Source organism: Loktanella sp. IMCC34160, assembly GCF_004145845.1.
Taxonomy (GTDB): Bacteria; Pseudomonadota; Alphaproteobacteria; order Rhodobacterales; family Rhodobacteraceae; genus SELP01.
This window is the reverse complement of the sequence record NZ_SELP01000006.1, coordinates 1-57671: the sequence shown is the minus strand read 5'-3', so window position 1 is coordinate 57671 and position 57671 is coordinate 1. Positions and strand designations below refer to the sequence as shown.

The following is a 57671-nucleotide window of genomic DNA, read 5'->3' as shown; positions in this document are numbered from 1 at the left end:
ACACGACCGGCAACATGGCCTTGATCAAAGCTGCGATGGGGCATCTGGGTAAACGGGGCCATTTCGCGCTCATTTCTGCAGCTCCGGGCGTTGAACTTGAGCTTCAAGCCAACCCGATCCTCATGGCAGGTCAAACGATCCAAGGCGTTATTGAAGGCGAGTCCGTTCCGTCTGTTTTCATTCCAAAGCTGATCGAACTATATAGGCTGGGGCAGTTTCCCATCGACAAACTGGTCACCTATTTCCCGTTCGAAAAGATCAACTTGGCCATTGATGCGTCAATGGACGGCAGCGCTGTGAAGCCCGTTTTGCGTTTCTAGCGACCGTTGCAGTCGATCAGCCTCGGAGCGACAGTTTTTTCTTCGCTGCCAGATAGACCGGCATGTCGATCATCCGACCGTCCAAACTGATGGCGCCTTGACCATTTTCAAGTGCAGCTTCGAAGGCGTCCACGATGCGCGTGGCCGCGGCCACTTCTTCGGGCGAGAGCGAGAAAATATCGTTGAGCACATCAACCTGAGCGGGATGAATCGCAAAGCCACCGATTGCGCCAACGGTTTTCCCGCGACGCGCGGTCTCGGCAAAGGCGTCGATATCCTTGATTTCCGCAATGGAACCTGGATAGCCAAGCAGCGCAACCCCGCACCGTGCCGCAAGCATTGCCATCCGGTTGAAGGCCTCGGCGATCACGGGCGAGGCCGGATTGACACCAAGATCCGCGGCGAAATCTTCGGTGCCAATCGCGAGCGCCTTGACCGACGCGGGCAAGCGCCCCGCCATTTCAAGATCATGCAGACCGGTTGCGTTTTCGATCAGGGCGATGATTTCGATCACCTTGCCGGTTTTGTTGAAAAGCGCGTTCGAGATGTCCGACAGGATTTGATAAGACCCTGCCTTCGGGACCACGACATAATCAACATCAGCTGTGAACACAGCTAAATCAAAACTGATTTGATCGAGGTCGGCATTCAGGCGCAGAGCAATCTTCTTGCCAGCGGCTTTGAGTGTCGCGACGCCCTCGGCAAACTGTGCGCGCGCCAGATCCTTGGCCGAGGCCGCGACCCCGTCTTCAAGATCGAGACACACGACCGACGCAGCCCCGGCGGCGGCTTTGGCGAACAGCTTCTCGCGATCCGCGGGGACAAAAAGGATGCTCTGCATGTCAAACCTCTATCTAGATGAAATCCAGGATGCGGCCGTCCCTCGCCTCGATCCAGACGGTAGGAGCACAACCCACCCTATGAGGCTGCTTGGTTGCTTGCGCAGCCGCCATATCACAAAGCTCGGCAAAGGGGCGCACGGGAAGGCCAGCCGCCACGAGCCGATCCTGTAAGTCCCCGCGCAACGGGTTCACCGCGATCCCTTGGTCAGTCACGATCAGATCGACTTCCCACCCCGGAGTCGAAACGCTTTGCACCTCGGGAACGAGCTTGGCGTAGCCGCCGCCCGTAAGCTCGGTGGTAACGATCCGCAACTTGGCTCCGGCAGCCGTATCAGGGTGTCCGCCTGGCCCGCCCAGTACACGACCATTTCCGCCTAGAACGACATTCACATTGAAACGCTCGTCCACTTCGACAGCGCCAAGGAGCATGATGTCGAGTTCATCGACAACAGCCCCGTCTTGAATGGGGCTGGCATACTCGGCAGCCGTCATCATGTGATGGGCGTCGTTCGCTATCGAGGAACGAACCGCTTCGAGGTCAAAGCACTGAACATCTAGAATATCGGCAAAGAGGCCGGTTTCCAGCATCTTGACATGAGAGGCGGTGATGCCCCCCGACATGAAGCTGCCCTGCACGCCCATTTCCTGCATTCGGGCGCCAATGGAGGCCACTGCACCCAAAGAATATCCTCCTGCCCCGCTTTGCAAAGACATGCCGGACCGCAACAATCCAGCGGCCTCGATGCAAGCGGCAACCATCGAGCCGATTTGGCGGGCACTCTCGGTCAACGAAGGTACGGTCGCCCCGGACTGAATTCCGTCCGTCAAGCCAGGTTTGTCCATCTGCACGACGGCGTCGACATAGTGGCCGGGAACATCGACTTTGCCCAATGCGCCAGTCGTCAACTCATCCGTGACGACGACCGTATGTGCGGCGTAGGCAGCGTCCACTGCGGGATAGCCAAGCGGCCCGCATGCCATACGACCACCACGGCCCGTGGTGTCGCCGCTAAAAGATGCCAGAGGCGCTGCGACAAAGGCGACGTCAATCTGGAGCTGACCGCTTGCAATCGCGCGCGCGCGCCCGCCGTGGCTCTGAAGTAGGCAGGAGCCTTTGAGTTCGCCTGCCGCAACGGAGTCCGCGACGGGACCTCGCATGTAGTCGGTGATGATGTTCGTTATCGTGCCGTCCTGGATGAGGGGCACCAAGTCTGCATGAACAGGGAATATGGAACTGGGGGCAATCGTCAAATCGCAAATACCGAGTCGCTGCGCCGTCATCAACACTTCATTGATCAAACGATCTCCGTTTCGGTAATGGTGGTGGAACGACAGTGTCTGCCCATCCGAAATCGAGAAACATTCAAAAACTTCGTCAAGGGTGCGCAATATTTTTTCCGAGTTTTCAACGTGCGGTTTTGGCGCAATCTGTCTGGGAACCAGACTGGATTCCAGGATCGTCGGCACAACGCCAAGTGGGGTGCGGATGCCTCCCTTAACACTCATTAGTCGAGCCAAATGTTCTGGAGACACTGTTTCGGGAGAAATTGCCGCGTAAGTTTTCATGGATCTTCACATATCGAGGTTTGATCACGACATAGACCTAGGCTGACCGTTGAAACAGTCGGCAAAGTGTATGAGGGTTATAGGCTAAACGAGTTCCCTACTTGCTGGGTCAGTGCCTCATCTGCGCCATTGCGCGGGACCAAGTTTATGAATGCTCTGTCCGGAGACATCGACAGCGACCGTGACCGGCATGTTCTTGACCTCGAACTCCCGAACCGCTTCCATGCCGAGATCTTCAAAGGCGACAAGCCGCGCGCTGGTAATAGCTTTGGCGACCAAAACGGCCGCGCCCCCGACGGCGATCAGGTAGGTCGCGCCAGCTTTGGCGATCCGATGGACGCTGTCGGGTCCACGCTCAGCCTTCCCGATCATGCTCAAGACACCTTGATCGAGCATCATTTGCGTGTAGCCATCCATCCTGGTCGAAGTCGTTGGGCCCGCCGGGCCGACCACTTCGTCCCCGACAGGGTCGACGGGCCCAACATAGTAGATGACCCGGTTCTTGAGCGAGAAGGGCAGGGGCTCGCCGTTTGCCAGCATGTCCGCGATACGTTTGTGCGCTGCGTCGCGCCCGGTCAGTATCTTGCCGCTCAACAAGAGGCGGTCACCGGGTTTCCAGTTCCGCATTGCTTCCTGGGTCAGGGTGTCGACGTCGACGGGCAGCATACCATCTGTACCTTTTGAGCCATCGATCTTCGGCCAAGCTTCGAGATCAGGCGGATCGAGGTAGGCCGGGCCATCCCCGCGCAAGGTCACTTTTGCATGACGGTTTGCGGCGCATTGCGGCATCAGGGCTACGGGCTTCGAAGCGGCGTGGGTCGGATAGGTGGCCAACTTGACATCGACCACCGTGGTCAAGCCACCAAGACCCTGCGCCCCAATTCCAAGCGCGTTGATCCGCTCGTACAGTTCGAGGCGAAGCTCTTCCTCCTTCGACGACGGGCCGCGTTTCTGCAGTTCGCCGATGTCGATCTCGTCCATGAGCGCACGCTTGGCCAGCAACATCGCCTTTTCAGCGCTGCCGCCCACGCCGACTCCGATCAAGCCGGGCGGGCACCACCCCGCGCCGAGACCCGCAACCGTTTCGACCACCCAATCCGCAACCGACGCGGCAGGGTTTAACATCGTGTAGCGCGCTTTGTTTTCCGATCCGCCACCTTTGGCCGCAACCAACAGTTCGAGTGTGTTGCCTACACAGGTCTCAACATGAGTCACTGCCGGCGTATTGTCTCGCGTGTTTTTGCGCTCAAAAATTGGGTCTCCAACCATCGAGGCCCGCAAAGGGTTTCCTTCGTCAAGATAAGCCTGCCGGACACCGTCGTTCACGTATTCGGAAAGGGTTTTGTCGCCCTCGATAACGACTGACTGGCCGATTTTCGCAAAGACCGTCACCATGCCGGTGTCTTGGCACATGGGCCTGTTTCCTAAAGCCGCAAGGCGTGAGCTTTCCAATATTTGCCCGATTGCTGAACGCGCGGCCTGACTTTCCTCTTTCTCGTAAGCGAAGGTCAGTTGCTTCAGGTAGTCAGGAGTATGGTACACTGCAATGTACTGCAGCGCCGCCCGGATCGTCTCTGCAATATCCTGACCAAGGATCGTGACTGTTGCCATTTGGCGCACTCCAGCTTCTTGCGAGGATGATGGTGGGAAGAAACCGATGTGGCAACTGGCAGGTGGCCTCGCGAGGCTCGCCTTAGGAAAAATCTATACCCAGCGAAGTTACTGATCCCTGCCTAGGGGGGGAAATCTGTGCAAAGGATAGCCTTGCATCAGGCCATATCCGCTGGGTGGAGCAGTTGGATTGTGCCCTTACGGAGGAAAATCAATGCTCAAGACTATTCTGAACACGACCACAGCTCTTGCCTTTCTCACGACAGCCGCATTTGCCGAAGAGACGCCCGCCGAGGTCAAGATCGGTATCACGGCTTTTCTTTCGGGCCCGGCGTCGGTCTTTGGGGAGCCTGCCAAGGCTGCAGCTGAGATGATCATCGCAGACATGAACGCAAACGGTGGTATTGGCGGCGTACCAGTTTCAGCGACCTTCATCGATGAAGGTGCCGGTGGCGAAGCCCTACTGTCCGAATACCGTCGCCTTGTCGAAAGCGAAGGCGTGGATGCGATGTTCGCCTCGATTTCGTCGGGCAACTGCACCAAGATCGGCCCGCTGGCCGAGGACCTCAAGGTTCTCAACATCATGTGGGATTGCGGCACGCAGACCATCTTCGAGGAAAACGACTTCCGGTACAGCTTCCGGACCCAAGCGAATGCGACGCCGGAAATGCTGTCTACGCTCCTGTACCTTCTCAGGACGAAGCCGGACTTCAAAACAATTGCCGTGGTTAACCAGGACTATGCTTGGGGCCGTGACAGCTGGGCCATCTTCTCGGCGGCTCTCCAGCAACTGAAGCCCGACGCGCAGGTGGTTGCCGAGTTCTTCCCGAAATTCGGCTCTCCCGACTTCTCGACCGAGATCTCGCGCCTTCAGGCGCTGCGCCCCGATGTCATCTTGTCGACCTCTTGGGGTGGTGACCTCGATACCTTCGTTCGCCAGGCATCGCAGCGCGGTCTGACAAACACGTCGACTCTGGTTCTTCCGCTGGGCGAGAGCTCGCTGGAGCGCCTGGGCGACGCATTGCCGGCGGGCCATATCGTCGGTGCGCGGGGCGATCATTACTTCCTGCACCCGGAAAAGATCAACGATCCGGCCTTCGTCGCATTCGTTGATGCGTTCACGGAAAAGACCGGCGACGTTCCGACCTACCCTGTGTTCCATGTCAGTCAGGCCCTCGCGGCTCTGAAAGGCGCGTATGAAAAAGCGATCGCCGACAATGGCGGCGAGTGGCCTTCCGACGAACAGGTCATCGATGCCTTGGAGGGGCTGACCTTCGCCGGGCTTGGGCGCGAGGTCACGATCCGTGAGGACCATCAGGGCGTCGAAGACCAGCTTCTGGGCACGACTATCCGCGTGGACGGTTACGATTTCGCTTTGCTGGACAACATGATGATGTTCGATGGCGAACCGATCACCACGCCCGTTGACCAGGTGTCGTCGGAATGGCTTCAGACCCTGACACCGGCCTTTATCGACAGCGTGCCGGTCGATACGTTCCAGCACAACAACTAAGCCAGTTGCCCCGGTGTGCCAAGCCGGCACGCCGGGGTGTACCGGAGGAGGAACCATGAACGTGCAACTCTTTGCTTTGGCCATCGTCGACGGTGTCTCATATGCAGCGCTTGTCTTTCTTGTGGCTGTCGGCCTGACGCTGATCTTCGGCGTGTTGCGGGTTCTGAACGTGGCGCATGGGTCGTTCTACGCGATTGGTGCTTATACGACGGCTTCGGTTGGCGGCGCCATCTTTGCCGCTGGATTTTCACCCTGGCTGGCTTTTCCGCTGATGATCGTGGCCGCCGTGCTGGTTGGCACCCTCATCGGAGGCCCGATCGAGAAATTCCTGCTAAGCCGCATCTACCATCTCGAAGATGTGCTGCAGATCTTAGTGACCTTTGCCGTCTTCCTTATCCTCGAAGACTTCCAGCGTCTCGTCTGGGGCGTTCAGCCGCTGTTCGAAGCGACAGCGCTCAACCAGCTTGGGACCGTGACGGTGTTCGGCATCACATACACGGCATACCAGCTCATTTTCCTCCCGGTGGTAGCGGTCCTCGTACTCGTCGGTCTCAGACTCGGTCTGCGTCGCACATTGACCGGACGCCTGATCACCGCCGTGACCGAGGACCGTGAAGCCGCGATCACGATCGGGATCGACGCCGAAAAGGTCTACCTGATCACCTTCATCGTAGGTGCCTCGCTGGCCGCGCTTGGCGGCGCTTTGGCCTCGGCGACGACCTCGGTCGTACCGGGCATGGGGGCCGACATGATCGTGCTTTCCTTTGCCGTCGTCGCGACCGCCGGATTGGGGCAAATCGAAGGCGCGGCCATCACCGCCCTGATGATCGGTCTGGGTCGCAGCTTTGCCGTCTATGTATGGCCAGAGATGCAGGTCCTCGTTCCTTACCTGATCATGTTCGGTGTTCTTCTGGTCCGGCCCCAGGGTCTGTTCGGCGGCATCGAAGCGCGCAAGATTTAGGAGGCATAAATGACTTCAATCCTCTCAAAGCGCTGGTTGCTCGTGTTCATCGTGGCGCTTCTAATTGTCGCTCCGATCGTAGCGCCCTCTACTCAAGTGCTGCTCACTCTTGCGCTGGCCAAATCGCTGGCGGTCCTCGGGGTAATTGTTCTGTTGCAGGCGGGGCAGGTGTCCTTTGGCCATGCGCTGTTTTTCGCGATCGCGGCCTATGGGGCGGCCTTTCTTGGGCGGTCCATGGGAGGCGGCGAGATCCTCCTGAACTTGGTCCTTGGCGTGGTCGCCGCATCGGCCGTGGCACTGATCGTCGGTCTTTTTATCGTGCGCTATCGCCACATCTTCTTCGGGATGCTCAACCTCGCAGCGTCGATGATCTTCTATTCCTTTCTAGAGAAATTCTACTACATCACCGGCGGATCCGACGGCCTAAGCGTGCCGCGCCCGACTGTGCTTGGGATGGCGCTGGAACGTGCCGAATTCGAATGGATCCTTTTCTATGGGGCGCTGTTGCTCGTGCTTGGCGCGTTGGCCCTGACCCATCGCTTCCTCACCTCTCCTCTCGGACAAATGATGCGGGCCATCAAGACGAACGAAGTCCGTCTCGAATACCTTGGCGTCTCGTCGCGTAGGGTGCTGCTGGCCGGCTATGTGCTGTCCGCCGCGCTCTGCGGCCTCGGCGGTGCGCTGATGGCGACCGCGCAGGGGATCGTCACGCCGGAATATGCGTGGTGGATCCGGTCGGGCGAGTTTGTGTTCATCGCTATTCTGGGCGGAGCGGGGTCGGTGAACGGCGCGCTGGTCGGAGCCCTGGCCTATGAATTTGTCAAGAATTACGCCGCCGCCTTTGCCGCCGACATCTGGCAGCTGGTCCTCGGCACGGTGCTTCTCGTGGTGATCCTCTTCGCCCCCAACGGCATAGTCGGCCTGTCGCAAAGGCTTGGCAACGGCCGATCCGAGAAAGAGGAGGCAGGCCAATGAGCGAGACCGTTCTTTTGCAAGCCAAGGACCTCGAGATCCGCTTCGGCGGCGTGATCGCCGCTTCCGGGATCAATATCGAGATCATGGAGCACAAAAACCTTGCCATTATCGGGCCCAACGGGGCGGGCAAGACCACATTCTTGAACATGTGCACCGGCTATCTAAAGCCGCACGCAGGCAAGATCTTCTTCGACGGAGAGGACGTAACGGGGATCGCGCCGCGCAAACTCGTCCGAAAGGGCGTCGCACGCGCTTTCCAGATTCCGCAGCTGTTTACCGAGCATACGGTGCTTGAAAATATGCTGATGGCCGGGGCCGCACAGGCCCGAAACTGGGCACCCCTGACCCGCATTGATCGGATCGCACAGCGCGGAGAGATGGTGCATATGCTCGAGATGATCAAATGCGCTCATCTGGCCGACCGATTGGTCTCGGAACTCCCTGAAGGGCAACGCAAGCTGATCGACATCGCCCTTGCCCTTGCCCTGAAGCCGCGGCTCTTGTTCATGGACGAACCGACGTCTGGCGTGGCGTCGTCGGAGAAGTTCGAGGTTCTCGAAATTATCTCTGGAGCATTGCAGGAATCGAAGGTGACGGCCGTCTTCGTCGAGCACGACATGGGCATCGTTGAACGGTTCGCTGATGAGGTCGCAGTCTGGAACCGTGGTCAGGTTCTGTTCCGGGGCGCGCCCGATGATATCCTGAAGCACCCGGACGTGATCCGTGACGTGATTGGGGAGGAGCTTTAAATGCTCACATTGAAAGACGTAACGGTGCGCCTTGGCGGCGTCCGTATTCTCCGCAACGTCGATTTGAAGATCGAGAAATCATCGACTGTCGCATTAATCGGCGCCAACGGCGCAGGCAAGACGACGACGCTGCGCACGATCATGGGTTTGACAGAAATGACGGGTCAAATCGAGTTCGACGGCGCCGTCCTATCCAAAGTGGCACCTTCGCGGCGGCCGGGACTGGGCATCGGGTATGCCGCTGAGGATCGTCGCCTGTTCTCCGGCTTCACGGTCGAAGAGAACATCAAGATGCCGGGGCAAGTCGCAGGCTATTCAGACGCAGACCTCGCCGCCAAGATGGAGCGCGTCTACGAGATTCTGCCGGAACTCAAAGAGATGGCAAAACGTCCTGCTGGGGCAGTGTCCGGCGGGCAAGGCAAGATGGTCGCCTTGGGCCGCGCGCTTGTCATCGGATCCAAGCTGATAATGCTTGACGAACCATTTCAAGGATTGGCGCCCGCGCTGGCACATAAATATGCCGATGCACTGAGAAAACTTCGGAATAGAGATCGTGAAGTTACTCTAATCATCACGGAATCAAACCCCGACCTGCTTAGAAAGTTTGCCGAGAGGACGTTGGTCATTGAACGGGGCGAAATCCGGGAAGCCCGTAGCCACATCACAACAGGCTAACAGCGAAATAAATCACGACGACCACGGACAGGATTGATTTACATGAGTTCTCATCGACGCTTCTTTCCAACCTAGAGTTTCCATGTCGGGTTTGTCCTCCACAACCACCCTGTGGAGGATCCTCTGGCGGTGCTGATGATGTCGGCACCGCCTTTTTTGAAGGGCGCAAAAGACTGTTTGTAATTCATGCAGTCAGTGGGCGGGCGTCTGTAAAGTCATCCAAATCGGTTTGAGTTTTCCAGGCATCAAACCGGAAACGTTCTAGTCATCCAAGGAATTTTCTCCGAACTCTGCTTTCGGGCCACTGCCAAAAGGCTAGACAAGTTGGGGTTCATTTCGTCATTTCTTCGCCAGTCTGGTTTGCGCAAGGAGAGTCTACCTCACCAGCTTCGTCCAACTCGCCAAAGAGTAGATCCATCATTGCCGCCGGAATGCCGAAAGGGCTGAAATGCTGGGGATCGTCAACTGCGTCGGGGTCAAGGTCGATTGGCATGAGAACTCCTGGTAAACGGATAGTCTACGAAAGGGTGGGGCGGGCGACGACCCCATGAGGGCCGATCGCACAGAAACCGTCGGGGTTGCGACGGGAAACTTCCGCTCCGTCTGGTGACATAACGGAGGTTGCGGTCGGGCCGGTCTTGATGACGGCGCCATCGGGTTCAACAAATGTAGCGACTTGGTCGTGATCGACCCGAACAGAGCCGTCAGGTCCGATCTTGATCCACCGATCACGGGCGCGGATGCGGACAGTATCGTCGGAGATGACCAGACCCTCCCAGGCCGGTCCGGGCTCGCGTGTCAGCACAATCATATCCCGCCGAAACTTGACCTGAACGTCTCGACCGTCCGCGCCCTTGGCTGCTTCCACAACTGCGAAGGTTTCCTGCTCTTCCGGGTCGGCATGTATGCTGGCCCGACTGTCCTTCGGCGGCCAGACCTTCGGGGTCGCGCGGCGGCTGCCGTCGGGGGCTCGGTGAAAACCGAGCAGCAGTTGGACCTTGTTCCAAACTGACGAGGGTTTTGCAGTGGTGAGCGACATTCCATGAGGTCCAGAAGTTGAACGATTGGGGGACAGGTATGACATGTGCGGAATCCGTTTGCAGAGGGGAAAATGACAAATGGTGGGCAAAGCAGTCGGCGCCAAGAGTAATCCGCCACCGACAGCCTTCGGTCATTCCGTGAGGCGGGGCCGAAAGGCCCCGCCTGTGTCTCAGGACATGCCTTCCGGCAGCCAACCATCAATCCGAGCAACTTGCGCTTCGGTCAATCCAAGGGCAGAGCGGGTATCGGCATCCGAGAAGAGCGCTTCCAGCTTGGCTGCCTTGTCGGCCTTCTTCAGCTTTGCAAAGGTCGTGACCGTCGGATGGTCCTCGGCCAGCTCCAGAAGGTCGCGCCACAGGTCAACAAGGTAGGGGCCGCTGACACGGCTAAAGAAGTTGGCTGCGGTCGGCGTCCAGACCTCACGGACGTCCGGCTGAACTTCCTTGGCGATCATGGCGGATAGCTTTTCGTCGCCGCCGCGATAGTGAGCCGCAAGGAAACGGGTCAGTTCGCCCCGGCTATGGTCGGCCCCCTTGCTCCGAAACGCCCGGAACGACTTCGCAAGGTCCTTGCCATGCATGTCACGCGGCGGCTCGGTGGACAGGCGCGGGTCCAGATTGTAGCCCTCTGCCTCGGTGCTGGGCCAGTTCGGAACCTCGGTCGTCGAAATCCCCAGAGGGTTCTGCCAATTGAGATTGTGGCTCAACTGGTAAGCCAACAGGTCCAACAGGATATCCGGATCGCGCAGGATCGCATGATGGCGGGCACCGCGCGCGACCCGGTCCAGATCGTCGCGCAGCTTCTGGGAAATCGGGGATTTGGGTGCGGCACCGCCAGCTTCTGCCCGACCCCGAAGAACACCGGAAGCAATGGCCTCGACCCGATCCTCGGGCAGGACCAGCCCTTCGCTCGTCCGGAGATCGCCGCTTTGATCGACATAGACAAAGACCCCGGCCACTGCCTTCTGATCGTCGCTCCAGTCGCCATCCAAGAAGTCCTGCAATGCGGCGAGTTCAGCCGCTTCGGCTTCGTTGAGGCCATCCTCGTCGTCACGTTCCGAGAGATCGTCATAGCGTTCCGCTTCATCTTCAGACAAAACACCCTTCACAGGATAGATGCGGTCGATCTTGCGACCGTCGATCTCATGCCACCCGACATAAGCGGACGGGAAGGTCTCGGCCCAACGCCAGCCAGCGGCCTTCATGGCGTCGGCAACGTCCGAAAGCTTGGCCGCGAACAGGTCTTCCAGCAGCGCCAGATCATCGAAGAATGTCGTGTCGGCAAAGAGGTCGGTGGTCAGCGTCCCGCCAGCGGCTTCATAGGCGTCCTTGCCAACGAAGACAGCCCGCCGATCACTGTCGCGGATCGCATCCGGCTTGAGCATCTGCTTGATCCGGTTTTCGGAGTAGGATTGCCCGCGAATTGCCTCGAGGACTTCCAACGTCAGCTTTGCATCGGTCGAGATTGTGAATGCGGCGGCGGCATTGAGGCTGATGTCGTTGGATTTCAGGGCGTCCAGAACCGGGGCAGGGAGGTCAGCCAGTTTGAGCCGACGATAGACATGCGCCTCGGATACGCCGAAAGCGATCCCGATTGCGGCAACGTTTGCGCCTGCCTGCGCCATTACGCCAAACTCCCGGATTTCGTCGGCGGGGTGGGGCTGTTCGCGCAGGTGGTTCTCCGATGCGGCCCAGGTCCGGGCGGTTTCTTCATCCGGTGCGATGCGGACGGTCACGGTCTGGAAACGGGGATCGTCTTGCAGGAGCGCCAAGGCCCGAAACCGACGCCCGCCCGCCACGATACCAACCTTGCCGTCCTCCTCGCGCAGCCCGGCAAGGTTCTGGATCAGCCCGTATTCCTTGATGTTGGCCGCGAGGGTCTCGATCTCGGCGTCCAAGACAACCGTGCGCGGATTGAGCGGAGAGAGGAAGAGATCGGCGAAGGGAACTTCGTCGAGGGTGGACGTGATAGCTTGGTGGTTCATTGGAGATGTCCTTCTTGTGAAGCGGTGGCCGATGTCCCCGACCTTCCGCCAGTGGCTGGGCCTCAACTGATCTGTCAGTCGAAAAGCCCCGTGCTTTTCGGCTGGGCAGAGCAGGTGAGTACGTATGTCTTTTGTCATCCGCTGCTACCCAACCGTTGTTGGTGGTTTCTGAGCGGAGCCCGTGAGGGCCTCGTCTCGGAAACCTGCCACGTGGCGAACGCGGATGGGGGCGAGGCAATGCCATTCGATAGCAATGGTGCGGCCCGCAGGCGAAGCCGAGGACACGGTGCTGTCTAATGGGGTTGCCCGAGGGGGAAGGCGGCGTCTTCCCCCTGACGCAGCGAAGCGGCGTTCGGCTGGTCCGAACCCCAAGCTGCTGGGAGTGGGATCGGATCCACGGGATCCGGCAGAAACCCTTCAAGCACTGAAAAGGACGAAGGCCTCTGTTTCGCGCGAGCCGGAGCTATGCTGATGCCATCGAACCTGGCAGCAAAACGAGGAGGGTGAGGAATGGAGCAAAAACTGTTTGTTGGCTTGGATGTTCACAAACGCAACGTGTCTGTCGGATTAGCCGAAGATGGGCGTACTGGCGGGGTGCGCTTTCTTGGGGACGTTGAAAATACACCGGTTGCCATGGAGAACCTGATGCGACGATTGGCAAAGCGGGATCGTGTATTGGATTTCTGCTATGAAGCTGGACCCTGCGGTTACGGCATCTATCGGCAGCTCACAGGGGCGGGGCATGAATGCAGTGTGGTCGCACCGTCAAAGATCGCCGTGGCTCCCGGCGACCGCGTCAAGACTGATAGGCGAGATGCGCAAAGATTAGCTGTGTTGCACAGGGCCGGCGAATTGACTCCTGTTTGGGTGCCCGACAGTCGCCATGAAGCTATGCGCGATCTGATACGCGCACGGCTAGACGCTGTGAAACAACTCACAGCCGCAAGACATCAACTATCAGCGTTTCTTCTCAGGCACGGTCGACATTACACGCCCAACCGTAAACCATGGACGCAGATCCACAGCCGATGGCTGGGTGATCAGAGTTTCGACGAACCGGCTCAACAAATCGTCTTTCAGGATTATATTCAAACGGTCTGGACGGCGGCAGAGCGGCGGGACGCCATGGTTCGGCGCATTGAGGAATTGATTCCAGACTGGTCGCTGGGAGAATTCGTCTACGGGCTGAGATGCTTTCGCGGCCTTGACCTGGTGTCCGCCGCGACACTCGTTGCAAACATCGGTGATATTGGGCGCTTTGACAGCCCTCGGCAACTAATGAGTTTCCTAGGGCTTACGCCATCGGAATACTCCAGTAGAGGCACCATTCGCCGTGGGGCAATTACCAAGACAGGAAACCGCGAGGCGCGAAGGATGCTGATCGAAGCCGCCTGGAGCTACCGTTACCCGGCCAAAGTGGCCCAGCACAAGGCCCGCTTTATCGAGACACAGCCAAAATGCGTCCGCGATACTGCTTGGCGCGCCCAGGAACGTCTCTGCACTCGTTACCGCACACTCCATGCCAGAGGAAAGAAATCCACCGTCGTTGTCGCAGCAATTGCGCGAGAACTGGCAGGTTTTGTGTGGGCGCTTGGACAAGAGATGCGGCCAAGTATCGACTAAGGCCGCGGATTGGGCTGGGAAGAACCAGCGGTTAGGGTAACTCTCGCTTCGCCCTTTGGGCAGGATCTGCCGACGCCCGCGAGTGAGTACGAGAAAGGCCCGCGACGAAGCACGTTCATGCGGTTCCGATCCGCGAATGGAAGACTGATAGACCGTCGCCATCCAAACTGTTCTCCCAGCCCGATCCACCCAATTTGAAGGCAGACATCCCCTCATCAACACGATGGGGCAATGTCACTTGCGCAGTGCTGTTGACAATAGACATGGAAGGGCGCAGCCCGACCTGCGACCGGAACCGACGATGTCAATTGGGCGGACGTGGGGTGGAGCGGCCCGCAGTGACGCAGTCGCGAGGACACGGCCCACGGGAGCCGACGCGCAGCGGCGCTTGCCGATTTACATGGGCGGAGCCGGATGGCAGGCGGACAAATGGAGGAAAAAAGAGCCAAAGCCCTAAGAGCGGAGCGGCGGGGCTTTGACCGTACTATCTCGAACCGGCGCCGATAAGCCGGTTCACGCTAGCCCAAGAGATCAAATGACCCTGCAAGAAAAAGCGAGAAACCGTCCGTCCTGATTCCCCACAATCGGGCCAAGGGCCTGCGGCTTATAGCCGAAACTGCGCGCCATGCGCATGAAGGCCGGAGGACCTAGGAAGAGACATTCATTGCCGCCCTGGGACTTAATATATGCGTTCGCAGCGTTAAGTATGGAGCGTGCGGTAGCTGGGTCTCGATCGACCGAGACGAGACGGGTGAGTTCCCAACTGGTTGGTGCCGTAGTTGGTTCAGCCCAGCACATTTCGGTGGGCAAGTCGATCCGCCCCAGATGGGCATCGCGGATCATATAGGAAACGGTTTCAGAACGCCCACCGAGAGAGTGATCACAACGCAAGAGACGCGCACCGCCCAGGACAACTTCACCCTCATGGGCCACAATATAGGCCGCTCGACCGAGTTGGTCGTACTGCTCAAACTCCATTTCTTCGGCAGAAGAGAGATCCCAGCCCATATGCTCAATGAACACGCGAGTTCGTAGCTTGAGATATTCGACCGCAAGGTTCCAGCGGTACGCATCGTGAGGCAAGCGAAGTACAGAAATTTGCATGGTCTGAAAGCGCGTATGTTGGTTCATGGCGCCTGATAGCACTTGCGGCATTGAACGACATGTTTTTTAGTCGCGGTTAGTCTTTTTGGTAATGGGTAAGCAGATGCTAGAAACGTTGGTACCCCAGTGGACACTTGTTGAGCGGAGACTGGAAGATCTAGCTCCGGCGGGCTTCGTGATTGCGTTGAACCTCAGAAATATGTTTCCGGAACTCTACCACTCGGGGTTTCCGGAGGAGTGGACCGAGACATATACAAAGAACCGGTACGCGTTGTTCGACCCAATGCTGGCTTGGATCGCACTGAATACTGGCGCGGTACGATGGTCCGAGATCAGTATGCTTGGTCGTGAAGCGACGGCTACGAGGGTTATGACTCGAGCAGCGGAAATAGGGCTAAGATTCGGCGCTATGGTAGTAGTCAGAGATGAGCGAGCTGCGAATCGGAAGTCGTTTATTTCAGTGGCCCGCGGCGACCGAGAGCTGACGGACAAAGAGATTGGTGAGGTGGCCGAACTGTTCGAAGCTGTTAGAGCGGAAGTGTTTGCCAGCGGAGGACTCGAGCTTCGCGAACTTCAAGTCCTTGGTGCATTGGCCTCCGGCCAAACCCATGAGGAAGCCGCAGAGAATCTCGGGGTTTCAAAGGGCACGATAAAGAAGAGACTGGAGTCGGCGCGAGTGAAGCTGGCTGCGCGGAACGGAACACATGCCGTCGCCGTCGCACTTCATAGAGGGCTGGTTGCACTTTCTGGTGGCCAAAAATGGTAATGCCGGAAAAGGAACATTGACCAAGGGCGAGAGTCCGGACATTTCGACAGCGTAAGGTTGAATGGAGATGTCATCAATGTACCTGGATCAGCGACCTGCCAAGGCGAAAGTCATACCGCATTGGGCTGACGTTGGGGCGGTTGCCGTAGTGGGAGAAAGTCATCGCGGTTGCGAGGTGGGACTAGTACGGCGACATAGCAGTGGTGGTTTCTATATGGTTCTTTCAGAGATCCCAATTGGGGGTCGTCTGAGAATGGGTGTCGGCGACCGCGCTGCAAAAGTCGATTCGCCTGCGTACTATGTCACTGAGTTGTCAGACGATGCCCCAAGACGGCAGATCGGGTCGGCCCGTAGTCTTGGAGAGGCCAGCGTTGAGGTCGAGCTCTTCGCAGCTCCCTTTCGCCCAGGTTTCATCATTTTCGACGAAGCTGAACTTTAGGTAAGTTGCACAAACACGCAGACCCGGTATGTTGCTGGAAACAGCAAATGGATGAACCGTGGAAATCGTCACAACACTCACCGGGCGCTCGATCGACTGGGTTCAGGCCATGAAGGCGACGCGAGAAGGGGCGGGGGAAATTGTCCCGCTTGTCGTGCGTGGAAAACTGAAATCCACGAATAGCTCTAAGCTCTGTTACGGCTTCTTCTTTCGGGACAAGAGCGGGGAGTTTTATGACATCTTCTTCGCGCGCGTTGGCAAACCGAAGAGGACCGCTTCAATTGATGGGGTCTATCATGAGCTCTTACAAGTTTATGATCGGGCCTTTGGCTTTGTGGTACCCGCCTTGACCGAAGAGAACCTCATTGAAGATGGTAAGGATCTCGACCCAAGGCGGCACCGGCTGGTCTGGATGGAGAATCCAGAAGATCACCCAGAGGACAAATGGGTCAGGATTGGTTGACTTTGGGCAAAGAGGCCGAAGGAGAAATTGCAGAGCGCGCCCGGGTCTCTGATTGAAGTCAGCTACTGAGACGATACACCTAGTATACTAGGATAGCTGTCGAACCATCATCATAGGTCGTTGTTCGGGTCTCCAAGGCCCCTGTAAAGTCGAATGTATCGATGATCGTCGCCCAATCATAGAGGTCACTCGAGTCAGTCCTAATGGATTCAGTCCTTGTCCCATCCGAGAACATCATTTCGAACAGATTGCCATCGTCATAGAGATAGGTCTGGCTCAATAGCTGCCCATCGGCACCGTAGAGCTTCTCCACCGACTCCCAATTGAACTGGTCGCCGTCGTCAGTGATGAAGGTCGAAAGCCGGTTTCCTTCCGTATAGCTCGACAGGGCAACACGGCCATCATCATAGGTCATTTCGCGAGTCACCAGATCACCGGAACTCGAGAAAACATCGACATAGCTCTCCCAAGCCTGAACATTTGAAGAGTCATAAACGGTCGCTTCGACCAGACCATCGTCATAGGTCATCGTTCGACTGGAAAGAGTACCCAAAGCGTCGAAGACATCGACATAGCTCGTCCATACGTAGCTATTTGCATGATCTGTTGTAACAATCGAAGTCCGAATTCCATCGACGTAGCTTGTCTCGACCTCACGCCCATCATCATACAGGTAGGTCTGACTCAATAGCTGCCCATCGGCACCGTAGAGCTTCTCCACCGACTCCCAATTGAACTGGTTACCGTCGTCAGTAATGAAGGTCGAAACCCGGCTTCCGTCTGTATAGCTCGACAGGGCAACACGGCCATCATCATAGGTCATTTCGCGAGAGATCATCTGACCATTGGCATTGAAGATGTCGACATAGGAGGACCATGAATGGGCATCACCGAGGTCCGATAGAGTCACCGTTGTTTTGACACCATCAAGGTAGATCGTTTCCTGGACGCGGCCATCGTCATAGTTCCTGACTTCTTTGGATAGGACCCCAAGTTCCGTCTCAAACAGGAGATCAGAAATCGACAGTTCGCTCTCCGTCGTATTCGAAAGCAAAATACTATTTCCATATCCCCACGAGAGAACGACACCGTCAATCGTTTCGATAATCGTAAGGGCCGAGGCAATTGTGCCACCGTTTGTGAAATAGAGCTTGTCGACGCCGCTTTCAAAGTCATGGACGGTGTCAGTGCCGTTACTTTCGCTCGAGAAGACAAACGTATCAGCACCGGTTCCCCCGGTCAGATCATCGTTCCCGAGTCCTCCGTGGAGATAGTCATCCCCCTGACTTCCATTTAGATAGTCATTTCCGGCTCCCCCAAAGAGAGACTGAACGTGAGCACTCCCCACAATTATGTCGTCATGTGCACTCCCAACGATTTGCTCAATCCCATCGAAGGTGTCACCGGCCGCAATGCCGGTACTGTTCAATGGGTTGCCCAGATCAATCAGCAGCCCCTGAGTTGAGGAGCCATAGTCGATGACATCGCCTGTACCGCCGCCTCCGAAGTACGTATCCGCGCCGCCTCCAGCGACAAACGTATCATTTCCAGCTCCGCCCGAAACCGTATCGTCACCATCCAAGTCATAAATCAGATCGTTGTCGTCAGTACCGAAAATCTGCTCGGAAGCTGAAGTGCCAGAAATCTGTGTTCCAGAAGAACCGTTTTCGCCGGTCCCATCACTGCTATCCACGTACTCGGTTTCGGCCAAGAAGTCAGTGATCGAGAACCCACCGTCTTCGGGCCACTGAACGGTGACAGCGTGAGTCCCGTCAGAAATGAGCGTGTTCCCCTGCAACGCTCCACCAATGAGGGCGAAGTTGCCTAGGTAGTCTGGATTGTTGCTGTTTTCGAAGTAGTAGTTGTTGGTGTACCCCACCCAATAGACAAAGAACTGAGATGCTGAGGTGTCGAGATACTCGTCTCCTTCATAACCATCAGGTGGTGGCAGCAAGGCCTCCCCTTCTGGTTGTTCCGGGTATCCACTGTCGCTCCATGGGAGAATCCCGGATTCATAAAAGATTGTGACGTCTGGAGGTATTTCATCCGGAAGATAGCTCAGGTACTCGATCCAATTACCTTCGCTCAGGTGGTAGTGGACACTATAATACCCGGCGTAGAAACCGTTTGTCAGAAATTGCGCTTGGACGCCTTCCGCACCACCAATGTCGATAAGTCCGGTGCCAGCTGCATGAAACCCGAAATCGGTATTCTGCTCCCCACTTAGCAAGAATGTTTCGTATGCTGGAACTGGGAAAAGGCTCGGGAGACTGGAATGGGAAGGGTTTGTGTAGCTAAGAGCGGCGGAACCAGGTCCAATGCTCAAAGTCTCGCCATTGATCTGGAGGATGTCTTGCTCATCCGGGTTCAACACTACTATATCGAATGCAGAAAAGTCTTGATAGCCCAGCGAGGTTGCCGCAGCTTCCAAGTCAAAAAGGTGAAGATTATCTTCGGTTAGGCCCGGCACTTCAATCAGTAACACTGGCCCAGCGGGTCCACCGATATTGTAGACGTCGGATCCCTCACCGCCGAGCACAACTGTTACTCCACTGCTCCTCTGCGAGAGGTCGCCCTCGCCAATTGATTTATCAATGTTGAATACATCGGCTCCGGCACCTCCGCCAATCACAACGGTTTGTGTGCCTGATGTTGTGAACTGGTCGCCACCGCTTGTGCCCACAAACACCTCGACGTTGGCATAGGTGTCGCCAGCAGCATCGCCACCCTCACCCGTTCCACCAGCGAGGTCGATGCTGACTGGGCCCGCGTCGGACTCGAAATACACCGCATCCCAACCATCACCACCATCGATTACGTCGGCACCAGCGCCGCCGATCAGATGGTCATCACCAGCATCGCCAGAAAGAGTGTCGTCATCAGAACCACCGGAAAGGACGTCACGACCTTCTCCGCCAAAGAGCGCATCGGCACCACTACCTCCAACAAGACTGTCCTGATCTTGGCCGCCATAGAGCGTGTCGTTCCCTCCAACACCGAAAAGCCAGTCGTCGTGGTCTCCTCCGTAAAGTGTGTCATCCCCTCCGACTTCATAGGGGCCCAGGTTGTCTCCTACGATTATGTCGTCACCTGCCCCACCGATCCCCGTATCTGATCCCGTTCCGAGATGAATGTAGTCGCTACCTTCGCCCCCATCGACGGTATCGTTGCCGAGACCTGCGTAGATATAGTCTTGGCCTCGTCCGGTCGAAATATTGTTGGCAAATGAACCGCTGTGGTTTACAGTCGCAATAATCAAATCATCAATTTGATCCGTGTTGTTTTCGGTATTTACATCTGCACCCGGACCAGTGTCTATCTCGCCATTTGGGAGAACACGGCTATCAGTATCTTGCAGGACAAGTTCGACGACATTGCCGAACGTGAAGCTATCCGTTTCAATGCCAAACGGGTTATCCGGAATATCAAGTGAACCGGCGGTCCATATGGCACTATAACTCGTCCGTTGGGCCCCATCACTAAGTCCGCTCGCCTCGAGCTCCAACGCCACAAGGTTCTCAAAGGCTACGGCTCCCCCTTCATAATCGGGATTAGCTACTGAGCCATCGAGCAGGTCCCTAGTATCTACCGTTCCGAATATGGCATGTGCAACTTCATGCACCAATATTCTAGTCCAGCCATCAACCTTTATTCTGCCAGTCTCATCGACAAGTACCTTATCGGATCCATTCTCAACGTAGTCAGTTGGCAATGTGACATATCCGAATACAGAGATTCCGGTTCCATCACCAGGATAGGCGGGGTTCTCCGATCGACCGGAAAAAGCCGGCTGGTCCGTCGGATCAATTAAGAGTGGCGATTGTGCCGAAAGCAGAGCGAGTGCATCGGCAAAAGACGTGCTATTGGTCGCAAGCAATCGAAGGGCACCAAGCACCGTCGTTACGAAACTGTCATCGTTCTGCATATCCTGCAGATCTTTGACGGCGACGGATGTCCCCGTCGCAGTATCGACAAACCGAATTGCACCACTCCTATAGAGAAGGTCTATATCAATACTCATTCCTCAGCCTTTTCAGGATAGTTGCATGTCCAAATATCGTTGGCACCCAGATCTATTTTTGACTCAGAAATGCATCTGGCCATAATCACCATATTATATAGAGAGAGGTAGTAACTGTCCGAGACTGAGCCATCTGCCTGAACCATCTGAGTGTAACACATCGAAGCAGATTGCGGAGACTCAGCGCTATCCACGCTACAAACTACAGGGCGCCCTCTGAAAAATACCTGCAGCAGCAGATAATTAAGGTTTGAAGAAATGTGGTCAACATCGAGATCTAGAATGACCACCTCACCTTCACTCTCATCGTCAGAATTCAATCGAATATGTATGTTTAGGTCCTGATCAACATCAATGGCTTGACCTTCAATTGTTGGTTGCTGCGGCGCGAAGATTTCAGACCACGCCGCTTCTGACCAAACCACGAACAGCGTTGAACAGATAATTACCGCGCTTAACCCAACAGAGTGGGCGACTCTGAAGACCGTGATCATTGCTGCCCGCCGGTCTGTGCTATCAAATTGCCAGCACTGACTCGAAATGGGCGAACATCAGTTCGTCCATTTGGCTTTCCTTGGGAGAGTCCATAGCAGCCCGGTTCTGTCCACATAATTGCATAATCCCCGCTACAGGTCCCAATCCAAACCAATCCCTTCATAAGAAGAAACCGGGACCACATCAGACTCGGATGTTTTCACGCATGAGTTGCAGGATCAAGACTGAATATCGCTGATCGGGCAGGCACTATGAAACATAGTTGTGCATAGTTCCGGAAAATCTTCTTTGCAAGACCACGTCACTTCTTCTAATGTCACATACTGTGGATGTGCATATTCCGTGACTATGTAGCAAGAAGGAAAATGAAATGACCAAAATCATGCGTGCGGGGCTGTCTGCGGCCTTTGCTCTGATCGGCGGCGCTGCCATGGCCGCCGGGACCGGAACCGGGATCGAAGCCGGGTTCACCGAAGTTGGCACAGATCTCCAAACTCTCCTGGGCGGGGCCGGTGGTTTCCTGATCGTCATCATCTCGATCGCACTTGCCGCCATCATGCTGGCTGTGGGCCGGGGCTGGGGTCAGGCGATCATCGCATTTGCCGTTGCACTCTTCCTTGGCTACGGCGTCACCGCTCTGCAGGGGATCTCTGGTGTCACCGCCACGACCGATCTTCTGGCTGTCGAGACGCTCGCGATCGAGGCCGACCCGTCACTTTGACCAGGTCGAGCGGCGCGCCTCAGCGGGCCGCTCACACTCAAGGTGCGGGGGCACGATCATGGATACACGTATTGAACAAAGGCTCCAGGACCCGCCACGGGTGCTGATGTTGCCAGCCGATGAGGCGATCTTACTGGGACTGCCCGTCTTGATGGGCCTTCTGGGCAAGCAGGTGATCACCGGGGTGATTGTCGCGGTTACGCTTTGGATGATCTGGAAGCGGATCAAGGGCGATACGGGCCTCGAAGGGGTCGCCGCGGCGGCCTATTGGTTCCTGCCGACGGGCTTTGGGTTGCTCAAAGAGCTTCCTGACGCCTCTGTTGATTTGTGGGAGGCGTGATGACCTTCGACAAGCTTCAGAAATCCATTCGCACAGCCAGACTGCAGCGCAACGCCATCCTCGCCGTTGCCGCGATCCTATTGTTGATCAATGCCGCCCTAAGTGTCCGGCTCTATACGCAGACCAACCAGGTCGTCCTTGTCCCAACCAATATCAGTGACGGCATGGTCGCGCGGGGCGCGTCGGACAAGCGCTATATCGAGGCGCTGTCACTGGACGCGATCTACGGCCTCTACAATGCCTCGCCTGCGAACCTCGACTATGGTCGGACGGTGATCGAGCGGATCGCGGCGGTGGCGGATCGCAACCGGCTGCTTCAGCATTATGACACTGTCGCCACCGATATTCGCGAGCGCGACATCTCGACGGTCTTCTTTCCGCGCCGGATCGAACACAACCTCGACCGTTTGCAAGTGGTGATCGAAGGCGACCTGCACACCTACCTCAACACCGTTCAGATCGCCCGGGAAGAACGCCGGGTGATGCTGAGTTTTGTGGCGGAGGCCGGATCGGTTCGGCTTGCGGCCATCAGCAGACTGGAGACGGACCAATGACCCGACTGATCAAGGGGGCCTTGGCGGTCCTCTTCGCATTGACCGCCAGCGTGGCATTGGCGGCGCAGGTCCTGCGGACCGACCCGGATGGATCAGTGGGCTTCAATGTGTCCACGACGGGCGTGACAAGGGTGAGCGTTGTGGGCGATCGCATCCGCCGGATCGTCAATGACGGCTCGATCTTCGAGATGTCGAATGACGAGGAAACGGGCGACGTGTTCTTCCGCGCGGTGGGCGAGGGGACCGAGAGCGAAACCGGCTACATCGTGACGGAGCGTGGGGTCACCATCGGGTACACGATCCAGCCGGTCGCGCGGTCCGTGCCGCCGGTCCTGATCACGATCAATGGGCAGGAGGCGCCGGAAGAGGAGGCTGCGGCGGCAGACTTCGGGGCAGGGGTCGGTTTCTCGGATGATGTGGCGCTGATGATGTCCGAGATCGTCCGTGAAGTTGCCCGCGAGCATGTACTTGGGCGGGATGTGCCGCGGGGCCGGGACGGTCGGGTCGTGGCCCGAAGCTCGGGTGACGGCTGGACCGCGAGCGTCCGGATCGCGGTGGCGGGCGCCGAGGGGCGGCTTGTCCGGGAACAGGATTTCTATGGAACCGGCGTCCGGGCGGTCTGGATCGCCAACCCGCATCTGCCTGCCGAAGGGCGCACCTTCGTAATCGTGGTGGAGGCGAACTGATGGCTCTGGATCGCAAGTCTCAACAGTATGCGGTTCTGGCACTCGGGGGTGTGAGCCTCGTGGTGGTCGGATACGTGATCTTCGGCGTACTTGGCCCGGATCAGCAGCAGGCGAGCGCCTTTCCGCGCGGCCAGGAAACGATCGACGTGAGTATCGTGGCGGACCGCACCTCTGCCGCCGCCCCGGAAATGTCCTGGGTCACACAAAGCCGGGCCGAGATCGAGAACATGAAGACCCTGATCGAGGATCTTCAGGAAAGCCTCGCGGCCGAACAGGCGCAGGGCGCGCGGCAAATCGCGGTGCTGCGGGAGGAATATGACGAGATCATCGTCCAGCAGGCGACGAAGATCGCGGCGCTGGAGCGACCGGCAGGGGGCGGGGACGGACAGGCTTCGGTGACCCCGGCAGCGACGGGTGGGGTGCAGCCCAACTATGCGGATACGGGCAGCGAGTTCATCGAGCGCCGGACCAATGGCCGGGTCGTGGCAACGCCCCCGGGCCCGCTTGGAAACGGGCGGCGGCAGACCGTCGAAGGGGGCACGGCGCAGGCCAGCACGACGGTGGCGCAGATTGATCGGTTCGGTCAGAGTTTTGCGCTGGCAGCGTCGGCCGAGGAGGAGGCCCCGGCCCGCAATACGCTGCGCAACTACATCCCCGCCGGGTCCTACGCGCCCGCCGTGGTGCTGTCGGGGGCGGATGCGGCAACGAATGTGGTGGACCGGGAGAACCCGATCCCGGTTCTGTTTCGGATCACGGGGCCTGCGGTGACTGCTGCGGCTGGCGGACGCCGGGGCGCGCGGGTCAACATCGAGGGCTGCACGGTTCAGGGCTCGGCCATCGGGGATCTGAGTTCCGAGCGGGTCCGGGTCCGGCTCCTCTCCCTGACCTGTCTGAAACGCAATGGCGAAATCGTCGAGACCCAGATCGCGGGCTATATGGTTGGCGCGGGCAAGGAAGGGGTCCGGGGGCAGGTGGTCAGCCGGGAGGGTCCGCTGGTCACCAATGCCGCCATCGCCGGGGCCTTGCAGGGGCTGGCGACGGCGGCACAGCCAGAGACGGACAGCGACACCGATACGGTCGAGGAGATTGCGCGTAACGCGGCGGCCGCGGCCGGGGCGGGGGGGATCGAGACCGCCGCAAGCACCCTGTCCGAATATTACATCAACCGCGCCGAACAATATCAGCCGGTGATCTCGCTCAATGGCGGGACGCGGGTCGAACTTGTGTTTCTTGAGGGGGTATCGCTGCAATGAGACAGGGATTGGCATGGATCGCGCTCGCAGCACTCAGCGGCTGCGGTGTCCTCGGGGGAGGTAACACCGAACGGGACTTCCTGTGCGAGGCCCAGCTTGGCAGCCCGTGCAGCACGATCTCGCAGGCGGACGGGCAGGGGGCGGGAAGCATCGCCCCCGTGACCGAACGGCCGGAAGACACGGCGATGGGCACGCTCAGCCAGGACCCGCTTGGCACGGGGAAGTTTGGCGGGGCCTATGGCGGGATGCCGGACGGCGGCTACTCCTATGAGAGTGGGCGCTACCGTGTGCCGGAAGTGGTGGGGCGCCTCTGGATCGCGCCCTATCTTGATGAGAACCAGATCCTCCACGAAAGCCGCTATGTGCATTTTGTGCTGGTCGAAGCGCATTGGGCGGAGCGCTGATGGGCTTTGTCAGCGACATGGTGAACCAGCTTTTTGGCGATGCGGGCTGGTCAGAAATGCCGGAGACGATCTTTGACCGCCCGGCGGTCGCGGATCTCTTGCCCTACCGGGTCTATGATCCGGAAACCCGGTTCTTCTACAATGAGAAGACGACCGGGTTCGTGGCCGAGGTGACGAGCACGGTGACGGCCGACATGATGGAGAACCTCCATTCGGCGCTGATCTCCGCGGCGCCGCAAGGCGCGGGCTTCCAGATCCTGAACTGGTCATCACCGGAGATCGGCAAGCGGCTCACAGGCTGGGCGCGGGCGCGGCGAAGTGGCGGTATGATCACCGAAGCGATGGTCGCGGGCCGGATCGGGCTCTTCACGGAGAAAAGCTTCGGGGACGACAATCCGATCAAATGCGTGCCCACGATCCGCCGCCGCTTTGTTGCGGGCTGGATCGAAGGTGAGGCCTCGATCAGTGCGCTTGGCGCCTTGAGAGAGTACCGAAAGTCGGTCTTCGGCGCGCTCGGTCTCAGAAAAGAGGCGGGGCTTGATGCCGAACAGCTGATCGCGCTCCTGGGAGACATCCTGCATGCCGAGCGATGGGAGACAGGGACGGACGGCCAGTATTCCGACGAGCTGCCGATCAACATCCAGATCCCCGGGTCGTCTTTGCGGGTCTCGCCGGAAACCATCGGACTTGCGGGTGACCCGCAGCTGAGCGTGAGGGCAGGCAGCGTGGCGCAGTTCCCGCGCGAATGGAGTTCGCGGATGGGGGCTTTGCTCTTCGGAAGCCCGGATGTGATCAGCGACCGGCAGCATGGTCCGATGCTGATCAGCCTGACGGGGATCGCGATCCCGACCCAGAAGGCCTCGGGTGCGATCCTGAGCCAGCGCATGAAGCTGGAACACGGTCGCAAGACCGGGTTTGCGCGCTTCACCCATGATGTCGATGGCAAGGAGGCGGAGTTTACGGCGCTGGCGGCGGAACTGGAGAGCGGCGAGCGGCTTTTTGAGTGCACAATGTCGGTGCTGGCCTACGCAAAGGGCGGGCGGGACGAGGCGCGGGCTGCCATGACGGAGGTGTCGAAGATCTTCCGTCGGGCGGGCTTTGCCCTGAAGCAGGAGAAGTTCCTGCAATTGCCCCTTCTTCTGGCGTCCCTGCCACTCGGTAGCTCGGACGGGCAGATGAAGGCTCTGCGCAAGTTGATGCGGATGCGTCTTTTGAAGGGCAAGGCACTGACAGCGCTGGCGCCGCTCTACTCGGAATGGACCGGCAACACTGCGGGGGAGGGAATGCTCCTTACGGGTCGGCAGGGTGAAGTCTTCACCTGGTCGAACTTCGCAAGCGACGGCAACTACAACGTCGCCGTGGTCGGCAAGTCCGGGGCGGGCAAGTCGGTCTTCATGCAGGAGTTGATCAGCTCGATCTACAGCTGCGGCGGCAGGGCGCTGGTGATCGACGACGGCTACAGCTTCAAGACGACCTGCGAGATCCTCGGGGGGCGTCATGTGGCGATGGATGGCAGCCAGGAGGTTCGGCTCAATCCTTTCTCGATGTTGCAGGCCGCCAAGATGGACAGCCCCGAATATGCCGCCGAGGCGATCGAACTGGTGACACGGGTGGTGGCCACGATGGCTTCGCTTGGCGAGCAGCGGGAAGGTCGGGTTGCGGGGATCGAGGAAGAGGCGATCGCGCGGGCGGTGACGGAGGTTTGGCGGCTGAAGGGTCCGGCAGGCGAGATCACCGATGTGCTTGCGGCGCTGAAGAGCCGGATCGCGGAAGACAGCCGGTTGGCGGACGTGTGCCGGAAGCTGGAAAACTACGCGCGGGGCGGCAGCTATGGCAGCTACTTTGAAGGGGCGGCGACGATCAACGTCGATACGGCCCTGACCGTGGTCGAGCTGTCGGAGCTGAAGAGCCAGCCGGGGCTGGAGCAGGTGGTGCTTCAGCTGGTGATGTTTCTGGGCACCGAGCTGATGTACAAGACCGACCGCTCGGTGCCGGTCGCGATCCTGATCGACGAGGCCTGGGATCTTCTGAAAGGGCAGGGGACGGCGAAGTTCATCGAGGGCGTCGTGCGTCGTGCCCGTAAATACACCGGCGCGCTGATCACCGGCACCCAGAGCATTGACGACTATTACCAGAACCCGGCGGCGGAGGTCTGTCTTCAGAACTCGGACTGGACGGTGTTCCTGGCGCAGAAGCCGGAGACGATCGACCGGCTGGTGCGGGACGGCAAACTGTCGATCCCCGATGGCTTCGGACCCCGCCTGAAATCTCTGACCTCTGTGCCCGGCGCCTTCTCGGAACTGGCGATCAAGGGACCGCAGGGCTGGGTTCTGGGTCGCCTGGCGCTCGATCCCTTCTCGCTGGCGGTCTTCTCCTCGAAGGGCGCGACGGTCGAACAGCTGAACAAACGCAAGGCGGCGGGCATGAGCACGGTGGCCGCGCTGCGGGACATGGTTGCGAAAGGAGAGGTGGCATGACGCTTCTGAAACCCCTCAGCTACGGGATCTTCGGCCTCATGGCGATGGTGGTCGTGAACCTTGGGATATTGGGCGCGCTGGGGCTTCTGGACCCAAAACCCCAGGCGGGCTGGTATGTGGTCGATGCCACGACGGTGGTGCAGCACTTCCTCGAAGAACGCGGCGATGATCTCGCGGAAGAGGAGATGGCCGGGGCGATCCTCGTCTTCGATCAGCTGGTGATGCAGGAGGCGGAGGCCATCTTTGCCGAGACCGGGGCGCGGCTTGTGAACAAGGCGCATGTCCTGGCGGGTGCGGAGGATGTGAGCCTGCCTTTTGCGGAGCGGGTGATCGCGCGCTGGGATGCGATCCAATGAGCGTGGCGGCGACCCCCGAGTTTGAGCGGCGCGGGCGGTCGCGCCTGCCGCTTTGGCGCAAACTGGCGGCAGGGGTCACGGGGGTCGTGACGGCGGTTGGCTTTTACGTGCTGTCGGCGGGAACGGTGGTTCTGAACGGAACCGCCTCGCTGCCACACACTGGCTATCTGATGGTGCATTGGCCGGTCTGGCCGGTGCGCGGGAGCTACGTGGCCTTTCCGGCGCCGGAAAGCGTGACCGAGGAGGTCAGCGCCTTCAGCTTCGTCAAGCGCGTGGTGGGTTTGGAGGGAGATTTGATCGAGGTGGAAGGGGCGCGGGTCTGTGTTGAGGGGACCTGTCGCACGCTTCTGCCCGAGCTGGTCGAGCGGGGGATCGGTCCGATTGATGCGGGTGCCATTCCTCCCGGGCACGTCTTCGTCGTTGGAGACGCCGAGAACTCGCTCGACAGCCGGTATGGGGCAATCGGCCTCGTGGCAATCGCGGATATCGAGGCGGTCGGGGTCTCTGCTCCGCTGCCGCATTGGACGGAGGTGCGGGGATGGTTCGCTGGCACCGAAGAGTAACTACAACGCTCGCCGTGACGCTGGCCACCGTTGCCGGCGCCGAGGACTTCGGCACGCATGGACCGGTCTGGGAGATTGCGGAGCCCTCGCTTCTTGACACGATCCGGGCGCGGCTGACGGAGATGGAGGCCTCGGGCGAACTGGCCGGGATGCAACAGGAGATGCAGGACCGGACTCGGGCCTATGTGATGCGGCCGCGTCCGGTGATGGGGCTCCTGCCGGTCGAGGAGGAGCGGATCTTCAAGGTGGATCTCTCGATCACGCTGACGCGGGACCTGATGGATCACGAAGGTCGGGTCTTTGCGCGCGCGGGCACGGTGATCAACCCGCTCGACTATTCCTTCTTCAACAAGCGGATCGTGTTCCTCGACGGGGACGATCCGGATCAGGTTGCCTTCGCATTGGAAGAGGGGACCGAGTTGGACACGCTGCTGGTTCTCACGAATGGCGCGCCGCTCGATTTGATGCGGGCGCATGGGCGGCGGTTCTACTTCGACCAGGACGGGATCATGGTGGACCGCTTTGGGGTCCTGCGGCTGCCAAGCGAGGTCTGGCGCGAGGGCAATGTGATGATGGTTCGGGAAGTTCCTACAGGAGGACAAAGCGATGGCTGAAGCCAAACGGAGAGAAAGCCTCACAGAGACCGAGAAGGCGTTCGACTGCGGGGTCTTCATGGCCGGAATCATTTTGCAGCGGCTGCACGACTGCCCTGAGATTGTGGCGGATCTCTGGTTGGAGCTGGGGATTGATCCCTCCTCGGACCATGGCGCGGATCTCGATGATGGGGATCGCGCTGCTATTGCGCAGATCATTGACGGCCGACCGGCACTGGTGGCGCGGGCAAAGCCCCTGCCGGGATACGGAGGGTAGGGCGATGACCAAGGTACCTTCGGAGGAGATCACCCCCGGCTTCGTCTTCGGGGTACGCCTGTCCCGGTCCGACCGCGCCCGGCTGGTGGAGGTTCTCCGCCGGGAGATCGAGGCCGGCAAACGGTCAAACAGCCGGTTGAACCGACTGTTGGCCGAGGATGGAGACACTGGGGAGGGCGAGGCATGAAGCGGCTTCTCACGGGGCTGGTGTTCCTGGTCCTGACACTGGCGGGACAGGCGCAGGCCAAATGCAATGCCCGGTTCCTTAATCCGATTACCGAGGTCTGCTGGGATTGCATCTTCCCGATCTCGGTGGGCGGGATCAGCCTTTTTACCAACCGTCCGGATACATCGAACCAGTGGTTCCCGCTCTGCGCCTGCTGGGACACGGTTCTGCCCCGGATTGGTTTGTCGATCGGGCTCTGGGAACCGGCGCGCCTTGTGGATGTGGCCAATGAGGCGGGCTGCTTCGTCAATATGGGTTTTGACATGGACTTCGGCCTCTTCGCGCCAGGGATCTCGACGGCCACGGCCCAATCGGGCGGAGAGACCGGATCGGCCTGGCAGGCGCACTACTACTATTACCCGCTGATCAGCTGGCTCGGGACGGTGGTGGACGGGCTTTGCCTGGAGACCACGGTCTTTGACGTGGCCTATATCAGCGAGATCGACCCGCTCTGGAACGATGTGGAACTGGGCAACCTGATCAACCCCGAAGCCATCCTCTTCGCCAACCCGATTGCGCAGGCGGCCTGTTCGGCTGAATGCGTTCGGGCCTCTTCGGGGTATCTGTCGATGGATACGCTCTTCTGGTGCAATGGCTGTCAGGGAGCGCTTTATCCGATGGCGGGTGAGGTCAATGCCTCCTACGGCGGGATCATGGCCAGTGAATCGGTGGCCGCCCGGCTGACCGCCCGGATGCACCGGTTCGGACTGGCAAGACGAACGGCGAGCAATCCGACCCAATGCGAGCCGCGCTTCGCGCCGATCATCCCCAAGAGCCAATACCGGATGCAGGTGACGCGGCCACGTCCAACGGTCGGCGGGCGTTACGCCTGTGCGCCGATGGGATCGAGCACCCAGTTCGTGGACGCTTTCCGGGAGTTTCCGTTCCGGGGCGAGAGCTTTGGCTGGCTGATGTGGAGGAAGAGAAATTGCTGCGCACTTTGACCCTTCTTGGCCTTCTGGCGGCAAGCACAGCTGTTGCACAGGCAGCAGACCAGACGGGGGACCCAGAGGATGGCCCAGTTCAGTTCGCCCCCGGCGCGGATGGGGGCCTCGGCATCTCGATCCCGGATGTTCTGGAGGAGGCGGAGCGTCTGGGGGAGGCCTGGGAGGAGAGCCTCGATATCCAAAGCGCTGACAGCTTCGAGCGGGACTATGACATGGAGGCGCTCAGGGACCGGGCGCTGAACAATCCGCGGGTACGGGCGCTTCTGGGCGCGGAGGGGGATGATCTGACGGGAGAGGCTGAGGAACAGCGCTACGGCAGCAAGCATGTCTTCCTGATGGCGAGCTTCTCCATGCCCGACACCGTGCTGCGGCCCCTGATGCAGGAGGCGATCGCGCTCGATGTGCCGGTGATCTTCCGGGGGTTTGTGAACAACTCCGTCTTCGATACGCAGGCCGCGCTGCAAGAGACCTTCGGGGATGATGCGGAGCTGGTGGGCTTCGGAATCGACCCGACGCTCTTTGCCCGCTTTGGTGTGGACCGGGTGCCGACCGTGATCGTGGCGGCGGAAGAGCTCGATGTCTGCGAAACCCAGGGCTGTGAAGGGGACCCGGTTCCGGCGCATGACCGGCTGACCGGAAACATCCCGCTGCGCGCGGCACTGGAGATTATCGCGCGGGGCGAAGGCGATGCCACGCGGCAGGCGATGGAGGTTCTGGCGACCCATCCGGTGCTGCCATGAGAGGGCGCAAATACACTATTAAAGCGTTTCTGGGCTTATTGGAGGCCGCATTCGCTGCCTCGCACCCTCGGCGCGAACGCGATTGCAGCCGCGTCGAAGTCGCTGTTCCCCAGATACACTATATATATAGGGGCCTGTTTGCGGCAGGTCTTGCCATGGTGGTCACGGCGTCACCGGCGCTTGCCCAGGACGTCCGTCAACAGGCGGGGGAGGCGGTTCAAAGCCTCGGGCCGGTCACGGATCTTCTGACCGCCGAAACCCTCGAAGGGACGGTCACGCCCTATGAGACGGCCAATCCCGAAGAGGTGCAACTGTCTCCCTATGACTTCGAGGACGCGATCTTCGAGGAGCGCACCAGCGACAGCGATGCGAGCCGGGCCTTCGGGGCCAGTCTCGATTCAGCGCTGACCCGACCGGAGGTGGATCTCGGCGCCGATCCGCTGGGGCTGGCCGATGAGGCTGTTGCGCAATCGGATGCTGTGACCTCGGGGCTGTTCGAGGGGGCGAGTTCTTGCCAGGCCGGGTTCGAGGGGGGTGTCTACACGGCCACACTTCGGTGCCTTCGGGATCTGACGGCTGACCTGCGGACCTGTTCGGAAACCCGGCAGGTGAGCCTGGACCGGCTGGACACCTGGTCCTGCGCGGCGGAGGCGACGGACTACAACAAGGCTTGTGCGCGGCCGGTCAGCTGGTCTTGCACGGGCCAGACAGGTGCGTCTTGCGTCCGGCAGGGTTTGACCTTCTCCGTGCCGCGCCAATGGAATGCCGCGACAAGCGAAGCACGGGTCGATCTCACGGACCAAAGCTCCGGCAGCTGTTCCCTGAAGGTGGACAGCTTCACGGTGGAGGCCAGAGATTGGCTGTCGTTCAGCGAGTTGCTGATCCGGCAGGTTAGGGCTTCGGGAACCTCTCAGATTGCCGTGAATGGGCAAGTGGTCTGGACCTGGGGGACAGCCGCGACCGGCGATCTCCAGTTTGGTCGGCGACTGGTGGGATATGGCTGGCGGCCGGGGTCGGTCAGCTACGTTGATGCCGCCTATGCCGGCGCCACGTGGATTGAAGACTGTACCGATGAGCCGCGCTTGCCGTCAGTCGGCGTCGATCTCCTGAGCGATCTCACTCCGCTTCACCCCGGACCAAGCACCATCGCGGGGACCGAGGTAGTCCTCGATACGGGCGCAAGTGGGACCCTGAACATTGAGCTGCGGCGGGTGAACCGGGTCGACAGCGCGCCTGCGGTCTGGATCAGGCAAGGGTCATCCTGCTGCTCGGCCTTCACTGCGGACCTCGGGGGGGCCTGCTGATGCGAAGACTCTTGTCCGCAGCGATCGTCTCACTGGTTGCCGGCACGGCCTCGGCGGATCTCTGTCAGCTCTCGGGGGTCGAATGTCTCGCGCGAGGCTCTGTCGAGGTGGGCGGGGTTCTGATCGAGGATGTCTGTCTGGAAGTCCAGAAGGTCGAAAGTTGTACGCGAGAGACCCCGGCGAACAGTTGCGCGTCGATCGAGCCATTGGCTGAAGCGCCCTCTGATCCGCTTCTGGATGGGCAATGTCGGCTGGTGGAGGAGACCTGTCTGCGCTCGGTGGGAGGGACCTGCGACAAATGGGGTCGAACCTATGAATGCTGGAATGCGGCCAGCCTGATGGGGGAGGCGGCGCTCGAAGATCGACAGATCCGCAACCTCGATGAACAGCTGGTCTCGACCTGCGCCGCTGTCGAGGCGGACCCGGAGTGCAGCTACCGGGACAGCGTGACGACAGCGGGTTTCGGGACCCGCAACATCAACGCCCATGAGGTGACCCGCAGCTGGTGGCAGAAGGAGTATCGCTACGACTGTTCGACCGCCGCGCGTGAAGACACCTGTGGCGAGTTGGAAGCCAGCCCGATCTGCCGGGTGGCGGCGGATTACGGCTGTTTTGCCTATGCCGCTGACGGCACATGCGAAACCCAGGCGCTCGCCTATGTCTGCGAAAGCGACGCCTCGTTCGAGGCCCAATGCGCGGCTGTCGAAGTTTGCGAGGGCGAGAACTGCGAAGGGGCGGCGGAAGAGTATTCGGAGGATTACACCGAAGCCGCTGCCTGGCTGAACTTCCTGGATCAGGCGGCCGAAGATAATGCCTGTGACGCCACCAGAAACCCAGAGGATGGTGAAGAGATTACACGGGCATTGTGTGAGGGCGGCACGGAGGAAGTCTGCACGATCAAAGTCATCCCATTTACAGGTCAGAGCGTAGAGGTTTGTGAAGAGGTTCCAATTGCGACCCACATTGAACCTGAGGTCTTCACAGGGCAGCTGATGAGCTGCACGCGCGGTCTGACCAACTGCTGTGACTTCGATAGGCAGGGGTCCTGCTCGCCGGAAGAGGACCTTCTGGCTGACTATCGGCAGGCAGGGATCACGCACCACGTTGAGAACCGCTGCACTGGCTGGCTCCTCGGCGCCTGCATTCGGGTTGAGGAATACTACTGCGCCTATAATTCGAAGTTCGGCCGTGTGTTCCAGGAGCAGGCTGACCCGCTTCTGGGCGGCACACAATTTGACCGCCGGGGAACGCCGCCCTGTCCAGGGCTTCGGATCGACCAGCTGGGAACCATCGATGTCGGTCAGATGGATCTGTCGGAGGTCTTTGGCGACATGCTCGACCAGACGACCGAACCGGTCATGGACCTGGTCATAGACCGGCTCAGCCAGGAAATGGGTGTCTTCCAGCTTGATGTTGAGAACACTTTGGGTGGGACGTCGCCATGAGGCTCTCCCGCCGGACCTTCCTCACCTCAGCCCTGGCGCTGGCTGGCTCCTCACACAGCAGGGCCAGCGCCGAGGGCGCCCCCACCACAGGGGTTGGCATCATCATGGTAGGCGCAAGCTGGTGCCCGGTTTGCAAGCAGGCCGCACCGATCCTTGCGCTCTTTGCCGAACAGCGGGGGCTTCCGGTTCTGGTCGCGACGGAAGACGCGCGTCCGATCCCGCCGTTCCCCGCCTTTGTCCCGGCCATGGGCCATCCGGTCGCGGCCACGGTCACGGCCTATCCGACCACCTTTGTCTATTCCGGTGTGGCTGGGGGGATTGTCGGCGGCTTCGAAGGATATGGAGACCCTGCCCGATACATCGGCCGCTTGACGGCGCTCATCGAACAGGCGGAGGCGCTGGTATGAACCCCATCCGACCCCCAAAACCCCCGACACTGAGGCAGGCACGAGATCGCTCGGGAGTGGAGAACACCTTGCCTGCCTCAGGCCATCGAGGGAGCGCCGGGGCCGGGAGTGGGTGGTTAATTTGGGAAGGTCCGGCCCCGGGCAAAGGGCGGTGTGCGGCCCTTGGGTTGAATCTGGTCAAGTTCCGCGCGTTTTGCAACCTAAAGATGTTTCATGCCGCCTTTTTTTGGGGGCTGGTCCTGATCGGGGCGGGGGGCCTGCCGATGGGGCTCTCGGCTGACCCCGGCCCGGACCCCTTCCGGCTGGACATGTGCGATACAAGAGAAACCCGGGGCTGGTCCTTTTACTGCCGCCCGCCGGAACCTGCGGTTGAGGAAGAAGACCCCGTGCCGGAAGTGGCCGCGCCGCCGCCCGCCCCGGAGGCGGAGCCGGAAGAGCCTGAGTTCCCGGCGACCGAAGAGATGATGGCGTTCCGGGCCTATGTGGACGAGCTGAAGTACCGTGCCGTCCTCGATCCCACGGAGGAAAACGTCCGCGCCTATATCGAGGTCCAGCAGGCGATGATCGACCAGGCGGGGCATTTTACCGATCAATGGCAGCGGATCATATTCAAGACGCCGGAGTTGTCCGCCCTCGATGACTTCCCGATGTCCTCGATGGGGATCGGGGTCTACCAGGACCAGATGAAGGCCGCCCGCGACGAAACTTTCCGTCAGGTCGCGACTGAAGCCGGGATCATCTTCATCTTCGAGGATGACGCGACCTGTGGGCTTTGTCGGGCGCAGGGCGAAGTGCTGAGCCAGATGGAAGAGTGGTACGGGGTCTCGATCCTTGCGGTCTCGCGCGATGGCGGCAGGAATGAATGGTTCCCGGAGGCGGTTGCCGATGATGGGCGTCTCGCGGATCTCGGATTGGCGGACTACCCGGCGCCGACGATGGCGCTGGCGGTGCCCCAGACCGGCGAGGTGGCCGTGATGGGGACCGGACTTCTGACCGCGGATGAAATCCTCGACCGGACCTTCGTCATCACCCAGATCCCGGTCGGAGAGCGGTACTGATGCACCGCGCGATCCTCCACCGCATTTACCTGCGCGGCTACGCGGGGTGGAGAGCTCCGCGCTGGCTCCGACGGCTTGGCGCCCGCAGCGCCCCGCACCGGGCCTAGCTTGCGGGGTATCTGGGGTGTTTCGAGGAGGATGGCATCCGGCGCGGGCCATCTGACTGGCCGACCCGGCTCGCCGGTCTGAACCCCACGCGCCGGGCCCTCAAGACCCGCCGCGACAAGCGCCTGATCACAGACCAGAGGAGAGAATTCCAATGACGAAGGCCCTCATGACCGCGCTCTGCGCATCTGTCTCTCTTACCGCCAGCGCCCTTCAAGCGGATGTCGGCTCCGATCTCCGCGACTTTTGGGAAAACTCCGGCGGCGGTGTGAATGTGACACGGCCTCTGACCTATGAAGGCCAGCGCGCCGGGTTTGTCAGCCTCGGGTCCGTGCAGGTCCGGACCCGGACCCGCAACACCCAGCTTGCCCATATCCAGCTGCCCTCAGTCCGGGCTGGCTGCGGCGGGATCGACATCTTTGGTGGCTCATTCAGCTTCCTGAGCCGGGAAGAGCTGATCCAGCTGATGGAAGCGATCATGCAGAACGCGGCCGGCTTCGCGTTCGAGCTGGCGCTGGAGAGTATGTCGCCGGCCGTGCAGGAGACCGTCGCCAAGCTGCGGGATCTGGCGCAACAGGTGAACGCGATGAACATCAACAGCTGCGAGGCAGGGCAGGTCCTTGCCGCCTCGCTCTGGCCCGCAATGGACGGGGCAAGCCAGCATATCTGCACGGTGATGGGGTCCTACCAGGGCCTTTTTGCCGATCACATCGCAAGCCGCCACAGCTGCAATACCGGTGGCCGACGCAACGAGACGCTGGCGCAGGCCAATGAGGAGATGCGCGAGCAGGTGCCCATCAACATCAACTATGCCTGGGAGGCGATCCGCAAGAACCCGTTTCTGGCGTCGGATCAGAACCTGGCCGAGTTCTTCATGACCCTGACGGGCACGATCATCACGACGGCCCCTGCGAGCGACAACGAAGGGCCGCAGCACAACCCGATCCCGCCTCGCGCGGCGAGCGAGGATATGGTGCAGGCGCTCGTCGAGGGCGGGACGGTCCAGATCCAGCGCTGCGATGACGACAAATGTCTCAATCCGACCCTGAGCACGGTCGTGATCCCCCAGAATGCCGCCCTGATCAACAAGGTCGCCACAACCATCGGCGGAATGAAGGACGCGCTTCAGAACGGCGATGCCACCATGTCCGATGAAGCGGTGGCGCTTCTGGGGATGACCAGCGTACCGGTTCTGGACATGCTGGTGACCGGCATGTCCTACCAGCACGTCTTCGTTGAAAGCGAGATCGACGCGATGGCCGAGGTGGTCGCGGTGGATCTGGCGATGATCTATGTGGATCAGGCCCTGCAGGAGATGTCGGCCGCGGCTGGGCGGCTGGCGACCTTCGGCGACATCACCTTCGAGTATCAGGATCAGATCGCGGAGACCCAGAATAACTTCGCCAACCTGCGGGGTCTGGCCGCCGAGCGCTACAGCCAGGCGATGCGGACACTGGAACGGCTGGCGTTGGCGAAGAACGAACTCGCCGCCTATTCCTCGTCGCGCTTCGCCGCGATGATGGGCAGCCAATAGGCCGGGGAGGGCAGGGATGCCGACGTTCGAGGTCTATACGACAGGTGGGGGGTACTACCTCTACGATATCTTCAACTTCCTTGCGATGTTCACCAGCGGCTCGATGTGGATGGACATGCTCACGGTGGGGCTGATCGTCGGGGTGATGTTCGTGGCCGTGAGGACGGTCTTTACCGGTAATCTGCAAGGCACCTTCGGCTATGTGCTGATGGTGGCCACGGTGGGTGCCTTGGGGATCGGACCCAAGGCGCGGGTGATCGTCATGGATTCGACCTATCCTCTGGAGATTTACGGGGCGGTGGACAACGTGCCCTATTCCGTGGCCTTCGTCGCAAGCCTGACCTCGGAGACGAGCTATCACCTGACCCGGCGGATGGAGACCCTGCTCTCGACGCCGGATAACCTCGTTTACCAGCAACACGGGATGCTCTTCGGGGCGAGCCTGATGGCGCAATCGGCGCGCTGGCGGGCTGTAACACCCTCGGTTCAGGCCAATCTCGTCAACTTCATGGAAAACTGCATGGTGGACGGGACCAACATCGGCCTTGTCGATCTCGATGCGCTGACCCGTGAAGGCGATCTTGCGACCTTCATCGCGGCGGAGGCTCCGGGGGCACTGGCCTGGTACAATGAGACAACCGCGACGGTGGAGACCTGCCCGCAGGGCTGGACTGGCCTCGCGGCGGAGATCGAGACCGAGATCCTCAATATCCTGCAAACCAAGGCGGCGGCCCGCGCCCCGCGCGGGGGCAACGCGGCCGGATATGCCGATGTGGCGGCCCTGACCGGCACATTGGAAGACTATCAGACCATGATGGGTCTCGCGGGCTACGACGCAACCCGGTACCTGCGGCAGTCCATGCTGGTTCTCGCGCTGGACGATGCGGCCGGGAGGCTGATTGCCAACTCCGGCAACTCGGCGGCGATGCAGCTCTATCAAACCGCGCGGGCGGAAAGTCAGACCCGGTCGAGCTACCAGGTGATTGGGGCGAATGCCTCGAAATGGGTGCCCCTGATCAAGATCGCGTTCGAGACGCTCTATTATGGGTCTTTCCCGCTGGCGATGCTGCTGATGATGACGCCGATGGCCCTGACCGTGGCGCGGGGCTACTTCGGCGGCTTTGTCTGGCTCGCGGCCTGGGAGCCCCTCAGCGCGATCCTGCACACGACGCTCCTGAAGGCCTCGACCGGCTGGTATCGGGAACACACCACGACCTTTTCCGGGGGCAGCCCAAGCGATGTCCTGAACTGGGCCAATCACTTCGGGGTCCAATCGGTGGAACAAGATGTCGGCATGGTGGCGGGCTACCTGATGATGTCGGTCCCCTTCCTTGCGGGCGCGATCATGTTCGGGGCCACGAAGATGATGGGGCTTGCGACCTCGATGCTGAACGTCAGCCAGGGGGCCGCGATCGACACCGGCCGCGAGGCGGCAACCGGCTCGATGTCGCTGGGCAATACCTCGATGAACAACATGAACGCCAATACCTGGAACACCTCGACCATGCTTGATCACGGGCGGAACACGCGGGTTCTGGGCGACGGTGGCATGGTGACGACGAACCGGGACGGCTCGCAGACCTATGCGGCCGGATCGGCACAGTCGAACGTCGGCATGACCGCGACCGTGGGGCAGGCGGTTCGGGAAGAGGTTTCGGAACGCGCGAGCGATGCCCAACGCGCTGTTGAGGCACACAGCCAGGACTTCAGCACCTCTCTGACCGCCACGGCCAGCCAGCTCTCGGACTTCGGACGCACCGTCAGTGAAGGACGCAGCGCGGGGAATGACACAAGCTGGACGGCCAGCGAAGAAGAACGGGTGCAGGCCAGCGAGGCGTGGCGTCAGGTTGAAGAGTTCTCGGAGCGGCATGGGCTGAGCACGGATCTTGGGTTGAGAGCTATGCTGACTGGACAAGCCGGAATCGGTGTTGGTGCAGGCCTCAACAGCCTTTCGGGGAGCTTGCAAGCGCAAGGTCACCTTGACGCGACTTCCGCTGAACGCTTTGAAGCCGCGGTTCAGGACTCGAATACCACCGACTATTCCTCGACCGTATCGCGCCTCATCTCGTCGGCCGACCGCGCTCACGCCGGGTCATCCAGTTCCGAGAGCGAGACCGCCTCAAATTCGCTGCGCTCGAACTTCGACGAGACCCGGCAATCGGCGGCCCGGCTGTCGTCCTCTCTGGAGCGCGCCCAGTCGCTCGAACAGGCGAACGCCTGGCTGCAATCACAGGATATGGCTTACAATCAGACCATCACCGACGCGGTCATCACCGAGCTTCAGGAGCGTGGCTATGACGAGGACGAGATCTCGGCCCTGGTGAACCCCAAGACCACCTCCGGGATCAATCGCCAGCAAGAGGTGATTGGCGAGTTTCTGCCGGGGATCATCGAGGAGCTGGGGATCGGACGGGACCCGGAGGTCTTCGCGCCAATCGAGGCCCCGGCCGGGCCAAACGGGGACATTAGATATGCCCCGGTCAATCCGGGCGCCGCGCAGGAGGTCTTGCCCCAACCAGAGTTCGGAACCCTCGAAGAGCGGAACGCCAACGTCCGGACCCTCACCGATGGAAACTTCGACAAAGTTCATGATGGATTGGCAGCAGCGGACTCACGACGGGGGCAGACGGAGGCGCAGATTGAAAGGGGCGGGCAGGTTGTGGACCAGTCCGTCGGGGAAGCCTTCGTGGATCGGGCCGCCGGAATCGTCGGGCTTGGCCCGGACGGCGCAACACCCTCGCCGCACCCTGATCCGACCCGATCGGCCAGCCCGTCGGCATCTGACGTGATTGGACGCGGCCTGGGTAATATGTCCTCGGTCACCCCGGTCGGTGCTGCCCTCAATGCCGCTGCCGCCACTGGCGCGATGCTTACCGGCGGCGGTGGGGCCACACCCGCGCAACCTCAGTCGATCCAGCCCACAACAGAAGCTCTGGGGCAGGGACAGACGGAAGCACAGGGCGACGGACGCGGTGCCGACGCGGCAATCTCCCTGACAGGATATGAGAGGGACGCCCTGACCCGGATCGTCATGGGAGAAACGGCCGGACGCTCCGCCGACGATCAGGCCTGGCTGGCTCATACCATTCGCAACCGTCTCGAATCCGGGGACTACGGGAATGATCCGGCTGAGGTGGCCTTCGGTCTGCGCCCCGACATCGCGGTCTCAGGCGCATCCAGCACCTCGGCCGACTACAGGCAGGCTGCGAGCATCGTTGATCAGGTCTTTGGGGCCAATCCGGGGGACCCGCTGATGGGACGAACAGACTTGCCGGACTGGTTCGGACAGGACCCGGCCGGCCACGTCGGACCGCTTTCGGGTGAAGATCGGGACATCGTGATCCGGACCGTCATTGGCGAGGCGGGACGGGAAGGCGAAGAAGGGTGGGCGGCCGTGGCTCATGTCATTCGCAACCGGGTCGCGGACAGCCGGTTTGACAACGATGCAAGCGACGTGGCGCTCGACCCCGGAGACTTCTCGGCCTGGAACAGCGGTCCCGGAGGAAATGCCCTGGTGAATCGGTATAAGGCCGGTGATCCGCTATATGAAGCCGTCGGGCAGGTGGTCGATCAGGTCTGGGGAGGACAGATCCGAGACATGACCGGCGGCGCGACCTTCTACTATTCCCCGGCAGGGATGCGTGCCCTCGTCGATGCCGAACAACAATCCAACCTCGAACCCCGCTGGCTCGACCGGCAAAACGCGGATCGCGGTACGGCGCCGGTGCAGATCGGTGGTCACATCTTCACGGGGCGCGTCCATAACTGAACAGGAGATCCCTCACGGGCCGGATGTTTCCCCGCACCACGGCCCCGAAAGGGAAAGGCCCGGTCTCTAGAAAGAGGCCGGGCCTTGGCATCAGATGTCATAGTCTATTTTGTATCTAACGGATCACCATAGCGCGTGACCGAGAAGGCATCACAGCCCCCTGGGTAAGCGCGATGCCACGGATCATTATGCTGATCGGCGTCGTGACAAAAGGCAGCTGTCGTGTCGTTACCGTTCATTGGCCCCAGCGCCAAGATCACAGCCACCAGCCCCAGCCATGCACCGAAGAAATAGAACGCAGGCGCCTGCACTGCGCCGAGCACAAGGCACAGCACGGCAAGACCGCCGGTGACAGCGGCAGCGCGAGGGTACTTCTTGCGAACATCATTCGTCATGAGCCTGGCTCCTTCTCTGGGTTGCTACCCTAGCACACAACCCAAAGAGGAGCCTAGGCGGAAGTGATGGGTGTTCGCAGGATGTTCCGGAGTGGTGCAGGGAGGTCGCAGGAGGCGGGAAGTTCAGCCCACTTTGGACATTCGTTCTGCACCTGCATCGGATGGCTTGACCTGCGGGTCGGGCGGATTCCAGCCATTCGCTGCGAGTGCAGCTGCACTTTCCCAACCCCACGAAACGGACATTGAGTCATAGGGCCTACCTACTTCCTCTCAACCAAGTCCATTAGTCCAAGGTAACGATGATCCGCCCATAGATCGGGTGTTGCTTCACTCACCAACATCAGTATTCTCGGTAACTAAAGGTGGTCCGAGAAATCTGAACAGGTGAAATTGGTGGATTTTCCGCTCTTGATCCAGCAGCGTGCCGGTACAAAGAAGCGAACATGGCAATACGACCAAGACGGAACCACAACCCAGCTTTCAAGGCGAAAGTCGCGTTGGCGGCTTTGAAGGGTAACAAGACGATGAGCGAGCTGGCGACGCAGTTCGATGTTCATCCAAACCAGATCAAGCAATGGAAACATCAGCTTCTTGATAGCGTGACGGACGTTTTCGATGACAAGCCGAAGGCGTCGAAGGAACCTAAGATCGATATCAGATCGTTGCACACGAAAATTGGTCAACTGACGCTGGAGAATGATTTTTGGGAGAAGCGCTCGCCAAAGCCGGTCTGTTGGGGAGGCCAAAGAAATGACTGACCCCGACCACAAGCTGAGCCTTGCGCGTCAGGCGGATTTGCTCGGGATAAGCAGGGCAGCCGATATTATCAGCCGCGGCCTCCCAGCGATGATGATCTCAAACTAAAGCGCCGGATTGACGAGCTGCACATGAACTTTCCGTTCGCGGGCAGCCGGATGTTGAAGGGGCTCTTGGGCCAAGAAGGCTTCAACACTGGACGGCTTCACGTGGCAACCTGAAGGAAGCGCATGAACAACCAAGCTTTCTATCGCAGGCCGAACACGTCAAAACCAGCACCGGGCCACAACGTCTACCCGTATCTTCTGAGAAAGCTCGCTGTGATCCGCCCGAACCAGGTGTGGGCCATGGATATCACGTACATCCCCATGGCGCGTGGGTTCGTCTGTCTGGTCGCCGTACTGGACTGGTTCAGTCGGAAGGTGTTGGCTTGGCGGCTTTCCACAACGCTGGAAACCGGACCGTGCATCGAGGCTTTGAAGCCGCCATGGCAAGCCTGAGGTCATGAACGCGGACCAGGGCAGCCAATTCACATCCACCGACGTAATCAGAACGCTGAAGGACACGGACATCCAAATCAGCATGGACGGAAAAAGCGCTTGGCAGGACGATGTCTTTGTCGAACGGCTCTGGCGGGCAATCAATGACGAAAAGGTCTATTTGCGCGCCCATGACAACGTCTCGGCCGCACGCGAGAGCCTGCGCCGGTGTTTGACGTTTTGCAATACGCGGAAACCGCATTCATCGCAGGACAGGCAAACGCCGGATCAGGCATATCTTAACCCGTCATCACCAATCCAGGTGGCGGCATAGCACAGCGGAGAGGCACTTACTTTGACAGAATCACGTTCGGTATGATCTACTCTAAGTGATATTAGCATCTATTTTTTGGAGTGGTTCCATGAAAACAAGTTTGTGCCTTGCCATGGCGGCAGCGATATTAGCAGCCAATCCGGTTGCTTCTCAGGGTCTAACCTGCGGTGACGTTTATTTAAACGCTATTCGCAACGTGACGATCAGTACCAGAGACCGCTCGACAAACTCGTTTTATTTCAATCTTTATTGTGAACGGGATGGTTCAATTAAGTCTGGAAGTTTTATCGGAGGTATGAACTTTCCGATTGAGGGAATACCAATCGGCGTATCTAGCGACGGATCGTGGGATCAAAACGAGCTTCGGCAATTTTGCTCAGTAGGTGCAGAGCAAAGTTACTATGAGGCGTCGGATCTCACGTATGGAAGCTTTGTAGTGACCGATGCTCTAACAAGTTTCAACCAATGTTTGTACTTGCAGGGAGAGCGGCTGATTGTCTCCCATCAAGAGGCACCTCCGGCCGGGTTCGTAATTTTTGGAGAATTCACTAGTCCTACCGTTCGAGCACAAATTTTGTCGATTGACTATGATCCAGATGAACTATCCTGCACATCGACAAGCTTCTCCGCCAACGGATCACGAGAAGATATAGACGGAAATAGGGTCTATGACCCAAATGGTGAAAACTTTTCGATCTCATGCACCCGGACTAAGCACACATTTGAAGATAGAGAATTTTACCGAAGGACTTGGTTTTTGATGGCAACCTCTCTGGGGCCCTACACCGTCATGGTTCCAGAAGATACCCACCTTGGTTTTGAGTTGGCAAGTCACGCGGAGGCCGCGTTTGATTCTGCAATCACCGAGAGAAACAATGCTATTGCCGCGATGGATACAGCGCTCTCTCAAGTGCAAGCGCTTCAGCAGAGGATAAGGACAATTCAGCCACAAGTCTTTAGGGCATATCAAGGTGACAGTCATGAGCATCATGCAAACGGTCAGGCGTGCCCTCAAAACGGAGGGCCTAATATGTCAACTTATATGCCCACGCTGTGTCCTGTTGGCACAAGAGCGACCGGATACACTGTAGCTGGCAGCACAACTGGTGGCAAATGTGGTAATAATTGGTTTACGATCACGTGCCTTCCAACGCAGTAGCAAGAGCGCGAAGAGTTAGTGGTAATCGCTAAAGGGGCGACGGCAATGCTATCCGCGACACGGGCAACCTCCGCGCGGAAAGTGTCTGATCGGCACCAAACTCGACGCCGTGCTTCGCCAATTCGCGCACGTCTTTGAGCTTTCCTTGCCAGATTGAATTCTCGTGCCAGGGCACGCGATCTGAAACGCCCCGGGCATACCGGAGTGTAAAACACTCTAAGGATGAGCACCATGAAGAAGAGATGTATTCCTCCCGCCTATCCGGCAGAACTTCGCGAACGCTGCGTTCGGTTGTTCCAAGAGAACCGTGCCGATTGCAGCAGCGACAGCGCGGACTACCGTGCGATTGCTCCAAAGATGGGCGCTCGCCCGGCAGTCTCCTCGTCTGGTGCCAGCAGGCCGAGTGCGATGCCGGGCAACGATCCGGTTTGACGAGCGCCGAGAGGGATCGGATCATGGCATTGGAGCGGGAGAGCCGCGAGTTGCGATCTGTCAGTGAGAGCTTGAAGAAGGCATCTGCGTACTTCGCGGCGGCGGAGCTCGACCGCCCGTTCAAACGATGATCGCCTTGATTGACGAATTTCATGGAGTCTCAGGTTTCGGGCCGATCTGTCGGGTGCTCGGGATCGCATCATCGACCTTCTGAGCACACGCCAAAGCCAGCCCGAAGCGGACTTTGGTGCTGTAGCTGCGTTGGACGGCGTCGCCCGCGGGCCGGGCGGGAAGCGGTCATTCGCTGCTCGAGCGATATCGAGTTCAAAGCTTGTCGAAAGTAGACGTTAGACTGCATGGGCGAGCGACTCTAACGAACAAATCTATGTTGTTGTATGTCAATCACAATATATAGTGCCCATGCAGCAGAAACTTCGAGCATTTAGCGTAATTTGATATGCGACTTGACCCCGTCCGACCCAGTAGAGCCGGAGACCAATTTCACTACCTTTGGGCTGCCAGACGCAGTCTACGTCTTCTGATGCCTGCTTCGGATTTGGTCGCAATCTCGATAGAAGGTGTTTCAGACTCCGAGACCGGTGAGTTGAGCGAAACGAACGGCGAGGAAGTTATTGATGTAGCTGAGTACTTTGGAAGCGAAGAGCTCTCCAAATGCAACAAAGTCACTTATCTCCAGCTCAAACATTCTACCCTGAATGTAGGGAAGCCTTGGGTTCTAAGTGATCTCAAGAAGACTTTGGTTGGCTTTTTCAAAAGATACCATGCATTCCGGTCGGGCATTGAGGATCAAAAAAATCAGCTGGTAGAGTTTGTGTTTCTCACAAACCGGCCCGTTGCTGATTGGATTCACACCTTGTTGGAGAGGGTCAAATCAAAAAGACTTCTGCCTAGCGACAACAAAAAATGGCAGCAGATCAAACGGTACCTTTCGGCAGACGATGAGGCGGCATACGACTTCCTTGGCCATTTCAGTATTGCCGACTCGACGGATGGGTATTGGGAACAGCGAAACATCCTGCACCAAGAATTGACCGGGTATCTTCCTGGTCCAGATCAAGACGGGGCGGACCAACTCCTGCTGTTGGTAACCAAGAAGGCGTTGCCCGAAAGCGCTGGAAATCCTTCCATCAGAAAAGAGGATGTCCTTCGTGCTCTGAAGACCGACGAAGAGCGACTTTTTCCTGCACCATGTCTTATTGAAGATGCAGCTGAACTGCTTCCTCGAGAGCAAGAAGATGAGTTCGTCGATGCTATTTTGAGTGAGCGCCATGATCCAATCATTATTCATGCTGGCGGCGGCGTTGGAAAAACAGCGTTAGCCCGTAGGGTGTCGAACCGGCTGCAAGAAGAATGTGAAGTCGTACTGTACGATTGCTTTGGAAACGGCGGATACCGCAGCACTATCAGTCCCAGACATCGACACGAAGTTGCATGCTGTCAGATAGCAAACGAATTGGCCGCAAGAGGTTTGTGTCACCCACTTATCCCATCAAACCTCGCAAATGCGGCGGATTACTTAAGAGCCTTCAATCGCCGCCTGACTCAGGCAATGGAAATACTGGCCGTCGAAAATGCGCACGCCAAAATCGTCATCATAATCGACGCTGCTGACAATGCTCAGATGGCAGCACAAGAGTGTGATGAACGAACGAGTTTTCCTCGTGATCTATTGAGGCAGAGCCTACCTAAGGGCGTTGTTTTGGTATGCTTGAGCCGATCGCACCGCGTCGCCGAATATCTCGCTCCGCCTCTGGACTGTAAAACCCTGGAACTAGCGTCTTTCTCACAGGCGGAGACAAAACAGTTTCTCCACAAGACCTACCCGAAAGCGTCCGGGCATGACTTGCTAGAGTTTCACCGGCTGACTTCCCAAAACCCAAGGGTTCAAGCAACAGCTCTTGAAACAACTTCGTCTCTGAGTGAAGCCTTGGAGGCATTAGGTCCCACAGCAACTACGGTCGAAGATACTATCCGCCAGTTGTTCGCTCGATCAATTGATGCATTGAGAGATCAATCGCCCAACGCTGAATCGGCTCAGATTCAGTTGTTTTGCGAGGCGTTGGCAGCGCTCAGGCCGTTTGTTCCAATCAAAGTTTTATCGCTCGCTTCGGGCCTGCCAGAAGAAGCAATCAAGAGCTTCGTCGTGGACATCGGTCGCCCTCTACAGATCCGGTCCGATGCTGTTCAGTTCATAGATGAACCTTCCGAGACTTGGTTTCGAGAGATCTACAAACCGAGCCGCAGGGAAATGTCAGATTTTGTCGACAAGGTCATGCCACTTGCGACGAGCAGCAGCTACGTAGCATCAGCTTTACCGCAACTCCTGCTTGAAGCCGGTAGATACAACGACTTAGTGGAGATGGTCTTATCAGAGGCCGCGCTTCCTCAAGGCACTCCAGCAGAAATGCGGCAGGCGTCACTCAGCAGACTTCAGTTTGCTCTCAAGGCGGCGCTGAGAGACAAGCGTTTGGCGGATGCAGCGAAGTTGGCATTGAAAGCTGGCATTGAAACGGCAGGGGACGATCGTCAGCAGCAATTATTTCAAGACAATGTTGATCTAGTGGCGCATTTTCTGTCGGGCGATCAAGTGCGCGAAACAGCCGCAAACAACGGATTCTCCACTTCCTGGCATGGAGGTCAGCGCGCCTACGAGGCAGCCCTACTCGCAAACAATGAAAGCACAATCTCAGAAGCAAGAAACACTCTCCGCGTTGCGAAGAGATGGCTAAAAGCATGGGCTGGTCTCGACCCAAAGGCACGTGAAAAGGAGGAGATGTCGGATAGTGACATCGCCGCACTAGCACTCGCTTCATTGAAGGTCTCTGGAGCCGCCGCCTTCGTAGCGGAGCTTGAGAGTTGGACTCCAAAAAGCGTGGCTTATCGTGCGGGGTTTATTGTTGCCGAGAAGCTAGTCGATCTCGGCTACTACGAACTCCTCGACGAGATCAGCAACGCGGCAAAGGATAACCTTTGTATTCTGCTCGCAATAACCCGAGCGCAGTCGAAGGTACTGCGGTTCCCACCGAAGGACGCCGTGCTACGTGCCTTCAACGGTTTGGCTGCTTCGCCGAAACGTTTGAAAAAATTTGAGAACCAGCATGACTACAGGCAGCCGCTCCTATCGATCGTACGAGATGTAGCACTTGCTGCTGCCCACCACGGCGTCGCCCCCCGTGCAGCTATTGCAGCCATGCTCACGAAATACATTCCTGATCCGTCCAAAACCTACTTCAGCAATTTTTCATCCGAGCCGAAGTCGACCATAATTTCTGCTCAGTGCCTAAGAGCCAAACTAGCTGGCGACAATATCAAGTTGGAAGACTTGGCGAAATCAGAAATTCGAGAAGAACTGGCTAAGGACCGACAGGTACATAGTAGAGAGGCGCGAGAGTTTCTTGACGAAGTTGGACCAGTTTTTCGGTGGCATATGCTTTGGGCCAGCGTCCAGCTTGGCGAAGCAATCACAGACCAACTCAACGACGAGATAACTCTCTGTATCGAAGACTATAACAAGAACCTAGAATACCGAGATCGCGATCGACGCCACATTGCCGGCGAAGTATCGAGACTCTGGGTGCAGGTCCTCTCTCGGATCGATGATCCTGCTCCCTACATGTCTCGGTTCATCGAGTGGAAAAACGGCTTAAAGCGTCAGTTGTTCACGCCCGACCTGGGTCTCCTCGCACGTGTCTGTTCGAGTTCGAACCCGCTCAAAGGCTATGCGATAGACTTTGCGGTGGAAGCCGCCGACATCCTCCAGAACGAGCGTATGGAGGCTGAGCAAAAAGTTGAGGGTTTCTGCGAAATATCACGCTCTATCTTTGTTCTAAGTCCCGGTGAAGCGAATTGCTATTTTGACCAAGCAGTCGAGGTTGCAGGTAGGATAGGCCAAGAGCACCTAGACTATTGGAAAGCAATCATAGAGCTGTCTGAGCAATCAGCGACGATAGATTCACCCCAAGCCGAGCTAGCATATCGTGTCTCTCGCGGAGCCGAGGTCGCTTATGAGTACGTCGCCCGCGACAAGTACTTTGACTGGGAAGGTACCGTTGAGGCAATCACGATGCTCTGTCCTGCATCGTCGCTCGCAATACTAAGCCGCTGGAGAGATCGAGGTTTTGGGTGGCAGGAGCGAATTCTACCGATCGCTTTGTCGAAGCTGGTTGATATGGGCGAAATCAGCCGCTTGGGGCAACTATCCACGATCGGATTTGATATTCACTCAAGGACACCCGAGTTACTTGAGGCGGCTTTGGCCACCTGTGAAAATGAGTATCTCCGACGGAGGATCTTTGATGAGACCGCAAAATATACATTAGTCTCAGGCGCTTCGTCATCTCACCTCAGCAGTTTTGTTCAAATTGGCCAGTCAAATGGCTGGCCGGTTGAATGGTTGAGTTCACATTTGTCCGTGGCAAAGTGCAGGGAAGCAAAATCCGACAACAACAGTGGTTTCGCGAGAACAGGCGGCAGAAACGAAGAAAAGGATTGGAACCAAATCTTCTCCGGAATGCGGTTAGATGATCCGGTTACCGTCCGAGGGTGTTATCAGCGGTTTAGGGACTCTGAACCTCCGTACCATTTATCGAGTTTTTCTGCTCGGTTTTTCGAGCGCACCAGTATCGGGAAAGAGGCCGACGCACTGAAGTCGCTGTTCTTGATGAAGGACATCAGCCTCTATGACGTGCAAGGTATATTGGAGGCGGTTCCTGAGGATTGGAAAAAGCTTCAAAGCGTAAGACGAGCGCTAAGAGAAATCATAGAAGAGGTGTGCCGAACCCACTTTTATGAAATAGCAAAGAGCAGATACTATCAACCTTTGCCCTTTGAATTCATTACTGAAGTGACGGGAGTATCAACATCAGAGGTTTTTGCTTTTGTCGTGGACGAAAGTGCGAAGCATCCAGATCTTTTCGGTTCTCAGCGCTTGTTGACCCTTGTGGGGCTGATAGCAAGTCAGATCTCACCGCAAGAAGCACAAGATACCTTGAGCTACGGTTTGGCTCTCTTTGAGAAGGAAATGAACGAAAGTGATGGAGACGGGGAATGGAAGACTGAGCTCTTCCCACCTTCTGATGCGACAACTGGCTTAGCTGGGTACTTATGGTCCAGTTTGGCAGCTCCAGAAGTATCAACCAGATGGCAAGCGGCACACGTTGTTTGCCTATTGTCCAGTTTCGGTGAAACAAAGGTTGTGGGAGCTCTTGGTCGGCTGGCAAATGCCGAACAACCCAACGTTTTCTTCGATTTGTCGTTGCCGTTCTACAAACATGCCGCTGAGCAATGGTTGTTGATCGCACTTTGGCGAACGCTCAGTGCTGGCCATGGTATCCCTCAGGAGTTGATAGAGTTCATCATGAACTCCTGTTCGCCAACGGTGACCCACACAATCATACGCGGGGTCGCCTCTCAATGTGCATTGTTGTTGAACAATAGCGGTACCGTAACGCTTGATGAGAAAGAGGTTGTCAGGTTGCAGCGGATCAATGCATCCGATTTTGCTCCAGTCTCTAAGCAGGACACGGCTACTGAACCAACGAGCCAAAACAAGCTGTTAAGTGAAGATGACCGGTACTACTTCGGTATTGATCTGCCTCAGTATTGGTTCAGCCCTTTGGGGCGGGTTTTTGGAATTTCGCAAAACGAAATCGAACGACGCGTTCTGGGTGTCATTCGGAACAAGTGGTCGTCAGCAGATACCGGTGCTTGGGTTGAAGATCCACGAGGTAAACGGGGCCATTATCGAGACATGAATGCGCATCACTCGCACGGAAGCTATCCGCGAGTTGAGAGCCTAAGCTTCTATCGCGCATATCACGCGATGATGGAGGTCGCTGGTACTCTGATCGATGAAGTTCCAGCACTTGAGAACCCGGATTACTATGATCGACTTGAAGATTGGATTGAACGACATTGGATCACCCGGAGCGATGGCAACTGGTTGGCCGATCGTCGCGATCCAAAGCCTCCTTATTGGCCCGATTGGAAAGACACCGAAGAGACGGATGAATGGCCGACTTCGGTATCGAAGAACGACCTGCTTAGGCAAATCGAGCATCGAGATTTCATTCCGATTTGGGGCAGTTGGAGGGAAGTCGCCGGAGACAGAGAGCAGTTCGTCCGTATATCTTCTGCACTTGTAACACGCGAGCGGTCAGGATCTTTGGTTCGAGCTTTGCAGACCGCCACGAATCCAATGGATTATCGCATTCCGCCAGCGGATGATGAATCGGAGGTCAATGCAGGGGCGTTCCAGCTTCAAGGTTGGGTGACTACGGATTCAAGAAGTGACGGAATTGACGAGTTTGATCCTTGGGCTGGGGTTGCCCATTTTCCTAGCCTTCGGCCGGCGAGTTGGTTTTGCGATGAGTTTGATCTGTCTCCAGATAGTGAATTTCGTGTCTGGCAAAGTCTTTCGGATCCAGGTGGTGTTCAGTTCAGATCTCTGACATGGGGTCGAAAGGAACAAGAGCGGGAATTCCGGACCGCAGAGACGGGCTCTCGCCTCGAGATGGAACGAGAGGCACTGCTGGCGCATTTAGAGCAGCTAGATCGAGAACTTGTTTTTGAAGTTCAAGTTGAACGAGCGTTCAGGAGAGACTCCTACCGAAATCGCGAAAGATCGATAGAGACTTACACGCCGCCATACACACTTATTCTAACCATGGGCTCCGATGGAACAATCCGAACAGCATAAGAAGGTAATCGAACTTGGGAAAAGGATCGTCCAAGAACTGGAGCTCGATCAGAGTTGCGATACACTAGGGCGCTGGATGGCCCATCATTTGGCCCAACTAATTGCCAAAGCCGAGCAAGGATCTGAAGACGACGGGAGCGCGGCACAGCAGGAATGTAGGACAGCGATCTTTGAGCTATGGGAGCACATACTCTCTGTTCCAACTGCGACCAGGCCGTTTCGCGACCTGGAACCTGTCATTGAGACGATTAGAGCCCTGGACCCCGACGAGCGCATCTATTTCTATCAGACCCGCGCTCAGGAAGTCGCCGATAACTCAGATTTGCCTATGGCGGCAAAGGATTGGCTAAAGCTATCCAGAGGGATTGATTATAGTGCAAGGCTCCTAATCCAAATGTGCTTCGACCGCGTCGCCAATGAGACTTCTGGAAAACTCAAAGAGTGGATCGAACTCGCGTCTGATGCTGGGGCACGCGACCTACCAATCGTAAGGGTGATTCATCAGCTCGAAGATCAGCGCACCAGCAGTGAGCGAAGTGTGGAGGCGCAAAGAGAAAAGCTTCAGGAACGCCTAGAGCGCTTACACAGCATGGTTCGGCTGTCTGAGTTGCTCGCGCGCGACATTCAGCATCAGCTTGATGAACTGAATGGAAGTTAAGCCGCTTTGTGTTGGAAGCTACCCGACCAATCTCCCCCGCCCGCTAAACCGGCCCTTTGCGCTTGCGGCGAACGTCAGTTCTGGTGGGCCGCACTGCAGCATCGTGGCCATCGGCTGGATGTCCGCTTAGGGCCGGACGCGCCCGCAGGCCCGGCGCGCTGGAGTCAGGGGCCTGCCGCGCCGCCACTGAGGTCAGCTTTGAGCCCCTTGCCGCGTTGCTGCAAAAAAGCGAATGTCCATTAGTCAGGACGAGTTCTGAGAATTGCAACTGGCCTCATGTCCAATGGCAGGATCGCAAACATGAAATACATGGTTACAATTGATGTCCCTGTCCTTTCGGATGGCGTTGCTTTTTACTCGAACGCCTTGGGTTTTACTGAAGAGTCGCGTCCATTTCCGTCATATTCTGTTCTTCGGAACGGGGACGCGAAAATCGGGATTTTGGAGAAGAAGGCGGGTACATGCCCTGCAAAGGGTTCGGATGAAGTGCGGCGCTACGAGAGACATTGGACGCCGGTACACATTGACTTTCATCCAGACGACTTCGCCAAAACCGTGCGTGATGCAGAAAACGCCGGTGACGTGATCGAGGAACGCTTTGAGGGTGGAGACCATCCGCCCGTTGCCTTCTGCAGCGATCCCTTTGGAAATGGGTTTTGTATTATTGGCAAACGAGAGATTTGACTGGCCTCGAAAACCAAAAGCAGACTTTCGCACAATTCCAGCCAATGGCAGCAAGGCCCCGCACTGTCGCCATTCACCGTTTGATCGGGCTGCACATGCTACGAATGACCGCTTCGGGGAACGCCGCGCTGCGGCGATCGCCTAGGGACTGAACGGCAGGTTTGGGGCGAGCCAAGCGGGCTGTGCCATCCAACGCCGCTTCAGAACGAATGTCTTGTTTGGGCTGAACCGCCGTCGCTTCTCCTAAGACAGCACTTCAGTCGCCCTGTAAACAAGCCAAAGCACCCCCCGGGACCAATGGCCAGGTTGAACGCATGAGCCGTACGATCAAGGTCGCCATGGCCACGCTACCACCACGATATCCACAATCAGCTTCACGGCCATCTCGCCAACTGTGCCAGTTCGGGCCTGAATTGATCCACGGGATCATTTCCCTGACGGCTATCACTCCTTTTGCGGCTTCAGTAAGAATGAGTTTGGCAAGCTTCAGGTCCGAAATCGCGCGCCGCAGCCGTTGGTTCTCATTCTCCAGATCTTAAAGCCGGGAGAACTGAGACCGATGCATCCCGCCATGCAGCTTCCCTCACTGGCAGGACGTCTGCTCCGTCACGCCGATCTGGCGCACCGCATCGGCAATCGTCGCGCCTTGTCCGTGCGGAAATTCAACCTGTCGAAGCGTCGATACAATCGCTTCGGGCTTGAGAGACCCGCGCGGTCCTCTTCAAGGAAGTCAAAACCGGCCGACAGGTGCGGGCCGTAGCCAGAATCACCCGAGCATCCGTTCAACCCTCGGTTTGCTCCTCATGAAAGAACGCGCAGTTCGTGCGTCACGCACTGCACGTGGCTGCAATTCGTGATCTCTATGCGCAGTTCGTAGAGATTTTCTTGTTAATTTTCAGTCTCTCAGGCTGATCTGCCTACAGTCCGTTGTGCGGAAGTGGAAGGCGGGTCGTCCTGATGCGGCATACGCCAGAGTGAGAGTGAGAGTGAGAGTGACAAGAACAGTTTAGTTCCGTCGTGCCAGGTGGCGACTGGCAGCCTTCATGAGTGGCGTCATGGAGAGAAGGCGGAATGCCGCATCATAGGACCCGAGGGCAGTTTTGCATTCTGTTTTAACGCAGATTTCAGAGTTTTGCGCCAGATAATCGCAGGGTTCCTCTTGGCGAACTGACTCTTGGTCCTACGCCCGTCATGGAAATTTGCGTAAGCGCAGCCGGCTCACTGACATTTTAGAGAGAGGAAACTACCAATGAGAATCTTGAGACCCGCAGTTATTGCCACTGCAGCCATGGCGGCTTTTGCGCATCAGGCGCTTGCCGATGACGGAGACATCGCTCCGGCGCCGCCATCAATCGGCGCTGCGGTTCCACTGACTTATTTCGGCCCGGCTCCATCGCAGGTGATGCCCGAGTTGATCGGCCCATTGCAATTGCTGCGCGCCGGCGAGATTGACCATAATACAGGCACCGTTACGCTACCGCTTTACGAAGGCTTTATGGAAAGTGGTGAATCCGTCTGGTACATCGTCACCGATACGTCGGACGCCGATAATGCCGCCGCATTGGGGTTGAACCATTCAGCCAAGTTGACTTATGCCAACGTTGGCCGTGCTGTTCGTCAGGCGCGGATTGAAAACCGTGACCAGCGTGCGGTGTTGGTATTTGAGAGCGGCACCGTCGATTTTAGCCCCGAGCACAAAGTTGTTCCGGGCGATGCGCCAGCCTATTTCCCTCCCAAGGATGTTCAGCCAGGATCAGTGGGCGACGATAACTATAGCCCCCTCGCTGTGGTAGAGAATGCCGGTAACGCGATTTATAACGCACCCATGGTGGCCTTTGGCGCCACGGCCGATCAGCTTGAAGCCTATTGCGAGGGTGAGGCCGATCATTCGGTTGTACACGACAAGGTGGTCCACATCTGCCCCAGCGAAGGCACGGTGACGATCGCGCTGACCGCCGGGTTCAGTTTCGCCAAGCCCGTGCTCTATCTTTCGACCGATGCCAGCGATCCGCTTCCGGCGGCACTCGAAGGGGCGACCTTCGCGCCGGGGCTGGCCGACATCCCGGTCGGAGGCGATGACAGCCTGTTCAGCTCGGTCGAGCGAATCTTCGTCTCGGTCAATGGTCCCACTGGCATGGATAATCCGCATCGTCAGGGCCTGACTTCGGCGTTGGCCGGCGAGGGCAGCCCGTTGAACACATTGGGCGGCATCCCAACGGTCGCAACCGATTACAGCCCGCTTTGGGATCTGAACCCCTATGTCTGGACCGATGCTGCTATCGAGGCCGGCTATCGGTCGCGCCTGACCGAAGAGTTCGATATCCTCGGCAAAGTCGAGCAGGGCTTCCTGACCGGGCTTGGCGGCGGCGCTTTCGGATCGATCGGCTTTGTCGTCAACTGCCCGATTGTGTTCCGTTTCCTCTGAGACTCTCCCCTGAAAAACGAAAGGCGCCGGTCCCTGTGGCCGGCGCTGGTCACTGTTTCATGATGCCGCTCTTCAACGGCAATCATCCGGCGAGCACTGCGTTGCACTGACAACGGAAGTGAGGGTCGCAACAGTCGGCCAAGAATTACTCAGTAGGTCGCACTGCGCCGCAGCACGTCCATCTGGTGCCCAGACCCACCACTCGGGTTCCGCCCCTTATCGAAAGGGCATCTGGGGACCTGCATCTATTGAGCCCCCCGTATGCCATATTGCACTTGAGCGGTTTTCCCCGTACGCAACAGACAAGGTGCCGGGCACCTGCCGCCTGCGGACGCGAGTCACGGTGAAGCCCGGAACAAGAAGACACTTCACCCTCGAAGCATTTCGCAGGTGGGTAATGCAGGCTCCTTCCCGTTCCGAAATGCCTCCCTAGAGGAGTGAGCGATGTCTGTCGAACCCACCCCGAAAATAATTGAGAACCGTTTTCTGACCCGACCCCTCGGGCGATTGTTCCTCTCGAATGCCCTGCCCATGGCCGTCGTGATGTCGACGGGCGGTCTGCTGAACGTGATCGACGGGATATTTGTCGGGCGCTTCGTCGGCGCCGAGGCGCTGGCCGCGGTCAGCCTGGCCTTTCCGGTCGTCATGTTGCTGACGGCTCTGACCACCCTGGCGGGCGGCGGCATGTCGAGCCTGCTCGCCCGCCACTTGGGCGCCGGGTCCCGCAGGGAGGCTGCCGCGGTTTTTGCTGGAGCCCATGGATTGGTTCTCGCAATTTCTGCGCTTATGTTCGCTGGGGCGCTGACCGTGGGTCCTGCCGTGGTCTCTGCACTCGCCGCCGAGAACGCTGCGGTTGCGGAACTGGCGCAGAGCTATCTACTGATCCTGATCTTGGGGGCCCCGGTCCAGTTCGTCTTGGGTCTGCATGCCGATGCCTTGCGCAACGAGGGACGCGCAGGGCAGATCGCTATGCTCTCGGTGCTCGTGAACCTACTGAACATCGGAGCGAATTATGTGGCGATCGTGCTCCTCGAGCTAAACGTCGCAGGCTCCGCCTTTGGAACCGTCGGTGCGCAGATCCTGGGTCTGGCGCTGGTGCTGGTCCTGCGGGCCCGCGATCGTGACCTTCTGCCCCTCGGTGCACTCCGGCACACCAGTTGGCTGACGGGGTGGCGGCAAATCCTCGCGCTCGGCCTTCCGCTCTGCATGACCTTCGTCGGGATGGCCCTGGTGGCAAGCACTGTTATCCTCGTCATCGGCACCACTGCTGCGGATCATGCCACCTATGTCGCTGCCTATGGTGTCGTGACACGCGTTCTCGGTCTGGCCTTCCTGCCACAGATGGCGATCGCGCTGACAACCCAGAGCATCTCCGGAAACAACGCCGGCGCAGGCCGCATGGATCGGGCTGGTGCGGCCTTGCGGCTTGCCATTGGAAGCGCGTTCCTCTGGTGCATCGGCGTGACCCTGGCAGGTGTAATGGCGGGCGAGGCACTGGGCGCGCTCTTCTCGGGCGATCCGGAGGTCATCGTGGCAGTGGTCGCGATCTTGCGTCCGATGACGGCATTATACGTCTTCACCGGGCCGGTTCTTGTGCTTGCCCTGCATTATCAGGCCTTGGGCTACCCCGTTCGGACCGCGGCGCTGACCCTAGTAAAGCCGTGGCTGCTGACACCCGCGTTGCTTGTTGTCCTAGGCATGTTCTCAGGGATCAAGGGCCTCTGGTTCGCCTTTCCGATCGCGGATGCCTTGCTGCTTGTCCTGACCTTGCTTCTCGTCTCGACCCCTTTGAAATTGTCCGCCAAGGAGCCAGCATGACGCAGCCATCTCTCGAAACGGTCAAAGCCCAGGCCAAGGCGCTCCGGCAGGCCCTGGAAGCCAAAGGCACGGCGGTCAGCCATGCCCAGTCGCTCGAGCTTATCGCCCGACAGCACGGGGCGCGGGACTGGAATACACTTCATGCTCGCCTCGGTCACTGCAATGCCCCGACAAATCTCGCCGTGGGCACCAAAGTCACGGGACATTACCTTGGCCAGCGCTACAATGGAGAGATCGTTTCCATCTCGGGGCCCGTGGGGCATCGCCACGTCGAGATCGCGCTCGATCAGCCGGTCGACGCTATTCAGTTCGAAAGCTTCTCGAACTGGCGTCACCGCATTCGGGGCACGCTCGGCAAGGATGGCCGCAGCACTCGGCGAACGTCGAATGGCACACCGCATCTTGCCGTTGAGACGACGAGGATCTGAACTCTCGCCCGTGGCGCGCTAAAGTTGTGACAGGTATTTTCCGCGAGATCCGCTTTCGCGGTGAACTGGTATTTTGTCCCGCAGACTGTGAATTCAACCTACGCTGGACTGTGCTACCGCAGCGAAAGTCCGGTTCGGTGAAGCTGCATCGCGGCGTAGGCTGATGCGGTTAAAGTCTCCTTTGGGCCGGGCTACGACCAGCAGGCCGATCAAAGCCAAAGGGTGGTCGGGGAACCTTCCGCTACGCCGCCGTAAGTCGGCTCTGAGCCCAAACTCACCGATGCTGCATGAGCTACAAATGGCGGCTATGAGAAGAGTTTTGTCTCGAAATGGGCATTATTGGGGGGCAAGTTCGGTGCATGAGCCAATGGTCGGTATACTCGCGAAGACAATGGGTTCGGGCAGTGAACCTGTCTGCGTTGGCAGCGTGGGCACTCATATCGATACCAATGACCGTGGCAACTGGACTATCCCTGCT

Annotated in this window: 46 protein-coding genes, 1 pseudogene and 1 other annotated feature (1 of these 48 running past the window's edge); of the genes and pseudogenes, 37 read left to right on the top strand and 10 right to left on the bottom strand. The window is 58.5% G+C overall.

Annotation, left to right across the window (positions count from 1 at the left end):
• Positions 1-320: the 3' portion of an NAD(P)-dependent alcohol dehydrogenase gene (locus tag EU803_RS15065; RefSeq protein ID WP_207209214.1), read on the top strand. The gene continues 784 nt to the left of window position 1, outside the view; only the last 320 of its 1104 coding nucleotides appear in the window; the start codon falls outside the window, past its left edge; it ends in the stop codon at positions 318-320.
• A gap of 16 nt (positions 321-336) precedes the next feature.
• Here the strand turns inward: EU803_RS15065 and EU803_RS15060 are convergent, their stop codons facing one another.
• From EU803_RS15060 to EU803_RS15050, 3 genes are all read right to left on the bottom strand, one after another.
• Positions 337-1161: an aldolase/citrate lyase family protein gene (locus tag EU803_RS15060; protein ID WP_129684325.1), complete on the bottom strand. Its 825-nt coding sequence runs from the start codon at positions 1159-1161 to the stop codon at positions 337-339.
• A gap of 13 nt (positions 1162-1174) precedes the next feature.
• Positions 1175-2728: a citrate lyase subunit alpha gene (locus EU803_RS15055; RefSeq protein ID WP_129684323.1), complete on the bottom strand. Its 1554-nt coding sequence runs from the start codon at positions 2726-2728 to the stop codon at positions 1175-1177.
• Positions 2729-2845: 117 nt separating this feature from the next.
• Positions 2846-4339, bottom strand: a complete 1494-nt coding sequence (locus EU803_RS15050) for a fumarate hydratase (protein ID WP_129684320.1) — start codon at positions 4337-4339, stop codon at positions 2846-2848.
• Between the two features lie 190 nt (positions 4340-4529).
• Between EU803_RS15050 and EU803_RS15045 the strand changes: the two genes are divergently transcribed.
• Genes EU803_RS15045 through EU803_RS15025 form a run of 5 tightly spaced genes read left to right on the top strand, consistent with a single transcriptional unit; the run spans position 4530 to position 9212 of the window.
• Positions 4530-5852 (top strand): ABC transporter substrate-binding protein, encoded by a 1323-nt coding sequence (locus tag EU803_RS15045; protein ID WP_242494385.1) that lies wholly within the window; start codon positions 4530-4532, stop codon positions 5850-5852.
• Positions 5853-5907: 55 nt separating this feature from the next.
• Complete coding sequence (locus EU803_RS15040) at positions 5908-6813, top strand: branched-chain amino acid ABC transporter permease (RefSeq protein ID WP_129684318.1); 906 nt, start codon at positions 5908-5910, stop codon at positions 6811-6813.
• A gap of 9 nt (positions 6814-6822) precedes the next feature.
• A complete protein-coding gene (locus EU803_RS15035; protein ID WP_129684316.1) occupies positions 6823-7788 on the top strand; it encodes a branched-chain amino acid ABC transporter permease in 966 nt (321 codons plus the stop codon).
• On the top strand, positions 7785-8537 hold the full coding sequence (locus EU803_RS15030; protein ID WP_129684313.1) for an ABC transporter ATP-binding protein: 753 nt from the start codon (positions 7785-7787) through the stop codon (positions 8535-8537). The genes EU803_RS15035 and EU803_RS15030 overlap by 4 nt, the downstream gene beginning before the upstream one ends.
• Positions 8538-9212, top strand: coding sequence for an ATP-binding cassette domain-containing protein (locus EU803_RS15025; protein WP_129684311.1), 675 nt, complete (start codon positions 8538-8540; stop codon positions 9210-9212). It begins immediately after the preceding gene.
• 331 nt (positions 9213-9543) lie between these two features.
• Here the strand turns inward: EU803_RS15025 and EU803_RS18620 are convergent, their stop codons facing one another.
• From EU803_RS18620 to EU803_RS15015, 3 genes are all read right to left on the bottom strand, one after another.
• Positions 9544-9705 carry a hypothetical protein gene (locus EU803_RS18620; RefSeq protein ID WP_165352857.1) on the bottom strand — a complete coding sequence of 54 codons (162 nt, stop codon included), beginning with the start codon at positions 9703-9705 and terminating at the stop codon, positions 9544-9546.
• A gap of 24 nt (positions 9706-9729) precedes the next feature.
• Positions 9730-10251 (bottom strand): hypothetical protein, encoded by a 522-nt coding sequence (locus tag EU803_RS15020; RefSeq protein WP_129684309.1) that lies wholly within the window; start codon positions 10249-10251, stop codon positions 9730-9732.
• Positions 10252-10422: 171 nt separating this feature from the next.
• Positions 10423-12237: a ParB/RepB/Spo0J family partition protein gene (locus EU803_RS15015; RefSeq protein ID WP_165352856.1), complete on the bottom strand. Its 1815-nt coding sequence runs from the start codon at positions 12235-12237 to the stop codon at positions 10423-10425.
• Between the two features lie 510 nt (positions 12238-12747).
• Between EU803_RS15015 and EU803_RS15010 the strand changes: the two genes are divergently transcribed.
• Positions 12748-13860 carry an IS110 family transposase gene (locus tag EU803_RS15010; RefSeq protein ID WP_129684305.1) on the top strand — a complete coding sequence of 371 codons (1113 nt, stop codon included), beginning with the start codon at positions 12748-12750 and terminating at the stop codon, positions 13858-13860.
• Between the two features lie 531 nt (positions 13861-14391).
• Here the strand turns inward: EU803_RS15010 and EU803_RS15005 are convergent.
• Positions 14392-14991 carry an acyl-homoserine-lactone synthase gene (locus EU803_RS15005; RefSeq protein ID WP_165352855.1) on the bottom strand — a complete coding sequence of 200 codons (600 nt, stop codon included), beginning with the start codon at positions 14989-14991 and terminating at the stop codon, positions 14392-14394.
• 76 nt (positions 14992-15067) lie between these two features.
• Between EU803_RS15005 and EU803_RS15000 the strand changes: the two genes are divergently transcribed.
• Positions 15068-15730 (top strand): autoinducer binding domain-containing protein, encoded by a 663-nt coding sequence (locus EU803_RS15000; protein WP_165352854.1) that lies wholly within the window; start codon positions 15068-15070, stop codon positions 15728-15730.
• 497 nt (positions 15731-16227) lie between these two features.
• Complete coding sequence (locus EU803_RS14995) at positions 16228-16632, top strand: hypothetical protein (RefSeq protein WP_129684299.1); 405 nt, start codon at positions 16228-16230, stop codon at positions 16630-16632.
• Between the two features lie 79 nt (positions 16633-16711).
• Here the strand turns inward: EU803_RS14995 and EU803_RS14990 are convergent, their stop codons facing one another.
• Together EU803_RS14990 and EU803_RS14985 are read right to left on the bottom strand one after the other, a co-directional pair.
• Positions 16712-20653: a calcium-binding protein gene (locus tag EU803_RS14990; RefSeq protein ID WP_129684297.1), complete on the bottom strand. Its 3942-nt coding sequence runs from the start codon at positions 20651-20653 to the stop codon at positions 16712-16714.
• A complete protein-coding gene (locus tag EU803_RS14985) occupies positions 20650-21147 on the bottom strand; it encodes a hypothetical protein (protein WP_129684295.1) in 498 nt (165 codons plus the stop codon). Before EU803_RS14985 ends, EU803_RS14990 begins: the two co-directional genes overlap by 4 nt.
• Positions 21148-21518: 371 nt before the next feature.
• Between EU803_RS14985 and EU803_RS14980 the strand changes: the two genes are divergently transcribed.
• From EU803_RS14980 to EU803_RS14885, 20 genes are all read left to right on the top strand, one after another.
• Entirely contained in the window at positions 21519-21869 is a 351-nt protein-coding gene (locus EU803_RS14980) for a hypothetical protein (RefSeq protein ID WP_129684293.1), read from the top strand.
• Between the two features lie 58 nt (positions 21870-21927).
• Positions 21928-22209 carry a type IV conjugative transfer system protein TraL gene (gene traL / locus EU803_RS14975; RefSeq protein ID WP_129684291.1) on the top strand — a complete coding sequence of 94 codons (282 nt, stop codon included), beginning with the start codon at positions 21928-21930 and terminating at the stop codon, positions 22207-22209.
• Positions 22209-22763, top strand: coding sequence for a TraE/TraK family type IV conjugative transfer system protein (locus EU803_RS14970; protein ID WP_129684289.1), 555 nt, complete (start codon positions 22209-22211; stop codon positions 22761-22763). The genes traL and EU803_RS14970 overlap by 1 nt, the downstream gene beginning before the upstream one ends.
• Positions 22760-23449, top strand: a complete 690-nt coding sequence (locus EU803_RS14965) for a type-F conjugative transfer system secretin TraK (RefSeq protein WP_129684287.1) — start codon at positions 22760-22762, stop codon at positions 23447-23449. The genes EU803_RS14970 and EU803_RS14965 overlap by 4 nt, the downstream gene beginning before the upstream one ends.
• Positions 23449-24702, top strand: a complete 1254-nt coding sequence (locus EU803_RS14960; RefSeq protein WP_129684285.1) for a TrbI/VirB10 family protein — start codon at positions 23449-23451, stop codon at positions 24700-24702. Before EU803_RS14965 ends, EU803_RS14960 begins: the two co-directional genes overlap by 1 nt.
• Positions 24699-25106 carry a TraV family lipoprotein gene (locus EU803_RS14955; protein ID WP_129684283.1) on the top strand — a complete coding sequence of 136 codons (408 nt, stop codon included), beginning with the start codon at positions 24699-24701 and terminating at the stop codon, positions 25104-25106. Before EU803_RS14960 ends, EU803_RS14955 begins: the two co-directional genes overlap by 4 nt.
• Positions 25106-27583 (top strand): TraC family protein, encoded by a 2478-nt coding sequence (locus tag EU803_RS14950; protein ID WP_129684281.1) that lies wholly within the window; start codon positions 25106-25108, stop codon positions 27581-27583. Before EU803_RS14955 ends, EU803_RS14950 begins: the two co-directional genes overlap by 1 nt.
• The gene (locus tag EU803_RS14945; protein WP_129684279.1) at positions 27580-27939 is read left to right on the top strand and encodes a hypothetical protein; all 360 of its coding nucleotides are present in this window, start codon (positions 27580-27582) and stop codon (positions 27937-27939) included. Before EU803_RS14950 ends, EU803_RS14945 begins: the two co-directional genes overlap by 4 nt.
• Positions 27936-28502 (top strand): signal peptidase I, encoded by a 567-nt coding sequence (gene lepB, locus EU803_RS14940; RefSeq protein WP_129684277.1) that lies wholly within the window; start codon positions 27936-27938, stop codon positions 28500-28502. Before EU803_RS14945 ends, lepB begins: the two co-directional genes overlap by 4 nt.
• Entirely contained in the window at positions 28478-29116 is a 639-nt protein-coding gene (gene traW / locus EU803_RS14935) for a type-F conjugative transfer system protein TraW (RefSeq protein ID WP_129684275.1), read from the top strand. Before lepB ends, traW begins: the two co-directional genes overlap by 25 nt.
• Positions 29109-29372: a hypothetical protein gene (locus tag EU803_RS14930; protein WP_129684273.1), complete on the top strand. Its 264-nt coding sequence runs from the start codon at positions 29109-29111 to the stop codon at positions 29370-29372. Before traW ends, EU803_RS14930 begins: the two co-directional genes overlap by 8 nt.
• A gap of 4 nt (positions 29373-29376) precedes the next feature.
• Positions 29377-29559, top strand: coding sequence for a hypothetical protein (locus tag EU803_RS14925; RefSeq protein ID WP_129684271.1), 183 nt, complete (start codon positions 29377-29379; stop codon positions 29557-29559).
• The gene (locus EU803_RS14920; protein ID WP_129684269.1) at positions 29556-30542 is read left to right on the top strand and encodes a TraU family protein; all 987 of its coding nucleotides are present in this window, start codon (positions 29556-29558) and stop codon (positions 30540-30542) included. Before EU803_RS14925 ends, EU803_RS14920 begins: the two co-directional genes overlap by 4 nt.
• Entirely contained in the window at positions 30527-31285 is a 759-nt protein-coding gene (gene trbC / locus EU803_RS14915) for a type-F conjugative transfer system pilin assembly protein TrbC (protein ID WP_129684267.1), read from the top strand. The genes EU803_RS14920 and trbC overlap by 16 nt, the downstream gene beginning before the upstream one ends.
• A gap of 155 nt (positions 31286-31440) precedes the next feature.
• On the top strand, positions 31441-32589 hold the full coding sequence (locus tag EU803_RS14910) for a hypothetical protein (protein WP_165352852.1): 1149 nt from the start codon (positions 31441-31443) through the stop codon (positions 32587-32589).
• Entirely contained in the window at positions 32589-34034 is a 1446-nt protein-coding gene (traN, locus tag EU803_RS14905) for a conjugal transfer protein TraN (RefSeq protein WP_129684263.1), read from the top strand. The genes EU803_RS14910 and traN overlap by 1 nt, the downstream gene beginning before the upstream one ends.
• Complete coding sequence (gene traF, locus EU803_RS14900; RefSeq protein WP_129684261.1) at positions 34031-34441, top strand: conjugal transfer protein TraF; 411 nt, start codon at positions 34031-34033, stop codon at positions 34439-34441. The genes traN and traF overlap by 4 nt, the downstream gene beginning before the upstream one ends.
• Before the next feature lie 206 nt (positions 34442-34647).
• The gene (locus EU803_RS14895) at positions 34648-35499 is read left to right on the top strand and encodes a conjugal transfer protein TraF (protein WP_165352851.1); all 852 of its coding nucleotides are present in this window, start codon (positions 34648-34650) and stop codon (positions 35497-35499) included.
• 259 nt (positions 35500-35758) lie between these two features.
• Positions 35759-37138, top strand: coding sequence for a conjugal transfer protein TraH (locus tag EU803_RS14890; protein ID WP_129684257.1), 1380 nt, complete (start codon positions 35759-35761; stop codon positions 37136-37138).
• A gap of 16 nt (positions 37139-37154) precedes the next feature.
• Complete coding sequence (locus EU803_RS14885; RefSeq protein ID WP_129684255.1) at positions 37155-40907, top strand: conjugal transfer protein TraG N-terminal domain-containing protein; 3753 nt, start codon at positions 37155-37157, stop codon at positions 40905-40907.
• A gap of 104 nt (positions 40908-41011) precedes the next feature.
• Here the strand turns inward: EU803_RS14885 and EU803_RS14880 are convergent, their stop codons facing one another.
• A complete protein-coding gene (locus tag EU803_RS14880; protein ID WP_129684253.1) occupies positions 41012-41302 on the bottom strand; it encodes a hypothetical protein in 291 nt (96 codons plus the stop codon).
• A 443-nt stretch (positions 41303-41745) separates the two neighbouring features.
• On the opposite strand from EU803_RS14880, the pseudogene EU803_RS14875 reads away from it, so the two are divergent.
• The 8 genes and pseudogenes from EU803_RS14875 (at position 41746) to EU803_RS14840 (ending at position 57193) form a co-directional block, all read left to right on the top strand.
• Positions 41746-42871 (top strand): annotated as a pseudogene (locus tag EU803_RS14875) (IS3 family transposase).
• Positions 42872-42959: 88 nt separating this feature from the next.
• Positions 42960-44030, top strand: a complete 1071-nt coding sequence (locus tag EU803_RS14870; protein ID WP_129684251.1) for a hypothetical protein — start codon at positions 42960-42962, stop codon at positions 44028-44030.
• A 517-nt stretch (positions 44031-44547) separates the two neighbouring features.
• Positions 44548-44664, top strand: a sequence feature (AL1L pseudoknot).
• Positions 44665-45066: 402 nt separating this feature from the next.
• On the top strand, positions 45067-51180 hold the full coding sequence (locus EU803_RS14865; protein WP_207209213.1) for an NACHT domain-containing protein: 6114 nt from the start codon (positions 45067-45069) through the stop codon (positions 51178-51180).
• On the top strand, positions 51158-51838 hold the full coding sequence (locus tag EU803_RS14860) for a hypothetical protein (protein WP_129684247.1): 681 nt from the start codon (positions 51158-51160) through the stop codon (positions 51836-51838). Before EU803_RS14865 ends, EU803_RS14860 begins: the two co-directional genes overlap by 23 nt.
• A gap of 300 nt (positions 51839-52138) precedes the next feature.
• A complete protein-coding gene (locus EU803_RS14855) occupies positions 52139-52522 on the top strand; it encodes a VOC family protein (protein ID WP_129684245.1) in 384 nt (127 codons plus the stop codon).
• A 1288-nt stretch (positions 52523-53810) separates the two neighbouring features.
• Positions 53811-54947, top strand: coding sequence for a hypothetical protein (locus tag EU803_RS14850; RefSeq protein ID WP_207209212.1), 1137 nt, complete (start codon positions 53811-53813; stop codon positions 54945-54947).
• A 444-nt stretch (positions 54948-55391) separates the two neighbouring features.
• Positions 55392-56765, top strand: a complete 1374-nt coding sequence (locus EU803_RS14845) for an MATE family efflux transporter (RefSeq protein ID WP_129684241.1) — start codon at positions 55392-55394, stop codon at positions 56763-56765.
• On the top strand, positions 56762-57193 hold the full coding sequence (locus EU803_RS14840; protein WP_129684239.1) for a glyoxalase superfamily protein: 432 nt from the start codon (positions 56762-56764) through the stop codon (positions 57191-57193). Before EU803_RS14845 ends, EU803_RS14840 begins: the two co-directional genes overlap by 4 nt.
• The last annotated feature ends 478 nt before the right edge of the window (positions 57194-57671 follow it).

Coding starts and splice junctions, on each gene's coding strand:
- EU803_RS15060 (WP_129684325.1), bottom strand. CDS start 1,161: ATGCAGAGCATCCTTTTTGTCCCCGCGGATCGCGAGAAGCTGTTCGCC.
- EU803_RS15055 (WP_129684323.1), bottom strand. CDS start 2,728: ATGAAAACTTACGCGGCAATTTCTCCCGAAACAGTGTCTCCAGAACAT.
- EU803_RS15050 (WP_129684320.1), bottom strand. CDS start 4,339: ATGGCAACAGTCACGATCCTTGGTCAGGATATTGCAGAGACGATCCGG.
- EU803_RS15040 (WP_129684318.1), top strand. CDS start 5,908: ATGAACGTGCAACTCTTTGCTTTGGCCATCGTCGACGGTGTCTCATAT.
- EU803_RS15035 (WP_129684316.1), top strand. CDS start 6,823: ATGACTTCAATCCTCTCAAAGCGCTGGTTGCTCGTGTTCATCGTGGCG.
- EU803_RS15030 (WP_129684313.1), top strand. CDS start 7,785: ATGAGCGAGACCGTTCTTTTGCAAGCCAAGGACCTCGAGATCCGCTTC.
- EU803_RS15025 (WP_129684311.1), top strand. CDS start 8,538: ATGCTCACATTGAAAGACGTAACGGTGCGCCTTGGCGGCGTCCGTATT.
- EU803_RS18620 (WP_165352857.1), bottom strand. CDS start 9,705: ATGCCAATCGACCTTGACCCCGACGCAGTTGACGATCCCCAGCATTTC.
- EU803_RS15020 (WP_129684309.1), bottom strand. CDS start 10,251: ATGTCGCTCACCACTGCAAAACCCTCGTCAGTTTGGAACAAGGTCCAA.
- EU803_RS15015 (WP_165352856.1), bottom strand. CDS start 12,237: ATGAACCACCAAGCTATCACGTCCACCCTCGACGAAGTTCCCTTCGCC.
- EU803_RS15010 (WP_129684305.1), top strand. CDS start 12,748: ATGGAGCAAAAACTGTTTGTTGGCTTGGATGTTCACAAACGCAACGTG.
- EU803_RS15005 (WP_165352855.1), bottom strand. CDS start 14,991: ATGAACCAACATACGCGCTTTCAGACCATGCAAATTTCTGTACTTCGC.
- EU803_RS15000 (WP_165352854.1), top strand. CDS start 15,068: ATGCTAGAAACGTTGGTACCCCAGTGGACACTTGTTGAGCGGAGACTG.
- EU803_RS14990 (WP_129684297.1), bottom strand. CDS start 20,653: ATGAGTATTGATATAGACCTTCTCTATAGGAGTGGTGCAATTCGGTTT.
- EU803_RS14985 (WP_129684295.1), bottom strand. CDS start 21,147: ATGATCACGGTCTTCAGAGTCGCCCACTCTGTTGGGTTAAGCGCGGTA.
- EU803_RS14980 (WP_129684293.1), top strand. CDS start 21,519: ATGACCAAAATCATGCGTGCGGGGCTGTCTGCGGCCTTTGCTCTGATC.
- traL (WP_129684291.1), top strand. CDS start 21,928: ATGGATACACGTATTGAACAAAGGCTCCAGGACCCGCCACGGGTGCTG.
- EU803_RS14970 (WP_129684289.1), top strand. CDS start 22,209: ATGACCTTCGACAAGCTTCAGAAATCCATTCGCACAGCCAGACTGCAG.
- EU803_RS14965 (WP_129684287.1), top strand. CDS start 22,760: ATGACCCGACTGATCAAGGGGGCCTTGGCGGTCCTCTTCGCATTGACC.
- EU803_RS14960 (WP_129684285.1), top strand. CDS start 23,449: ATGGCTCTGGATCGCAAGTCTCAACAGTATGCGGTTCTGGCACTCGGG.
- EU803_RS14955 (WP_129684283.1), top strand. CDS start 24,699: ATGAGACAGGGATTGGCATGGATCGCGCTCGCAGCACTCAGCGGCTGC.
- EU803_RS14950 (WP_129684281.1), top strand. CDS start 25,106: ATGGGCTTTGTCAGCGACATGGTGAACCAGCTTTTTGGCGATGCGGGC.
- EU803_RS14945 (WP_129684279.1), top strand. CDS start 27,580: ATGACGCTTCTGAAACCCCTCAGCTACGGGATCTTCGGCCTCATGGCG.
- lepB (WP_129684277.1), top strand. CDS start 27,936: ATGAGCGTGGCGGCGACCCCCGAGTTTGAGCGGCGCGGGCGGTCGCGC.
- traW (WP_129684275.1), top strand. CDS start 28,478: ATGGTTCGCTGGCACCGAAGAGTAACTACAACGCTCGCCGTGACGCTG.
- EU803_RS14930 (WP_129684273.1), top strand. CDS start 29,109: ATGGCTGAAGCCAAACGGAGAGAAAGCCTCACAGAGACCGAGAAGGCG.
- EU803_RS14925 (WP_129684271.1), top strand. CDS start 29,377: ATGACCAAGGTACCTTCGGAGGAGATCACCCCCGGCTTCGTCTTCGGG.
- EU803_RS14920 (WP_129684269.1), top strand. CDS start 29,556: ATGAAGCGGCTTCTCACGGGGCTGGTGTTCCTGGTCCTGACACTGGCG.
- EU803_RS14910 (WP_165352852.1), top strand. CDS start 31,441: ATGGTGGTCACGGCGTCACCGGCGCTTGCCCAGGACGTCCGTCAACAG.
- traN (WP_129684263.1), top strand. CDS start 32,589: ATGCGAAGACTCTTGTCCGCAGCGATCGTCTCACTGGTTGCCGGCACG.
- traF (WP_129684261.1), top strand. CDS start 34,031: ATGAGGCTCTCCCGCCGGACCTTCCTCACCTCAGCCCTGGCGCTGGCT.
- EU803_RS14895 (WP_165352851.1), top strand. CDS start 34,648: ATGTTTCATGCCGCCTTTTTTTGGGGGCTGGTCCTGATCGGGGCGGGG.
- EU803_RS14890 (WP_129684257.1), top strand. CDS start 35,759: ATGACGAAGGCCCTCATGACCGCGCTCTGCGCATCTGTCTCTCTTACC.
- EU803_RS14885 (WP_129684255.1), top strand. CDS start 37,155: ATGCCGACGTTCGAGGTCTATACGACAGGTGGGGGGTACTACCTCTAC.
- EU803_RS14880 (WP_129684253.1), bottom strand. CDS start 41,302: ATGACGAATGATGTTCGCAAGAAGTACCCTCGCGCTGCCGCTGTCACC.
- EU803_RS14870 (WP_129684251.1), top strand. CDS start 42,960: ATGAAAACAAGTTTGTGCCTTGCCATGGCGGCAGCGATATTAGCAGCC.
- EU803_RS14860 (WP_129684247.1), top strand. CDS start 51,158: ATGGAACAATCCGAACAGCATAAGAAGGTAATCGAACTTGGGAAAAGG.
- EU803_RS14855 (WP_129684245.1), top strand. CDS start 52,139: ATGAAATACATGGTTACAATTGATGTCCCTGTCCTTTCGGATGGCGTT.
- EU803_RS14850 (WP_207209212.1), top strand. CDS start 53,811: ATGGCGGCTTTTGCGCATCAGGCGCTTGCCGATGACGGAGACATCGCT.
- EU803_RS14845 (WP_129684241.1), top strand. CDS start 55,392: ATGTCTGTCGAACCCACCCCGAAAATAATTGAGAACCGTTTTCTGACC.
- EU803_RS14840 (WP_129684239.1), top strand. CDS start 56,762: ATGACGCAGCCATCTCTCGAAACGGTCAAAGCCCAGGCCAAGGCGCTC.